This is a genomic window from Erwinia psidii, assembly GCF_003846135.1.
GTDB lineage: Bacteria > Pseudomonadota > Gammaproteobacteria > Enterobacterales > Enterobacteriaceae > Erwinia > Erwinia psidii.
Map to the genome: position 1 here is coordinate 57672 of NZ_RHHM01000017.1, position 42371 is coordinate 100042.

Annotated in this window: 41 protein-coding genes and 1 pseudogene (1 of these 42 only partly in view); 29 read left to right on the plus strand and 13 right to left on the minus strand. The window is 52.9% G+C overall.

Annotated features, from left to right (window positions below):
• The 5 genes in view from dapF to uvrD are tightly spaced (at most 57 nt apart) and all read left to right on the plus strand, a layout consistent with a single transcriptional unit that may run on beyond the window.
• Positions 1 to 216: the final stretch of a diaminopimelate epimerase gene (dapF, locus tag EB241_RS18210; protein ID WP_124234508.1), read on the plus strand. 609 nt of this gene lie to the left of the window's left edge; the window shows 216 of its 825 coding nt (coding positions 610–825); its start codon lies beyond the left edge, outside the window; it ends in the stop codon at positions 214 to 216.
• Positions 213 to 917, plus strand: coding sequence for a DUF484 domain-containing protein (locus EB241_RS18215; protein ID WP_124234509.1), 705 nt, complete (start codon positions 213 to 215; stop codon positions 915 to 917). The genes dapF and EB241_RS18215 overlap by 4 nt, the downstream gene beginning before the upstream one ends.
• A complete protein-coding gene (xerC, locus tag EB241_RS18220; RefSeq protein ID WP_124234510.1) occupies positions 914 to 1822 on the plus strand; it encodes a tyrosine recombinase XerC in 909 nt (302 codons plus the stop codon). Before EB241_RS18215 ends, xerC begins: the two co-directional genes overlap by 4 nt.
• Positions 1822 to 2538 (plus strand): 5-amino-6-(5-phospho-D-ribitylamino)uracil phosphatase YigB, encoded by a 717-nt coding sequence (gene yigB, locus EB241_RS18225; protein WP_124234511.1) that lies wholly within the window; start codon positions 1822 to 1824, stop codon positions 2536 to 2538. Before xerC ends, yigB begins: the two co-directional genes overlap by 1 nt.
• 57 nt (positions 2539 to 2595) lie before the next feature.
• Positions 2596 to 4758, plus strand: coding sequence for a DNA helicase II (gene uvrD, locus EB241_RS18230; RefSeq protein WP_124234512.1), 2163 nt, complete (start codon positions 2596 to 2598; stop codon positions 4756 to 4758).
• Between the two features lie 51 nt (positions 4759 to 4809).
• Here the strand turns inward: uvrD and EB241_RS18235 are convergent, their stop codons facing one another.
• Complete coding sequence (locus EB241_RS18235; protein WP_124234513.1) at positions 4810 to 5283, minus strand: WbuC family cupin fold metalloprotein; 474 nt, start codon at positions 5281 to 5283, stop codon at positions 4810 to 4812.
• Positions 5284 to 5372: 89 nt separating this feature from the next.
• Between EB241_RS18235 and ysgD the strand changes: the two genes are divergently transcribed.
• Both ysgD and corA read left to right on the plus strand, forming a co-directional pair.
• Complete coding sequence (gene ysgD / locus EB241_RS22020) at positions 5373 to 5429, plus strand: YsgD/CorL family protein (protein ID WP_407644285.1); 57 nt, start codon at positions 5373 to 5375, stop codon at positions 5427 to 5429.
• Between the two features lie 129 nt (positions 5430 to 5558).
• Positions 5559 to 6512: a magnesium/cobalt transporter CorA gene (gene corA / locus EB241_RS18240; RefSeq protein ID WP_124234514.1), complete on the plus strand. Its 954-nt coding sequence runs from the start codon at positions 5559 to 5561 to the stop codon at positions 6510 to 6512.
• Positions 6513 to 6600: 88 nt separating this feature from the next.
• Here corA and rarD read toward each other — a convergent pair whose 3' ends face one another.
• Complete coding sequence (gene rarD, locus EB241_RS18245; RefSeq protein ID WP_124234515.1) at positions 6601 to 7500, minus strand: EamA family transporter RarD; 900 nt, start codon at positions 7498 to 7500, stop codon at positions 6601 to 6603.
• Between the two features lie 29 nt (positions 7501 to 7529).
• Entirely contained in the window at positions 7530 to 8003 is a 474-nt protein-coding gene (locus EB241_RS18250) for a thioesterase family protein (RefSeq protein WP_124234516.1), read from the minus strand.
• A gap of 185 nt (positions 8004 to 8188) precedes the next feature.
• On the opposite strand from EB241_RS18250, the gene pldA reads away from it, so the two are divergent.
• The 3 genes and pseudogenes from pldA to EB241_RS18265 all read left to right on the plus strand — a co-directional run bounded on the left by pldA (position 8189) and on the right by EB241_RS18265 (position 11562).
• Complete coding sequence (gene pldA, locus EB241_RS18255) at positions 8189 to 9067, plus strand: phospholipase A (RefSeq protein WP_124234517.1); 879 nt, start codon at positions 8189 to 8191, stop codon at positions 9065 to 9067.
• A 54-nt stretch (positions 9068 to 9121) separates the two neighbouring features.
• The gene (recQ, locus tag EB241_RS18260) at positions 9122 to 10945 is read left to right on the plus strand and encodes an ATP-dependent DNA helicase RecQ (RefSeq protein WP_124234518.1); all 1824 of its coding nucleotides are present in this window, start codon (positions 9122 to 9124) and stop codon (positions 10943 to 10945) included.
• Positions 10946 to 10966: 21 nt separating this feature from the next.
• Positions 10967 to 11562 (plus strand): annotated as a pseudogene (locus EB241_RS18265) (LysE family transporter).
• A 115-nt stretch (positions 11563 to 11677) separates the two neighbouring features.
• On the opposite strand, the gene rhtB reads toward EB241_RS18265, so the two are convergent.
• The gene (rhtB, locus tag EB241_RS18270) at positions 11678 to 12301 is read right to left on the minus strand and encodes a homoserine/homoserine lactone efflux protein (protein ID WP_124234519.1); all 624 of its coding nucleotides are present in this window, start codon (positions 12299 to 12301) and stop codon (positions 11678 to 11680) included.
• Between the two features lie 115 nt (positions 12302 to 12416).
• Between rhtB and pldB the strand changes: the two genes are divergently transcribed.
• Both pldB and yigL read left to right on the plus strand, forming a co-directional pair.
• Positions 12417 to 13409 carry a lysophospholipase L2 gene (gene pldB, locus EB241_RS18275; protein ID WP_124234520.1) on the plus strand — a complete coding sequence of 331 codons (993 nt, stop codon included), beginning with the start codon at positions 12417 to 12419 and terminating at the stop codon, positions 13407 to 13409.
• Between the two features lie 73 nt (positions 13410 to 13482).
• Positions 13483 to 14283: a sugar/pyridoxal phosphate phosphatase YigL gene (yigL, locus tag EB241_RS18280; protein ID WP_124234521.1), complete on the plus strand. Its 801-nt coding sequence runs from the start codon at positions 13483 to 13485 to the stop codon at positions 14281 to 14283.
• Between the two features lie 42 nt (positions 14284 to 14325).
• Here yigL and glpQ read toward each other — a convergent pair whose 3' ends face one another.
• Both glpQ and glpT read right to left on the minus strand, forming a co-directional pair.
• The gene (gene glpQ, locus EB241_RS18285) at positions 14326 to 15369 is read right to left on the minus strand and encodes a glycerophosphodiester phosphodiesterase (RefSeq protein WP_124234522.1); all 1044 of its coding nucleotides are present in this window, start codon (positions 15367 to 15369) and stop codon (positions 14326 to 14328) included.
• Positions 15362 to 16708 (minus strand): glycerol-3-phosphate transporter, encoded by a 1347-nt coding sequence (gene glpT / locus EB241_RS18290; RefSeq protein ID WP_124234523.1) that lies wholly within the window; start codon positions 16706 to 16708, stop codon positions 15362 to 15364. The genes glpQ and glpT overlap by 8 nt, the downstream gene beginning before the upstream one ends.
• A 391-nt stretch (positions 16709 to 17099) precedes the next feature.
• Here glpT and EB241_RS18295 point away from each other — a divergent pair, with 391 nt between their 5' ends.
• The gene (locus tag EB241_RS18295; RefSeq protein WP_124234524.1) at positions 17100 to 17954 is read left to right on the plus strand and encodes a carboxylate/amino acid/amine transporter; all 855 of its coding nucleotides are present in this window, start codon (positions 17100 to 17102) and stop codon (positions 17952 to 17954) included.
• A gap of 49 nt (positions 17955 to 18003) precedes the next feature.
• On the opposite strand, the gene EB241_RS18300 is transcribed toward EB241_RS18295, so the two are convergent.
• The 3 genes from EB241_RS18300 to metR form a co-directional block, all read right to left on the minus strand.
• Entirely contained in the window at positions 18004 to 18252 is a 249-nt protein-coding gene (locus EB241_RS18300) for a hypothetical protein (protein ID WP_124234525.1), read from the minus strand.
• A gap of 165 nt (positions 18253 to 18417) precedes the next feature.
• A complete protein-coding gene (locus EB241_RS18305) occupies positions 18418 to 18897 on the minus strand; it encodes a YehS family protein (protein ID WP_124234526.1) in 480 nt (159 codons plus the stop codon).
• Positions 18898 to 18994: 97 nt separating this feature from the next.
• Positions 18995 to 19933: an HTH-type transcriptional regulator MetR gene (gene metR / locus EB241_RS18310; RefSeq protein WP_124234527.1), complete on the minus strand. Its 939-nt coding sequence runs from the start codon at positions 19931 to 19933 to the stop codon at positions 18995 to 18997.
• Between the two features lie 135 nt (positions 19934 to 20068).
• On the opposite strand from metR, the gene metE reads away from it, so the two are divergent.
• On the plus strand, positions 20069 to 22339 hold the full coding sequence (gene metE, locus EB241_RS18315; protein ID WP_124234528.1) for a 5-methyltetrahydropteroyltriglutamate--homocysteine S-methyltransferase: 2271 nt from the start codon (positions 20069 to 20071) through the stop codon (positions 22337 to 22339).
• Between the two features lie 45 nt (positions 22340 to 22384).
• Here metE and EB241_RS18320 read toward each other — a convergent pair whose 3' ends face one another.
• The gene (locus EB241_RS18320; RefSeq protein WP_124234529.1) at positions 22385 to 23212 is read right to left on the minus strand and encodes a dienelactone hydrolase family protein; all 828 of its coding nucleotides are present in this window, start codon (positions 23210 to 23212) and stop codon (positions 22385 to 22387) included.
• A gap of 272 nt (positions 23213 to 23484) precedes the next feature.
• Here EB241_RS18320 and udp point away from each other — a divergent pair, with 272 nt between their 5' ends.
• From udp to tatD, 9 genes are all read left to right on the plus strand, one after another.
• A complete protein-coding gene (gene udp / locus EB241_RS18325) occupies positions 23485 to 24246 on the plus strand; it encodes a uridine phosphorylase (protein ID WP_124234530.1) in 762 nt (253 codons plus the stop codon).
• A 72-nt stretch (positions 24247 to 24318) separates the two neighbouring features.
• Positions 24319 to 25827 carry a DNA recombination protein RmuC gene (rmuC, locus tag EB241_RS18330; protein WP_124234531.1) on the plus strand — a complete coding sequence of 503 codons (1509 nt, stop codon included), beginning with the start codon at positions 24319 to 24321 and terminating at the stop codon, positions 25825 to 25827.
• 107 nt (positions 25828 to 25934) lie between these two features.
• Complete coding sequence (gene ubiE / locus EB241_RS18335; RefSeq protein ID WP_124234532.1) at positions 25935 to 26690, plus strand: bifunctional demethylmenaquinone methyltransferase/2-methoxy-6-polyprenyl-1,4-benzoquinol methylase UbiE; 756 nt, start codon at positions 25935 to 25937, stop codon at positions 26688 to 26690.
• Positions 26691 to 26702: 12 nt separating this feature from the next.
• Positions 26703 to 27308, plus strand: a complete 606-nt coding sequence (gene ubiJ / locus EB241_RS18340; RefSeq protein WP_124234533.1) for a ubiquinone biosynthesis protein UbiJ — start codon at positions 26703 to 26705, stop codon at positions 27306 to 27308.
• On the plus strand, positions 27305 to 28945 hold the full coding sequence (gene ubiB, locus EB241_RS18345) for a ubiquinone biosynthesis regulatory protein kinase UbiB (protein WP_124234534.1): 1641 nt from the start codon (positions 27305 to 27307) through the stop codon (positions 28943 to 28945). Before ubiJ ends, ubiB begins: the two co-directional genes overlap by 4 nt.
• Positions 28946 to 29060: 115 nt before the next feature.
• Entirely contained in the window at positions 29061 to 29306 is a 246-nt protein-coding gene (gene tatA / locus EB241_RS18350; RefSeq protein WP_124234535.1) for a Sec-independent protein translocase subunit TatA, read from the plus strand.
• 3 nt (positions 29307 to 29309) lie between these two features.
• Positions 29310 to 29951, plus strand: a complete 642-nt coding sequence (gene tatB / locus EB241_RS18355) for a Sec-independent protein translocase protein TatB (RefSeq protein ID WP_124234536.1) — start codon at positions 29310 to 29312, stop codon at positions 29949 to 29951.
• Between the two features lie 2 nt (positions 29952 to 29953).
• Positions 29954 to 30712: a Sec-independent protein translocase subunit TatC gene (gene tatC / locus EB241_RS18360; RefSeq protein WP_124234537.1), complete on the plus strand. Its 759-nt coding sequence runs from the start codon at positions 29954 to 29956 to the stop codon at positions 30710 to 30712.
• 78 nt (positions 30713 to 30790) lie between these two features.
• A complete protein-coding gene (gene tatD, locus EB241_RS18365) occupies positions 30791 to 31585 on the plus strand; it encodes a 3'-5' ssDNA/RNA exonuclease TatD (RefSeq protein ID WP_124234538.1) in 795 nt (264 codons plus the stop codon).
• 20 nt (positions 31586 to 31605) lie between these two features.
• On the opposite strand, the gene rfaH is transcribed toward tatD, so the two are convergent.
• Positions 31606 to 32094, minus strand: a complete 489-nt coding sequence (rfaH, locus tag EB241_RS18370; RefSeq protein ID WP_124234539.1) for a transcription/translation regulatory transformer protein RfaH — start codon at positions 32092 to 32094, stop codon at positions 31606 to 31608.
• A gap of 275 nt (positions 32095 to 32369) precedes the next feature.
• On the opposite strand from rfaH, the gene ubiD reads away from it, so the two are divergent.
• Positions 32370 to 33872, plus strand: coding sequence for a 4-hydroxy-3-polyprenylbenzoate decarboxylase (gene ubiD / locus EB241_RS18375; RefSeq protein WP_124234540.1), 1503 nt, complete (start codon positions 32370 to 32372; stop codon positions 33870 to 33872).
• Between the two features lie 25 nt (positions 33873 to 33897).
• Positions 33898 to 34599 (plus strand): NAD(P)H-flavin reductase, encoded by a 702-nt coding sequence (gene fre / locus EB241_RS18380; RefSeq protein WP_124234541.1) that lies wholly within the window; start codon positions 33898 to 33900, stop codon positions 34597 to 34599.
• An 85-nt stretch (positions 34600 to 34684) separates the two neighbouring features.
• On the opposite strand, the gene fadA is transcribed toward fre, so the two are convergent.
• Together fadA and fadB are read right to left on the minus strand one after the other, a co-directional pair.
• Positions 34685 to 35848 carry an acetyl-CoA C-acyltransferase FadA gene (gene fadA, locus EB241_RS18385; protein ID WP_124234542.1) on the minus strand — a complete coding sequence of 388 codons (1164 nt, stop codon included), beginning with the start codon at positions 35846 to 35848 and terminating at the stop codon, positions 34685 to 34687.
• Between the two features lie 10 nt (positions 35849 to 35858).
• Positions 35859 to 38045, minus strand: coding sequence for a fatty acid oxidation complex subunit alpha FadB (gene fadB / locus EB241_RS18390; RefSeq protein ID WP_124234543.1), 2187 nt, complete (start codon positions 38043 to 38045; stop codon positions 35859 to 35861).
• Between the two features lie 177 nt (positions 38046 to 38222).
• Here fadB and pepQ point away from each other — a divergent pair, with 177 nt between their 5' ends.
• The 4 genes from pepQ to hemG are packed head-to-tail and all read left to right on the plus strand — an operon-like array spanning position 38223 to position 42202.
• Positions 38223 to 39554, plus strand: a complete 1332-nt coding sequence (pepQ, locus tag EB241_RS18395; protein ID WP_124234544.1) for a Xaa-Pro dipeptidase — start codon at positions 38223 to 38225, stop codon at positions 39552 to 39554.
• Positions 39554 to 40165, plus strand: a complete 612-nt coding sequence (locus EB241_RS18400; RefSeq protein ID WP_124234545.1) for an IMPACT family protein — start codon at positions 39554 to 39556, stop codon at positions 40163 to 40165. The genes pepQ and EB241_RS18400 overlap by 1 nt, the downstream gene beginning before the upstream one ends.
• Positions 40166 to 40195: 30 nt before the next feature.
• Positions 40196 to 41647 (plus strand): Trk system potassium transporter TrkH, encoded by a 1452-nt coding sequence (trkH, locus tag EB241_RS18405; protein WP_124234546.1) that lies wholly within the window; start codon positions 40196 to 40198, stop codon positions 41645 to 41647.
• 18 nt (positions 41648 to 41665) lie between these two features.
• Positions 41666 to 42202 (plus strand): menaquinone-dependent protoporphyrinogen IX dehydrogenase, encoded by a 537-nt coding sequence (gene hemG / locus EB241_RS18410; RefSeq protein ID WP_124234547.1) that lies wholly within the window; start codon positions 41666 to 41668, stop codon positions 42200 to 42202.
• Positions 42203 to 42371 lie beyond the last annotated feature (169 nt).

Genomic DNA, 42371 nt, shown 5'->3' on the forward strand with positions numbered 1-42371 from the left:
CTTCGCGTCTATGAGCGCGGTGCCGGTGAAACGCAGGCCTGTGGCAGCGGGGCCTGTGCCGCCGTTGCGGTGGGGATCCAACAGGCCCTGCTGACGGAAAAAGTCCGTGTCGATCTGCCCGGCGGCACGCTGAACATATCCTGGAAGGGGCCCGGCCAGCCGCTGTACATGACCGGTCCTGCCACTCACGTTTATGACGGATTTATTCATCTATGAAAAATCTCGGGGAACAACAGGCGCTTCACAATCTGCTGGACGACGGTGTTGTCAGCGATTACCTGCTGCAAAATCCGAACTTCTTTATTCGTAATGCCCGTCAGGTTGAACAAATGCAGGTTCCGCACCCGATTCGCGGGACAGTGTCTCTGGTTGAATGGCAGTTGGGCCGCCAGCGACATCATATTGCACAACTGGAAGAAGAGATCACCCTGCTGATGGAGCAGGCCTGTGCCAATCAGCAGCTGTTTGAGCGCCTGTTGTCATTACAGGCCCGGTTGGCATCATCTTCCAGCCTGCATGAGATGCTCAATCGCCTGCACCGCTGGGCGCGGGAACTGGGCCTGGCAGGTGCCAACCTGCGGTTGTTCAGCGACAAATGGCGCATTGGTGCGCCCTCTGATTTCACCCAGCTGGCGCTGTCACGTCCGGCATTTGAGCCGGTTCGTGTTCAGCGTCTGGGAAAAGAACGCCACTATCTGGGCAGTCTGAATGGTCCCGAACTGCTGCTGCTGTTACCCCAGGCCAAAGCGATTGGTTCCGTTGCCCTTTCGCTGATGGGCGAGCAGGGGGATCTGGGTGTACTGATCTTCAGCAGCCGCGATAATCAGCACTACCAGTCCGGGATGGGCACGGTGCTGTTGCAGCACCTGTCACAGATGCTGCCGGAACTCCTGCTGCGCTGGATTGAACGGGCATGAGTATCGACTCATCTCTACAGTCAGCCGTTGAGGGATTTTTGCGCTATCTGAAGGTAGAGCGACAGCTCAGTCCGCTGACGCAGCTCAATTATCGACGTCAGCTTAGCGCTTGTGTCTCTCTGCTAGATGAGATGAAGCTTGCTGACTGGGACAGCCTCGATGCCGCTCAGGTCCGTTCTCTCGCCGCCCGCAGTCGACGCACCGGATTAAAGCCAGCAAGCCTTGCACTGCGGCTCTCTGCCTTGCGTAGCTTTCTGGACTGGCTGACTGACCAGGGGGTGCTGAAGGCGAATCCGGCAAGAGGCATCGCCACACCCGCCGCGCCGCGCCATCTGCCAAAGAATATTGATGTGGATGAGGTCGATCGCCTGTTGGCGATTGATCCCAACGATCCGCTTGCGGTACGTGACCGGGCGATGTTGGAAATCATGTATGGTGCGGGTTTGCGTCTGTCTGAACTGGTTGGCATCGATACCGGCCATCTTGATCTGGCTTCCGGCGAGGTGTGGGTGGTCGGTAAAGGCAGTAAAGAGCGTCGCCTGCCGATAGGCCGCATGGCGGTGCAGTGGATCGATCACTGGTTGGAAATGCGTGACCTGTTTATGCCGGAGGACAACGCGGTCTTTCTGTCGAAGCAGGGAAAACGTATTTCGGTGAGAAACGTGCAGAAGCGCTTTGCCGAATGGGGGGTGAAGCAGGGCATTTCCAGCCATATTCATCCCCACAAGTTACGCCACTCCTTTGCTACCCATATGCTGGAATCCAGCGGTGATTTGCGCGCCGTGCAGGAGCTGCTGGGCCATGCCAACCTCAGCACCACGCAAATCTACACTCATCTTGATTTCCAACACCTGGCGTCGGTTTACGATGCTGCTCATCCCCGTGCGAAACGAGGTAAATCCTGATGCACTTTTACCGACCGCTGCGCCCGATTGCGGCAATGACGTTTGACCTGGATGACACGCTGTACGATAACCGTCCGGTGATTTTTCGTACCACTGAAGCATCTCACGCCTTTCTCCGGGCATATCATCCGGCGCTAAGTGATTTCAGTCTGGAACAGTATCAGCAGTTGCGCGACAGCCTGCGTGAGCAGGAGCCGGAGATTTATCACGATGTCACCGAATGGCGGCGTCGTGCTGTCGAACTGGCGATGCTCAGGGTGGGTCTCAACAGCCATCAGGCCAGTGAAGGTTCGCAGAAAGTGATGGCGCATTTTGCTTACTGGCGAAGCAAAGTTGAGGTACCTGATGAAACCCACTGTACCCTCAGTGCTCTGGCAAAACGTATCCCACTGGTGGCGATCACCAATGGTAATGCCGAACCGCATCTGTTCGGTCTGGATAAGTACTTTCAGTTTATTCTGCGCGCCGGACCGGATGGCCGCGCCAAGCCGTTTCATGATATGTATCATCTGGCTGCTTCCCGGTTGAATCTGCCGCCGGAGCGCATTTTACACATCGGAGACGACCTTACCACTGATGTGGCTGGTTCCTTACGCGCTGGATTTCAGGCCTGCTGGATCAATCTGCATGAAGGTAATCTGATGAACATGGCGGACTGCCGCCTGTTACCCACGCTGGAAATTTCGCGGTTGGCATCGCTGACGGCGCTGGTATAATACGCTGGTTAAATATCCAGTGGAGTGCTGACCGCTCCCCCTTTACTGACGGTGCTTATGGACGTTTCTGACCTGCTCGACAGCCTGAATGATAAACAGCGCGACGCCGTTGCCGCGCCGCGTAGCAACCTGTTGGTTCTGGCGGGAGCAGGCAGTGGTAAAACCCGCGTACTGGTGCACCGGATCGCCTGGCTGCTGGCGGTAGAGAACTGTTCCCCCTGGTCCATTATGGCGGTGACTTTTACCAACAAGGCCGCGGCTGAAATGCGCCACCGCATCGGAGAGCTGGTCGGCACCAGTCAGGGCGGCATGTGGATTGGGACTTTCCACGGGCTTGCCCATCGTCTGCTGCGGGCGCACCATCTTGATGCCGGTCTGCCGCAGGATTTCCAGATCCTCGACACGGAAGATCAGCTGCGGCTGTTGAAGCGCCTGATCAAGGCGATGAACCTTGATGACAAGCAGTGGCCTGCCCGCCAGGCGATGTGGTATATCGGCGGCAAGAAAGATGAAGGGCTTCGGCCAAAACATATCGACAGCTACGGTAACCCGGTTGAGCAGACCTGGCTGCGGATTTATCAGGCCTATCAGGAGGCCTGCGATCGTGCGGGTCTGGTAGATTTTGCCGAGTTGCTGCTACGTGCCCACGAGCTGTGGCTGAACAAACCGCATATCCTCAACCATTACCGCGAGCGTTTCAGCAATATTCTGGTGGACGAATTCCAGGATACCAACAATATTCAGTACGCATGGATACGTCTGCTGGCGGGTGACACGGGAAAAGTGATTATCGTTGGTGATGATGACCAGTCAATCTATGGCTGGCGTGGGGCGCAGGTGGAAAATATCCAGCGCTTTCTTAACGATTTCAGCGGGGCGCAAACCATCCGTCTGGAGCAGAACTACCGCTCCACCAATAATATCCTCAAGGCCGCTAACGCGCTGATCGCCAACAATAACGGGCGACTGGGTAAAGCGCTGTGGACCGATGGCAGCGACGGAGAGCCCATTGCCATTTATTGCGCGTTTAACGAGCTTGATGAAGCGCGCTTTGTGGTCAACCGTATCAGGGTGTGGATGGAAAACGGCGGTGCGCTGAATGACTGTGCCATCCTTTATCGCAGTAACGCCCAGTCGCGTGTGCTGGAAGAGGCACTGTTGCAAACCAGTATGCCTTACCGTATCTACGGCGGGATGCGCTTCTTTGAACGTCAGGAAATCAAAGACGCACTGGCCTATCTGCGGCTGATTGCCAATCGCAATGATGATGCGGCTTTTGAGCGTGTGGTCAATACCCCCACACGGGGTATCGGTGACCGCACGCTTGATGTTGTGCGGCAGACTTCCCGTGAGCGTCAGCTGACGCTGTGGCAAACCACCCGCGCTTTACTACAGGAAAAAGCGCTGGCTGGTCGGGCGGCCTCCGCGCTGCAACGCTTCACCGAGCTGGTGGATTCCCTTGCCCATGAAACCAGTGAACTGCCGTTGCATGTTCAGACCGACCGCGTTATCAAGGATTCCGGTCTGTGGCTGATGTACGAGCAGGAAAAAGGCGAGAAAGGCCAGGCGCGCATCGAAAACCTTGAGGAGCTGGTCAACGCCACCCGGCAATATAGCTATCAGGATGAAGATGAAGATTTAATGCCGTTGCAGGCTTTTCTGTCCCATGCCGCGCTGGAGGCGGGGGAAGGCCAGGCCGATAAGTGGCAGGATGCGGTGCAGCTGATGACATTGCACTCGGCGAAGGGCCTTGAATTTAAGCAGGTGTTTATCGTTGGTATGGAAGAGGGAATGTTCCCAAGCCAGATGTCGCTTGATGAAGGTGGCAGACTGGAGGAAGAGCGTCGTCTGGCCTATGTCGGCATAACGCGTGCGATGCAAAAGTTAACGCTGACCTATGCAGAAACCCGCCGTCTTTACGGCAAAGAGGTGTATCACCGTCCGTCACGCTTTGTGGGGGAACTGCCGGAAGCGTGCGTCGAAGAAGTACGCCTGCGTGCCAGCGTCAGTCGGCCGGTCAGTCATCAGCGTATGGGTACGCCTGTGGCGAAGAACGACAGCGGTTTTGTGCTTGGTCAGCGCGTGCGTCATACCAAATTTGGAGAGGGCACCATTGTTAATCTGGAAGGCAGCGGTGAACACAGCCGCCTGCAGGTGGCTTTTCAGGGGCAGGGCATCAAATGGCTGGTGGCCGCCTACGCGAAGCTGGAATCGGTCTGATCCTGCCAGATGACCGGGTAGCAAAGCGTTTTGCCGCCCGGCGACAGCCAATCAGCGTGAGAATCGGTCGCCCGGTTGTGCACCAGCGTACCAGGCCATCACCTCCGTCGTTCCCTCGCCCCCTTCCGCTGGTGCCCAGTGCATACAGTCATCTTCGGTCAGTGCCTGATAAGGGCCGTGTTTCACCTCAAAAATCACCCCGCCTTCATCCAGTGACAGCACCGCGTGCCACGTAAATGCCGGCATTTCCTGTAACAAAATATCTTCGCCCAGCACGGTGCGATCGGTAACCTCGCCCGCGTCGTTGAACTGCAACACCACAAAGCGCCCCTTCAGTGGCGTCAGCAACTCCCAGGTCTGGGGATGGCGGTGGGGACGGATGTAAGTGCCTGGCTCCATTGCGATAGCCAGGCGTTGTACCGGATCGCTGAGTTCTTCATGCAGGGTACGATGTGAACGCAAACGGGCCACGCTGGCCGCCTGCTGACTCATGCTGCTTAAGTCGGAACGGGAAATCTGTTTCATTCTGGTCCTTATTAACCGGGGGTTGTTATTGACGCCATTTTCGGCACAGCGTAACATGCGCGCACCATTACCCTAAGAGGACATTTGCCTTGGACACACCCAGTAGATACTGGCTCAAAGACCTGGACAACAGGTATAACTCCTAAGGCTATCCTCTTCTGCTGATAGCCTTCGTGGTTGTTGGCGACCCCATTTTTGTCGCTCTGAGTCAGATCGACCGAATCCCCTTGTGTTCAGGCGTTAGTCCCATGTTACTGCGATTTGGGAGTAGAGCCATGCTGAGTGCATTTAAACTTGATCACGGCCGTCTGGCCCGTCTGGAGCTGGAAGAACCCACCGATGAACTGTCCAGTTCGGTCTGGGTTGATCTGATCGAGCCAGTTGACACCGAGCGCGAGCGCGTCCAGAACGAGCTGGGCCAAAGCCTGGCGACCCGCCCTGAACTGGAAGATATCGAGGCCTCTGCCCGTTTTTTCGAGGATGAAGATGGGCTGCATATCCACTCATTTTTCTTTTATGAAGATGCGGATGACCACGCCGGAAACTCAACGGTGGCCTTTACCATCCGTGAGGGACGCCTCTATACCCTGCGTGAACGTGAACTGCCTGCTTTTCGCCTTTACCGTATGCGTGCGCGCAATCAGACCTTGATCGATGGTAACGCATGGGAACTGTTGCTGGATCTGTTTGAAACCAAAATAGAACAGTTGGCCGACGAGATAGAAAATATCTACAGCGATCTGGAAAAACTCAGTCGGGTCATCATGGAAGGGCAGCAGGGCGATGAATTTGACGCCGCCTTATCAACGCTGGCAGAGCTGGAAGATATCGGCTGGAAAGTGCGCCTGTGTCTGATGGATACGCAGCGGGCACTGAATTTCCTGGTGCGCAAGGCGCGACTGCCGGCAAATCAGTTGGAACAGGCGCGGGAAATCCTGCGCGATATTGAATCGCTCTTACCGCATAACGAATCGCTGTTCCAGAAGGTTAACTTCCTGATGCAGGCGGCAATGGGCTTTATTAACATTGAGCAGAACCGCATTATCAAAATCTTCTCAGTGGTGTCTGTGGTATTCCTGCCACCCACGCTGGTGGCCTCCAGCTACGGGATGAACTTTGAGTTTATGCCGGAGCTGAAATGGAGCTTTGGCTATCCCGGTGCGATTTGCCTGATGATCCTCGCAGGACTTGCGCCTTACGCGTACTTTAAGCGCCGGAACTGGCTGTAAACGCATCGAAAGCGCACTGGCAAGCGCGGTCGCCGGATTGAAAATAACCTGCTCTCAATAACGCTGAGCAGGTTTAGTCTGTCCGCTTTCAGGCCCGCTGATGCCTGTTTTGCCGTAATGTCAGTAGCGCGTCGAAAATAAACAGTGCCAGCGCCGCCCAGATAAAAGTAAACGTCATGGCTTTGTCAGCCGTCATCTGTTCACCGTAAAATACCACCGCCAGCAGAAACATCAGGGTTGGCCCCAGGTACTGAAAGAATCCCACGGTTGACAGTCGCAGACGGGCGCAGGCCGCAGTAAAGAACATCAGTGGGATGGTGGTCACAATACCTGCCGCAATCAGTAACAGGTTAAGTGATAACGGGTTTTGGCTCAGGTGGCTGGTGTTGCTGTCGGCGACACCAAACAGGTAAATGGCCGCCGCCGGAAGCAGCCAGCAGGTTTCGATTAGCATGCCGGTTTTGGCATCCACGCCAATTTTTTTGCGTAGCAGACCATAGAAAGAGAAGGTGACCGCCAGCGCTAACGCGATAATCGGTACGGAACCAAACTTCCAAAGCTGCACCAACACGCCGCAGGTGGCCAGCGCGACAGCCAACCACTGCAACCGACGAAAGCGCTCGCCAAGAAACAGCATACCAACCACTACGTTAAACAGCGGATTAATAAAGTAGCCGAGACTGGCTTCCAGCATGTGATGGTTATTGACGGCCCAGATAAAAATCAGCCAGTTAGAGCAAATTACCGTTGCAGAAACCGCCAGAAGCAGCACTTTTTGCGGCTGTTGGCCAACACGTTTCACCTGTGGCCAGCTGCGGGTGAGGCTGACCAAAAGCAACATAAAAAAGAATGACCAGATCACCCGATGTGTCATGATCTCCCCGGCATTAACTTGCTGGATTAGTTTGAAATAGGCGGGTGCAATACCCCAGATAACATAAGCGCCCAGGGCAAAAAGTACACCCTGCCGCGTTTGTTTTGCATCCATGAAACGTATTTCCTTAATAAGTATATTGATTAGCTGACCAGATACGTCGCCGTGGCGCTGGCGATGTATACCGCAACATCATTATGCAGCTCCACCCTGGCAACAGCTACCTTGTTCCCACCGCGCAGCAGGCTGCTGGTGGCGATAAACTGCTCTCCACGACCGGGACGAAGATAATCAACGCGCAGATCGATGGTACCCATTCGCGACAGTCGCTGACGTAATTCAGCCTCAGTCATGCCCGCATGACGTAAAAGGGCGTTATTAACACACACCAGTCCTGCTGCCACATCCAGTACAGAAGCGATAACGCCGCCATGCAGGATCTGCTGTGCTGCATTGCCAACCAGCGACGGTTGGTTGGCAAAACGCAGTTCGGCGTAATCCGGCTCCAGCGTCTTCAGTTGCAGGCCCAGTTGGCGGTTAAATGGCATTCCATTGACAAAAATCTCACCGACCAGGCGGCAGATGGCATCCTGGCTGAGGGGAACGTTGGTGCTCATGCGTTTCCTTTGCGGCGAAATACGCGAAGTTGAAGGTAAACAGATCGTTATTTTATGCGCTGAGAGAGAGGCTTTCCACATTGTAAAAACATAGCTAATGTCGTTCCATTTTTGTGTGTAGAATGGCGTGCTTTTTACACACAACACCATCTGAGTGCAACACCATTTCTTCTCTGGAGAACACTATGTCTATGCTGAAAGGATTGCTGGTTGCAGCACTCCTGTTGCCCACCTTAGCGTTGGCACAAGAAGCCACCGTGACTCAGGTACATGATCAGCCCGCGGTGCGTGGCAGTATTATTGCCAATCTTTTGGAAAAACATGATAACCCGTTTGTCCTGTATCCTTATGAAAGCAATTACATTTTGTATACCGACACCAGTGATATTAATAAAGAGGCCATACAGAGCTACAACTGGGCGGATAAAGCGAAGCATGACGAAGTTAAATTTCAGCTGAGTCTGGCGTTTCCGCTGTGGCGTGGCATCCTCGGTGATAATTCCGTGCTGGCCGCCTCTTATACCCAGGGTTCCTGGTGGCAGCTCTCTAACCGTGGTGGTTCTTCACCTTTCAGGGAAACCGACTATCAGCCACAGATCTTTCTGGGCTGGGCGACTGACTATAGCTTTGCAGGCTGGACGCTACGTGATGTGGAAATGGGCCTGAATCACCAGTCGAATGGTCGCTCTGAGCCAACCTCGCGCAGCTGGAACCGTGTCTATGCCCGGTTTATGGTGCAAAACGGTAACTGGCTGGTCGAGGCAAAGCCGTGGTATCGCCTTCCCGAAAGTGAAAATAACGATGATAACCCTGATATCACTAAGTATATGGGGTACTATCGTCTGACAGTTGGCTATCAGATGGGTGAGAGCATTTTCAGTCTGCAAGGCAACTATAACTGGAACAGTGGCTACGGCGGTGCACAGTTGGGCTGGAGCTATCCAATCAATGAGCACGTTCGCTTCTATACACAGCTGTTCAGTGGTTATGGTGAGTCGATGATTGACTATAATCACCGCCAGACCCGGCTTGGGGTTGGCGTAACGCTGAACGACCTGTTTTAATGTTTTTCTGGCGGCTGAATCCTTCAGTCCGCCGTTTTTGGATTTGGGGAAGATGTGTCTACGGCTGCTGTGATTGATCAGGAAACGCTGGCAGAACGGGTTTTACAGGAAACCTTCGGCTACCAGCAATTCCGACCGGGGCAACAAACCATTATTCAGGCTTCGCTGAAAGGACGCGACTGTCTGGTGGTGATGCCAACCGGTGGCGGTAAATCTCTTTGCTACCAGATCCCAGCGCTGGTTCGTGATGGCCTGACACTGGTGGTGTCGCCGCTGATCTCACTGATGAAAGATCAGGTCGATCAGTTAATGGCCAACGGTGTTTCCGCCGCCTGCCTTAACTCAACCCAGACACGGGAAGAGCAGTATGAGGTGATTGCCGGGTGCCGTACCGGGCAGATCAGGCTGTTATACATCGCGCCTGAGCGGCTGATGATGGATAACTTTCTTGATAACCTGCTGCACTGGAATCCGGCCATGCTGGCAGTGGATGAAGCGCACTGTATCTCCCAATGGGGGCACGACTTCCGCCCGGAATACGGCGCGCTGGGGCAGCTACGACAGCGGCTTCCCGATGTGCCGGTAATGGCGCTGACCGCAACGGCTGATGAAACCACCCGCAACGACATTGTGCGCCTGCTGCAACTGCACGATCCTTTAATCCAAATCAGTAGCTTTGACCGCCCCAATATCCGTTACACGCTGGTAGAAAAATTCAAGCCCACCGAGCAATTACTGCGCTATGTGCAGGATCAGCGCGGCAAGTGCGGCATTATCTATTGCAACAGTCGCGCCAAAGTGGAGGATACCGCCGCCCGCCTGCAGAGCCGTGGGCTGAGCGTTGGCGCTTATCATGCCGGGATGGACAATACGCATCGCGCTCAGGTGCAGGACGCATTCCAGCGCGATGACCTGCAAATCGTGGTGGCGACGGTAGCTTTCGGGATGGGCATTAACAAACCAAATGTGCGGTTCGTGGTGCATTTTGATATCCCGCGCAATATTGAATCCTACTATCAGGAAACCGGCCGTGCCGGCCGGGATGGCCTGCCAGCCGAAGCGCTGATGCTTTACGATCCGGCAGATATGGCATGGTTGCGCCGTTGCCTGGAAGAAAAAGCGGGACCATTGCAGCAAATTGAGAGCCACAAGCTGAATGCGATGGGGGCTTTCGCGGAGGCGCAAACCTGTCGGCGTCTGGTGCTGCTGAATTATTTTGGCGAGGGGCGGCAGCTCCCCTGTGGTAACTGCGATATTTGTCTCGATCCGCCGCGCCGCTACGATGGCCTGGTGGAAGCACAAAAAGCGCTGTCCTGCATTTATCGCGTTGGGCAACGCTTTGGCATGGGCTACATCGTCGAGATCCTGCGCGGGGCAAACAACCAGCGCATTCGTGACATGCAGCATGACAAGCTGCCGGTATACGGTATTGGCCGTGAGCAGAGCCACGAACACTGGATTAGCGTGTTGCGTCAACTGATTCACTTAGGTCTGGTGACGCAGAATATTGCCATGCATTCTGCTTTGCAGCTTACCGAGGCTGCCCGACCTGTGCTGCGTGGTGAAATGCCGCTGATGCTGGCGGTGCCGCGTATGGTCAGCGCGAGGCCGCGTTACAGTAACCAAAAATCGTTCGGTGGCAATTACGACCGTAAACTGTTTGCCAGGCTGCGTAAGCTGCGAAAAGCCATTGCGGATGAAGAGAATATTCCCCCCTATGTGGTATTCAACGATGCCACGCTGATTGAAATGGCTGAACAGATGCCGCTGACAGCCGCAGAAATGTTAAGCATCAATGGCGTCGGTCAGCGTAAGCTGGAGCGTTTTGGTAAACCATTTATGCTGGTTATACGTGAGCATGTGGATGATGAAAGCTAGTTATCTGATAAGGAGATCGCACTGGTGACGTTGTTTGTGACCGTTGCGCTGGTCCATTTTGTTGCCCTGATGAGTCCCGGACCGAATTTTTTGTTTCACAAACGGCGGTAAGCCGATCCCGTGCGATGCTCAGTGGGATGGGGGTTACCCTGGGCGTGCTTATCTGGGCCAGGTCGCACTGATGGGCCTGAATCTGATCCTGCAAAAGATGGCGTGTCTGCATCCGATAATGATGGTTTCGGAGTGATTGCACTTGCTGTGGATGGGCTGGCAGATGCTGTGCCCGGCACGCCAGCAGCACAGAAATCCTGTTTTGTCGCCGGGACAAACCGTGGCGCTTTCTTACGGTGGCCGCTGTTTCTGCGTGGGCTTCTGACGAATCTGGCTAATCCCAAAGCGGTGGTCTGTTTTGGCAGCGTTTTCTCGCTGTTTATCGGACACGATGTCAGTGCGGGCCGGCGCCGGGCCTGTTTCTGCTGATTGTGCTTGAAACGCTGGCATGGCTCACGCTGGTGGTCAGCCTGTTTACCATGCCGGTGATGCGTCGTGGCTATCAGCGCACGGCGAAATGGATCGATGGTTTTGCCGGTGTGCTGTTTGTCGGATTCGGTATTTAACCTGATCCTGTCACGCTAATGCCTGATACCAGGAAAAGGTGACGTCTGAATGAGCAGAAAAAACAGCCCCGTTGAAGGGGCCGTTCAGGTTTGAGTGCCGTAAGCATCTCTTCGATCAGGCGATGCGTCTGGCTGACGCCAGTAGAGCACCCACCGCCACAAACATGCTGCCAAATATCCGGTTAAGCAACTGCATTTGGCGTGGCCCTTTGATCCAACCCGCAATGCGCTTTGCCAGAGTGGCATAGCCAATCATCACCACAATGTCCACTGCTACCGTGGTGGTCCCCAGCACCAGATACTGCATCGCCTGCGGCTGGTGTGGAATAATAAACTGTGGAAAAAGCGCCGCCAGAAAAACAATACTCTTGGGATTGGTCAGGTTAACCAGCACCGCCCGCCTGAACAGCTTGCGGCGGGGCATCGCTTTTGCCACGGCCTGTAGATCAATAGCGCCACTGGTTCGCCACTGCTGAATTCCCAGCCAGACCAGATAAGCGGCACCTGCCCATTTGAGTACTTCAAAGGCCAGCATCGACTGTGAGAACAGGGCGCCAAGACCAACACCCACCAGCACAATGTGCACGGCCAGGCCTACCTGTAAACCTGATATAGAGGCAACCGCGCCGCGATAGCCGTGGCTGATGCCGGTACTCATGGTGTTGATGGCACCGGAACCGGGTGAAAGGCTTAAAATGCTGGTGGTCAAAAGATAGGTCAGCCACCATTCGATGGTCATGGGTAACGCTCCCTGAACGTGCAGAAGTATGACACAATACGTCATTGTTGACGGTTGCGCTATGGGCTGACGGCGCGGCAAAACGGATAGCGCAAAGCTGAGAGACATAAAGCCAATGGGAAAGCAGAATAACGGCTGGGCCACGCGGGAAAAAGCCTTTGCGGCATTTGCCAGCGGCCCGCTGCTGGATTTCTGGCGGCGGCGGGAGGAAGGCGAATTTGTCGGCGTTGATAACGTGATGATTCGTTACGCCCGCTTCATCTCACCGCAACACAAGAATGTTATTTTGCTTTGTCCGGGGCGCATTGAAAGTTATGTGAAATACCCCGAACTTGCCTGGGATCTGTTTCATAGCGGGTATGACGTGGTGATTATCGATCACCGTGGGCAGGGCCGTTCCGGTCGGTTGTTAACCGATTCTCATCGTGGCCACGTTGAGTCATTTTCCCATTACGTTGATGATTTGGAAACGCTGTACCGGAAAGAGATTTTAAACCGGCCATATCTTCATCGTTTTGCCCTGGCCCACTCAATGGGCGGCGCGATCCTGACGTTACTGCTGGCCAGACTGCCAGGCGCGTTTGAGGCGGTGGCGCTGGCGTCACCCATGTTTGGTATTTTACTGCCGATGCCACAATGGATGGCGAACCGTATTCTTGACTGGGCAGATAAGCGGTCTGTCTTTCGTGAACGCTATGCGATTGGAACCGGGAAATGGCAGCCGCGTCCCTTCAGCATAAATCAGTTAACGCACAGTCGGGAACGCTATCGACGTAATTTACGATTTTACGCCGATGACCCCGGGCTGCGGGTGGGTGGCCCCACCTGGCACTGGGTACGGGAAAGCGTTCTGGCGGGTAAACGCATTCTCAGTCTTGCAAAAAATATTTCCACGCCGTTGCTGGTTTTACAGGCCGGAACGGACAAAGTGGTGAATAACCAGGCGCAGAATTTATTCTGTCAGATGATGACAGCCGCGGGACAGCCCTGTGAAGGGGCACAACCGCGGGTTATTTCCGGTGCGCGTCATGAAATCTTGTTTGAAAAAGACAGTATGCGCACCGAAGCACTGGAGGCTGTTTTGGCTTTTTTTGCCCGGTACTCCTGATGTTGCACTACTCAGATATGGCTTATTTGTGGGAAATAAACGTTCCCCTGATTACAAAACAACCAGAGGTTTTATGTACCCTATCGTTGCTTCCGATCTTGATGGCACACTGCTGTCCCCCGACCACCGTTTATCCTCGTTTGCCCGTGAAACCCTGCAACAGATGACCCGCAAAGGGGTAAATTTTATCTTCGCTACCGGGCGTCATTACGTTGATGTAGCCCAGATGCGTGACAGTATGGGCATTGATGCCTTTATGATCACCTCCAACGGTGCTCGTGTGCACAACGCTGCCGGAGAAATGGTGTTCAGCCACAATCTGGATGAAGATATTGCCCACGAACTTTATGCCATGCATTACAGCAACCCAGATATTTTTACCAATGTCTATCGTGAGGAAGCGTGGTTTTTGAACCGCCATCGTCCTGAGGAGATGGATTTTTTCTGCGAGTCTGACTTCAACTATCAACTTTATGAGCCGGGTTTGTTGCCGACCGATGGCATCAGTAAGGTATTTTTCACCTGCAGTGATGCAGAGCATCTTATTCCTGTGGAGGCGGCGTTGATTGCCCGCTGGGGCGATCGGGTGAATGTCAGTTTTTCGCTGCCGACCTGCCTTGAAGTGATGGCAGGTGGCGTCTCCAAAGGGCATGCGCTGGATGCGGTTGCGCAGTCACTTGGCTATTCTCTTCAGGATTGCATCGCCTTTGGTGATGCAATGAACGACAAAGAGATGCTGAATATGGTTGGTAAAGGTTGCATCATGAGCAATGCGCATCAGCGACTGAAGGATCTACTACCAGAGCTTGAAGTGATTGGCAGCAATGCGGATAACGCTGTACCCACCTACTTGCGTAAGCTTTACAGCGTCTGAATGGTGTGGTTTCCGCCCCGGTTCAGTCAGGGCGGAGATCGCTTATCGTTGCAAAAAATGTACGGCCTTATCCGGGAAGTCGGTAAACAACCCCTCTGTGCCAGCGTCGTGGTAGAGAATCTGGTAGAGTTGGTCGACGTTTTCAACCCAGTCCGGTAACTGGTCTGCACGGACGGTATAGGGATGAACCGCCAGACCGTTTTGATGCGCCTCTTTTGCCATCTCCGTCAGATGAATATGGCCTCTGGTCGACTCCGGTGTCACCAGCATGTGATAATCCGGGCCTATTCCGTCAACATATTCTGACAGGATTTTCATCGCGCCAGGCTTAAACATCCAGTCATAGCTGTAATTGACCCATTTGCCATTTTGCTGCTGCTGGGTTTCCTGCCAGTCTGTTTTTGCGATTAGCTGCACCAGCTTCAGGTTCATGCCGCGCTGTGGTTCCAGCTCCATTTTAATCCGTTTCACCTCGTTGTAGTCGAAGCATTGCAGATAAACCCGGTCACTTTTACGCGTATAGCCATAGCGCTTTAATACATCAAGCACCTTTGCTGAAATATCTTTCCCCTCACGCCGATGGAACCACGGCGCCTTAATCTCAGGATAAATGCCAATGTTTTTACCGGTGGAGTGATTTAAACCCTGAATAAATTCGATTTCTTCTGCAAAGGTATGCACACGGAAATCAGATTTCCCCATGGGAAAGCGTCCGGGAAACGTCTGTATCTTTTGACCATTTTTCACGGTAAAGCCTTCGGTGAACTTTAGCGTTTTAATCTCTGCCAACGTAAAGTCAATGGCGTAAAAACGACCATCTTTTCTCGCCCGACCGGGATAACGTTCCGCTACGTCGGTCACCCGATCGAGAAAGTGATCGTGCAGGACCACCAGCTCGTCATCCTTCGTCATCACCAGATCCTGTTCGAGAAAGTCGGCCCCCTGTGCATAGGCCATTGCTTTTGCCTCCAGGGTATGCTCAGGCAAATAGCCGCTCGCGCCACGATGGGCAATCACTGTCTTCGTCTCCGCTGCCGCGCACAGGGAAAACATCAGCAGCAGGCTCAGTATCAGTTTCTCAGGCATGATTTTTCTCCGTTGAGCGTTTATTTTCGCTCATCATTGCCAGCAACAGCAGAAGCACAGCCAGAATGCTGCCGCCGACCATGATGATAAATCCGCCGTCCCAGCCAAAAAAATCTACCGTATAGCCAACAATGGTGCTGGCGGCGACGGAACCGCCCAGATAGCCAAACAAACCGGTAAAACCCGCTGCGGTACCTGCGGCTTTTTTGGGTGCCAGCTCCAGAGCATGCAATCCGATTAACATCACCGGGCCATAAATCAAAAAGCCAATCACGATCATACAGGCCATATCGATACCGGGGTTGCCCGGAGGGTTAAGCCAGTAGACCACTGTCGATGCGGTCACCAGCAACATAAAAAACACGCCGGTCGCGCCGCGATTACCCCGGAAAACCTTATCTGACATCCAGCCGCATAACAGCGTGCCGGGAATACCGGCATATTCATAAAGAAACCAGGCCCACGAGGATTTATCCAGGGTGAAATGTTTTACTTCCTTCAGGTAAGTTGGTGACCAGTCAAGAATGCCGTAACGCAGCAGGTAGACAAAAACGTTTGCTACGGCGATATACCACAGTAGCCTGTTCGGCAGAATGTACTGCATAAAAATCTGCCTGGTGGTCAGTTCCTGTTCATGTTCCGCGTTGTAATCCGCCGGGTAATCCTGTTTGTATTCTTCGATTGATGGCAGACCACAGGATTGCGGCGTATCACGCATTAGCATAAATACCAGAATGGCGACCAGGATGGCGGCGAATGCTGGCATATATAATGCGGCTTTCCAGTCGTTAAACCAGGCCATTCCCAACAGAAACAGCAGTGGAGGGATCCCACCACCGACGTTATGCGCACAGTTCCACACTGAAACGATGCCGCCACGCTCCTTTTTTGACCACCAGTGAACCATGGTTCGGCCACAGGGAGGCCAGCCCATTCCCTGGAACCAGCCACACAAGAACAGTAATGTAAACATCACCATGATACTGGACGTGGCCCATGGGAAAAATCCCATCAATAACATCACCACTGAGGCAAGAATTAGCCCGGCAGGAAGAAAAACACGCGGATTGGAACGGTCTGAAACAGAACCCATGATAAATTTTGAGAAACCATAAGCGATTGAGATGCCGGAGAGCGCAAACCCCAGATCGCCGCGTGAGAATCCCTGCTCCACAAGATAAGGCATCGCCAGTGCAAAATTTTTGCGCACCAGGTAGTAGGCGGCATAACCGAAGAAGATGCCCATGAATATTTGCCAGCGAAGCTTTCGGTAGAGCGGATCGACCCGTTGAGCATCGACCTGTGGTTGATGTGGTGCAGGTTTGAAAATACTGATCATGTCGGCCTCCAATGGCACAGTTTTTTTCTTTATTTACGCCAGCGGTTGTGTCCTGAAACTAAATGGTCAGGCGGGCAGTGCGGTAGATTACAATCCGCGCAAAGAATAAGGGGAAACGCCAACGGGGAGTGTGAAAGAGTACGCAAATGTTACACTTTTATGACAGGCAGAAAGTTTGCGTGGGCGGTATTGCCCGGCTGACATGGTGCGCATGTCGCTTATTTGCCCTGAAAACATTGACGATGCTATGGCTTACGTCCGGTGTGAAGCCTTTTTTCTGAACGGTGAGCGTTTGTTGTTTCTTTATTGAACAGATGTAAACCAAAAAAATTCCTGTCATTGGTCGAATTTGGCTACACTGTGCGCTCTTTTTATTACAGAGTTTTCTATTGTGACGTTACTGATTGTCACCACAATTTTGTGGGCCTTTTCGTTCAGCCTGATTGGCGAATATCTGGCAGGACAGGTAGATACCTGGTTTTCTGTTCTGATTCGCCTGCTGCTGGCTGCCGTGGTATTTTTGCCTTTTCTGCGCTGGCGAGGCTACCGCACTTCCACGCTGCTGTTATATATGGCGGTGGGCGCGTTGCAACTGGGAATTATGTATCTTATCAGTTTCCAGGCCTATCTCTATCTGAGCGTGTCGGAGTTATTGTTGTTCACCGTGATGACACCGCTGTATATCACGTTGATTTACGATCTGCTCAGCGGACGTGGTGTCCGCCTGGGTTATGTGCTGAGTGCGTTACTGGCTGTGGTGGGTGCGGCAATCATTCGCTATGACAAGGTCAGCGATCACTTCTGGTTTGGTTTAATGCTGGTTCAGCTGGCGAATATCTGTTTTGCCGTGGGGATGGTGGGTTACAAGCGTTTGCAGGAAACACGTCCGCTGCCGCAACACACTGCTTTTTCCTGGTTTTATATTGGTGCGGTCAGTGTGGCGATAATCGCCTGGTTATTGTGGGGTAACCCGAATAAACTGCCAACCACCTCTTTCCAGTGGGGAATCCTGGTCTGGCTTGGCGTCGTGGCTTCCGGTTTAGGCTATTTCATGTGGAACTATGGTGCGACCCAGGTTGATGCCGGAACGCTGGGAATTATGAATAATATGCATGTTCCGGCTGGCTTATTAGTTAATCTTGCCATCTGGCAGCAGAAACCGCACTGGCCGAGTTTTATTATTGGAGCGATAGTTATATTTGCCTCATTGTGGGTACACAAAAACTGGATAATTAAAAATAAATAGCGCTGTCATCACCGGGAAATTGAGGTTTCCCGGTAGTATATCTTAAATATTATTTGATGAGCTGATTAATTGGCTCAATCAGGGCACTGAGGAAGGTTTCAATTCTGGCACCAATTTCGCTACCGAGTTCTTCACCATTTGAAATTGCTTCTTCCTCAGAGCTACCAAAAACAGAGGAGAAAGAGGAGGTGAGAGAATACAGGTTAGAAAAAATGGTGCCATACCAGCTTGAGAAAGTATCCTGAATTTTACCTGCACCACTGACATTCATAATTTCTTCGGTATTTAATTCTTTCATTTTCTATATCCTTATAGACATAACGGAGATATTCTCCGTGCATAATATTGCAACTGCTTACATTAGCCTGTCAATAATTAGTGATTTATATTTTATTGGAATAATAGAAATTTATTGTTTTTTTTTGGTGTTTTAATGGTGGGCAGCCTTGTGGCTGCCCGCCTGTTAAATTTTTTTTCTAACCGGAGGGCGCAATTTCATGGTTAATCCTTTAAGAAAATTGCGTAATAGTTGATCGCCACATTCACGATAGTTCTTATGGCCCGGCTTGCGGAAAATGGCACCAATTTCGGATTGCCCCACCGCGAAATCCGCCAGTTTAAGTATTTCAATAATATCGGTGGTTTTCAGATCAAATGCCACGCGCAGTTTCTTCATGATGATATTCTTTGTCATCTTGCGTTCAATTGAAGGCGCTGGCGCGTCTTCACTTTTACCACGGCGCTTAAAAATCAGTCCATTTAAGAAGTAACACATAATCACATCCGGGCAGGAGCGATAGCCTGCGTTTTCCTCTTTCTTCAGGAAGCTCTGCATTTCGGCTTCACTGACCTGGCTCTCTGCCAGCGCGCTCACCGCGACCATTTGGGCATCATTCAAATCCAGCATGTAGCGTACGCTACGCAGGACGTCATTATTAGTCATAAAACTCTCTTGAGATAACAGATGGCATCTGGCGCATTATAGAGACAAATTGCGACATAACCAGAGTTAACATGCCAGCGTCGCGCTGGCGATGGCCTCAACGCGGTGTGGCACAGGGGGGCAGTGCGCCAGGCTGAGAAGCGTCCCTGACCTTTGGCAGATGTTCACAGGCATGCTGGCGGGCGGAACGGATAAAAGCCTCCAGTACCGGCTGGCGCTGCTCTCCATCGCGGACGGCTGCGTATAAACGGCTCCACAGCCCATCGCCCAGCGTTTTGGTGACGACCAGCCCCTGATGTTCAAAACTTTCCACCACCCAGTGGGGGAGTGCCGCGATCCCCATTCCGGCAGAAACCATCTGGATCAGAAGCAGCGTGTTATCAACACTTTTCAACGCCGGACTGATGCCGGCCGGTTGCAGGAAATGACGCCATATATCCAGACGCTGTCGCTGCACGGGATAAATCATCAGCACTTCATCTGACAGATCTTCAGGTGAAATATGCTCAACCTGCGCCAGAGCGTGATCCTGAGCCAGTACCAGACGCACTTCAAAATCAAACATTGGCGAATAAAACAGCCCGCTGCGCGGCAAAATATCGGAGGTCAGCACCACATCCAGCTCACCCTGTTGTAGCGCGGGCTGTGGATCGAAGGTCACGCCAGATTTGAAGTCCATTACCACCTGTGGCCAGCTCTGGCGGAAGTTATTCAGCGCCGGCGTGAGCCACTGAATGCAGCTGTGGCATTCGATAGCGATACGTATCGTGGTCTGATGCGGTTCGTGGCAGGCCTGAAGCGCATACTGAATCTGTGGCAGCACCTGCTCAGCAAGTTGCAGCAGAATGTCGCCCTGAGGGGTAAACCGCAGCGGCTGGCTTTTGCGGACAAATAAACGAAAACCCAGACGCTGTTCCAGGTCGCTGAACTGATGCGACAAGGCTGATTGCGTCTGATGAAGCTGTGCTGCCGCTGCGGCCAGCGATCCGGTATTTCGCAGTGCCTGCAACGTTCGCAGGTGTTTAAGTTCGATCATGAGAGTCCTTCACATCGACAATGAACAAATTGCGCTTGTGGTCAATACAGTACCTGCGGATTATAGATGTGTAAACATCTGGACGTCTAAAAGCCCGGCAGTCAGGATGGCGGGCGGTAACTGAGGAAAGAACTGATGACCATTCTTAGCCATACGCTCGGCTTCCCCCGTGTTGGCCTGCAACGTGAACTGAAAAAAGCCCAGGAGAGCTACTGGGCAGGTAACAGCACTCAGCAAGAGTTACTCGCTGTCGGCCGCGCATTACGATCTCGCCACTGGCAGCAACAGAAAGAGGCCGGCGTGGACAGTGTGCCAGTTGGCGATTTTGCGTGGTACGACCATGTCCTGACAACCAGCCTGATGCTCGGTAACGTACCGGCCCGCCATCAGAACAAAGATGGATCGGTCGATCTTGACACATTATTTCGTGTGGGCCGTGGTCGTGCGCCGACGGGTGAGCCTGCGGCTGCGGCTGAAATGACCAAATGGTTTAATACAAACTACCATTATATGGTGCCAGAGTTCACTAAAGGTCAGCAATTTAAACTGAGCTGGACACAAATACTGGAAGAAGTGGACGAAGCGCTGGCGCTCGGCCATGAAGTGAAGCCGGTGTTGCTTGGCCCGCTAACTTATCTGTGGCTGGGCAAAGTAAAAGGCGAGCAATTTGATCGACTGAGCCTGCTGAAGGACATTCTACCGGTTTATCAGCAGGTGCTGGTTGAGCTGGCGAGGCGTGGCATTAAGTGGGTACAGATCGATGAACCAGCACTGGTGCTTGAATTGCCTCAGCAATGGCTTGCCGCGTTTAAACCCGCATACGAGGCATTGCAGGGAAAAACCAGGCTACTGCTGACCACCTATTTTGAAGGCGTTGGTAGCAATATCGATACTGTTTGTGCGCTACCGGTACAGGGGTTGCATGTGGATTTAGTCCACGGTAAGGATGATATCGCGATGCTGAATGCCAAAATCCCGGCGGACTGGTTGCTCTCTGTTGGGGTGATCAATGGTCGCAATGTCTGGCGTGCGGATCTGAGCAGCTGGTTTGAGCGTCTTCAACCGTTAGTTGGCCAGCGTCAGCAGTTGTGGATCGGTTCATCCTGTTCGCTGTTGCACAGCCCAATCGATCTGAGCACAGAAACTCGCCTGGACGATGAAGTTAAAAGTTGGTTCGCTTTTGCGCTGCAAAAATGTACGGAGCTGTCCCTACTGAGCACTGCACTGAACAATAACGATCCACAATCGCTGGCAGCATGGAGTGCCCCGATCCGCGCCCGTCGTGACTCAACTCGCGTCCATAACGCAGCCGTTGGCAAGCGTCTGGCAGGCATTACAGCCAAAGACAGCCAGCGCGACAGCAGCTATACCGAGCGTGCTCAGGCGCAACGTGATCGTTTCCAGCTGCCTGCATGGCCTACCACGACAATAGGTTCGTTCCCTCAGACCTCAGAGATCCGAGGTTTGCGGTTGGACTTTAAACAGGGGCGTCTGGACGGCAGCAACTACCGTACCGGTATAGCGGAACACATCCGGCAGGCAATTGTTGAGCAGGAACGTTTAGGGCTTGATGTACTGGTACATGGCGAAGCAGAACGTAACGATATGGTGGAGTATTTTGGTGAAAACCTTGATGGTTTCGCCTTTACGCAGAATGGCTGGGTACAGAGCTACGGTTCCCGTTGCGTCAAGCCGCCAGTGATTATCGGTGACGTCAGTCGGCCTGAAGCGATTACCGTTGAGTGGGCAAAATATGCTCAGTCGCTGACTGACAGACCGGTAAAAGGGATGCTGACCGGCCCGGTCACCATCCTCTGCTGGTCCTTCCCGCGCGAAGATGTACCTCGCGAAATCATTGCGAAGCAGATTGCGCTGGCGCTGCGTGATGAAGTGGCCGATCTGGAAAAAGCAGGAATTGGCATTATCCAGATTGACGAACCGGCTCTGCGCGAAGGTCTGCCGCTGCGTCAGTCAGACTGGGCTGCTTATCTGGAGTGGGCGGTGGATGCTTTCCGTCTTAATGCGGCAGTGGCTCGTGACGATACGCAGATCCACACGCATATGTGTTACTGCGAATTCAATGACATCATGGATTCCATCGCCGCGCTGGATGCGGATGTGATTACCATTGAAACGTCCAGATCGGATATGGAGTTGCTGGAGTCATTCGAACAGTTTGAGTATCCAAATGAAATTGGTCCGGGTGTTTATGATATTCACTCACCTAACGTGCCGGATGTGGCGTGGATGGAAGCATTACTGCTGAAAGCCGCGAAGCGAATTCCTGTTGAGCGTCTGTGGGTCAACCCGGACTGCGGCCTGAAAACACGCGGCTGGCCGGAAACCCGCCAGGCACTGGCTAATATGGTGAAGGCGGCGCAGAACCTGCGTAAAACTGAAGCCTGATTACTGTGTGCGGTATTAAGGGGCGTGCTGGCGCCCCTTTACTCATCAATACACACCGTGCTGTTTAAACCACGTCAGCATGCGCTGCCAGCCATCTTTAGCGGACGCTTCATGATAGCTGGGACGGTAGTCGGCATTAAAAGCATGCCCTGCTTCGGGGTAGACCACAATTTCAGCGGTTGAGTTTGCTGCCTGCAGCGCCTGACGCATGCTTTCCACGGAATCCTGCGAAATGCCCTCATCCTTTCCGCCATACAGACCCAGAACCGGTGCGTTCAGATCGGCAACAATATCGATCGGTTGTTTCTGTTGCTGCATCGTTTTTTCACCAACCAGTTTGCCATACCAGGCGACACCGGCCTTCAATTGTGGATTGTGTGCGGCGTACAGCCACGTAATGCGGCCACCCCAACAGAAACCGGTCACCGCCATATTGCGCATATCGCCACCATGGCGCGACGCCCAGTTGGCAACGTGATCCAGATCGGCCAGTACCTGAGTATCAGGCACTTTACTCACCAGTTCCTTCAGCAGTGTCGGAATATCGGCGTAAGCCGCCGGATCGCCCTGCCGAAAATAAAGCTCCGGTGCTATCGCCAGATAGCCTTCCATCGCCAGGCGACGACAGATATCGCGTATATGTTCATGTACGCCGAAAATCTCCTGCACCACCAGAATAACCGGCAGTGGGCCTTCAGCATGGCGCGGTTTGGCGTGAAAAGCGGGCATATTCTCGCCCTGCGTGGGGATGGATGTTTCTCCACACTGAATGGCGTCACTCCCGGTGGTGATAGTGCTTGATGCGACAGGTGATACGGCGGGAGCGAATCCGTTATTACTCATTTTCTGAGTCGTAGTATCTTCGGTTGTCATTGTTCTCTCCATGCATGAATTAGCGCAATCAGCTAACTATAGCCAGGATTACGCGGCTCCCTGCCCATCTTTATCACTGGCGCAAACGGCTGTGGACGGACAGGTTGAGGCGGCGGCTGAAAGCATAAGACTTAAATGTGACAAAAATCACTTTTCTAAGTGTATTTTATGTAACTGTCATTATGCATAGTGATATTTCTCACACCTAAGCCAGCAGATTTCCGTTACTCTGCGGCTTCGCATCCGCCATCTTAAGAGCCACAGGAGTTTCAATGGCGCAGTCAGACGTTTTTCACCTGGGATTAACCCGGGCCGATCTTCATGGCGCGACCCTGGCAATCGTGCCAGGCGATCCTGAACGAGTAAAAAAAATTGCCGCGCTGATGGATAATGCCGTTCATCTGGCTTCGCACCGTGAATTTACCACCTGGCGTGCGGAGATCGACGGCAAAGCGATTATCGTGTGCTCGACCGGTATTGGCGGCCCTTCCACCTCAATTGCCGTGGAAGAACTTGCCCAGCTGGGGATACGCACTTTTCTGAGAGTAGGTACTACCGGCGCCATCCAGCCTGATATCAATGTCGGGGATGTGCTGGTAACCACTGGCTCTGTCCGCCTGGATGGCGCCAGCCAGCACTTTGCCCCGCTTGAGTTTCCTGCCGTAGCCGACTTCACCTGTACCACCGCACTTGTGGCAGCCGCCAGGGCGGCGGGGGCCACCACCCACATCGGTATCACTGCGTCTTCCGATACTTTTTATCCGGGACAGGAGCGCTACGACACTTTTTCTGGCCGTGTGGTCACCCGCTTCCAGCACTCAATGAAAGAGTGGCAGCAGATGGGCGTACTGAACTATGAAATGGAATCGGCCACTTTGCTGACCATGTGTGCCAGTCAGGGGTTACGTGCGGGAATGATCGCCGGGGTGATCGTTAATCGTACCCAGCAGGAGATCCCTGATGAGGAAACGATGAAAAAAACCGAGAGTGATGCGGTGCGTATTGTGGTTGACGCGGCCCGTAAGCTGCTCTGATGGTTTTGTCTGGACATTCATACAGTGTCGCTCTACCTTTCCCGTAGATAAACCGATGCGGGAGAAAATAGCGTGGATGTAACAATCAGTTACGGTATCTGTATTGGCCTGGCTGGGATGCTGGTGGGATGGCTGATTGCCTGGTTCAGAGGCCAGCAGCTGGTGACCAGACAGGAAACAGAACGACAACTGTTGGAGCAGTCCGGCGAACAGCTTTACCAGGAGCGCGATCGCCTGGTACAACAAGTAGAACAAGAGCAGCAACGGCAAAAGCAGAACGAGCTGGAGCTACGGCAACTGTACGGTTCGCTTTCTGCTGCCCAGGAAAAACTGCATCAGCTGGATCACTGGCGTAATGAAGCCGGGCAGCTAACCCGTGAACTGCGTCATCAGCTGGAAATCAACAGTGCGCAGGAAGCAGAGCTTCGTGAAGTCACCATCCGTCTGGAAGAGACGCGTATGGCGGCGGAGGAGAAACAGCGTCTGCTGACCAACAGTGAGCAGCGTCTCAATGCCCAGTTTGAAAATCTCGCTAACCGTATTTTTGAAAACAGTGGCCGACGCGTTGATGAACAAAACCGACAAAGCCTGAACGGATTGATTGCGCCTTTGCGTGAGCAACTGGAAGGGTTTCGTCGCCAGGTGCAGGAAGGCTTTGGCCAGGAAGCGCGTGAACGTCACACATTGTCCCATGAAATCCGTAACCTGCAGCAGCTTAATGCGCAAATGGCTCAGGAAGCGATCAACCTTACCAGGGCGCTGAAAGGCGATAATAAAACACAGGGCAACTGGGGTGAAATTGTGCTCAGCCGGGTGTTGGAGGCTTCCGGTCTGCGTGAAGGCCATGAGTATGAAACGCAGGTTACGGTTCAGCTGGAGCAAAATGGACGCATGCAGCCGGATGTGATAGTGCGCCTCCCGCAGGGCAAGGATGTGATTATTGATGCAAAAATGACGCTGGTCGCCTATGAACGCTATTTTAATGCTGAAGATGATGCCTCGCGGGAGACGGCGATCGGTGAGCATATTGCCTCTGTTCGCAGTCATCTGCGTTTGCTGAGCCGAAAAGATTATCAACAGTTGCCCGGTTTACGCTCTCTGGATTATGTGTTGATGTTTATTCCCGTTGAACCCGCGTTCTTACTGGCTATAGACCGGCAGCCTGAGCTTATCAGTGAGGCGCTTAACCAGAATATCATGCTGGTCAGCCCTACCACGCTGCTGGTGGCGTTGCGCACGATTAACAACCTGTGGCGTTACGAGCATCAGAGTCGTCATGCGCAACGTATTGCCGATCGGGCCGCCAGGCTGTACGACAAAATGCGGCTGTTTGTTGATGATATGTCAGCGATGGGGCAAAACCTCGACCGGGCACAGGACAGCTACCGGCAGGCAATGAAAAAGCTCGCTGAAGGGCGTGGAAATATGATTGCGCAGGCTGAGGGTTTTCGTCAGCTGGGTGTGGAGGTGAAGCGGCCAATCAATCCGCGGCTTGTGGAACAGGCGATAGCAGAAGAGGCCGAAGATAATGAAGATTTCACCCACTCCGCATCAAATCCTCCATCGCAGATAAATGAATAACGCGACACCCCTTCGCGATCTGTAAATGAATAAATTGCAAGGCCGTGCCTGGCCTGCCGGACTCTGATACACTTGGCGGTATCTTGATTGCATAGCAGGTAAAACAAATGGCAGATGAATCAAAGGACACCACCCATTTTGGCTACCGCACCGTGGCAAAAAACGAAAAGGCCGACATGGTAGCCGATGTTTTCCATTCTGTTGCGGCCAAATATGACCTGATGAACGACCTGATGTCCTTCGGTATTCACCGAATCTGGAAACGTTTTACTATTGATTCCAGCGGGGTTCGTCGTGGGCAGCGTGTGCTTGACCTGGCCGGAGGGACCGGAGACCTGACGGCGAAATTCTCGCGTCTTGTCGGTGATACGGGTGAAGTCGTGCTCGCTGATATCAACAGCTCAATGCTGAAAGTGGGCCGTGAAAAGCTACGCAACAAGGGCATTCTTGGCAACGTCAACTACGTGCAGGCCAATGCCGAAGCATTGCCATTTCCTGATAATTATTTCGACTGCATTACTATTGCGTTTGGTTTACGGAACGTCACCGAAAAAGAGAAGGCGCTGGCCTCTATGTTCCGTGTGCTGAAGCCTGGTGGGCGGCTTTTGGTGCTTGAGTTCTCGAAACCCGTGCTGGCTCCGCTGAACAAAGCCTATGATGCTTACTCTTTCCATGTCCTGCCGCGTATCGGTGAGTTGGTGGCGAAAGATGCGCAAAGTTATCGTTATCTTGCTGAATCAATTCGAATGCACCCGGATCAGGAGACGCTGAAGCAGATGATGACAGATGTCGGATTTGAAAATACCACTTATTCCAATCTGACCGGGGGCATCGTAGCACTGCACCGCGGCTTCAAGTTTTAAACGGGATAACGCATGACTTTAATGCCGCTGTTAACTGCGGGGCTGGAAACAGCACTTAATCAGGTTTTGTATCGCGATCGCAGCCTGAAAGCGGCGCGTCAACGTTTGAAGGGCAAAACCCTGGCCATTGAACTGACAGAACTGCCTCAGTCGGTTATCTTCATCTTTGGTGAAAACCAGGTCGATGTGTTGGGTGAATGGTCTGAGGCACCGGACTGTCTGGTGAAAACCCGGCTGAGCACATTGCCCAGGCTGCGGGATCGCCAACGGTTGACCAGTATGATCCGCAGCGGTGAGCTGGAAGTTGAAGGAGATTTGCAGGTTGTTCAGCAGTTTTCAGCGCTGATCGACCTTGCTGAACTGGATCCGGCCGAATACCTCGCGCCCTGGACTGGTGATATTGCCGCTCAGGGGATTGGCCAGTTTGCCCAGCGTGGAATCGGGCTCGTTCGCCATAATCTGAAGTGCCGGCAGGGTTATCTCAGCCAGGCGTTGACCGAAGAGTGGCAGCTGGCTCCAGGCGGACTGGAACTGGCCTGGTTTGCCGGGGAAGTGGACGCACTGAACGATAAATTTGCTGCGTTACAACGACGACTTGATGCACTGGAAGACAAATGACCTTCGGAGAACTGCGTCGCCTCTATTTTATTATTCGTATTTTTCTCAGCTTCGGCCTCGACGAACTGATCCCGAAAACACGGCTGACATTGCCTCTCAGACTGTGGCGAAAGTGTCTTTTCTGGATGCCAAACCGACACAAAAACCTGCCTCTGGGTGAACGTTTACGGTTGGCGCTGGAGCAGTTGGGACCGGTATGGATCAAGTTCGGTCAGATGATGTCGACCCGACGCGATCTGTTTCCACCTGACATTGCCGATCGGTTGGCGATGCTACAGGATCGTGTGGCCCCGTTTGATGGTGTGATGGCCAAACGGCAGATTGAACTGTCTCTTGGATGTGCTTTAGAGAATTACTTTGATGATTTTGTCATCACGCCGCTGGCTTCTGCTTCTATCGCTCAGGTACACACGGCGACGCTGAAAGAGAATGGTCGGGAGGTGGTCATTAAGGTGATCCGCCCGGATATTCTGCCGGTGATTAAAGCGGATATGAAACTGATTAAACGTATGGCGCGTTGGATCCCCCGGCTGTTGCCCGATGGTCGTCGTCTGCGTCCTCAGGAGGTTGTTGCTGACTACGAAAAAACGCTGATCGATGAGCTTAACCTGCTGCGTGAAGCGGCGAATTCCATTCAGCTCCGGCGCAATTTTGCTAACAACAAGATGCTGTACGTCCCGGAAATTTTTTCCGACTATTGCAGTGAAACTATGCTGGTGATGGAACGCATCTATGGTATTCCCATCAATGACGTGGTGCAGCTTGAGCAGCATGGAGTCAACATGAAATTGTTGGCCGAACGTGGCGTTCAGGTGTTTTTCACCCAGGTTTTCCGGGACAGTTTTTTTCATGCGGATATGCATCCCGGCAATATTTTCGTCAGCTATGAGCACCCGGAAGATCCCCAGTACATCGGCATTGATTGCGGTATCGTGGGCTCCCTGAATAAGGCAGATAAGCGCTATCTTGCTGAGAATTTTATCGCTTTCTTTAATCGTGACTATCTCAAAGTGGCAGAACTGCATGTGGATTCTGGCTGGGTGCCGCCAGACACCAACGTGGAGGACTTCGAGTGCGCAATCCGTACGGTGTGTGAACCGATTTTCGAAAAACCGCTGGCGGAAATTTCTTTCGGCCATGTGTTGCTGAACTTATTTAATACAGCGCGGCGTTTCAATATGGAAGTTCAGCCTCAACTGGTTCTCCTGCAGAAAACATTGTTGTATGTTGAAGGCGTGGGGCGGCAGTTATATCCGCAACTTGATTTGTGGAAAACCGCCAAGCCTTTCCTGGAAGAGTGGATCAAGGATCAGGTCGGTATTCCGGCTATCGTGCGTGCATTGAAGGAGAAAGCACCCTTCTGGGCGGAAAAGCTGCCTGAATTACCAGAGTTGTTTTACAGCAGCCTCCGCCAGCATAAACACTTGCAGCACAGTATTGATAAGCTGACCAGCGACCTGAAAGGGGAGCGTGCCCGGCAACATCAGTCGCGGTATCTGTTTGGTACAGGAGCAACGCTGTTGCTGAGCGGCACGGCTATTCTTTTGACCCGGCCACAATGGGACTTGATTTCTGCGGCAATGATCGCCGCCGGGCTGGTAACGTGGCTGGTTGGCTGGCGTAAAACGGCTGAGTGACAGTAAAAGTACATGATCGTCAAACACTCACTGACGCACCTTTTTTCATCGCCAGCGTAGTGTAAGTTGTACAGGGCACAAAACGGGTATAGCAACTGATTATCGGAGGTAAAAAATGGGCGGTATCAGTATCTGGCAATTGTTAATTATTGCCGTCATTGTGGTTCTTCTTTTTGGTACGAATAAGTTACGGTCGTTGGGCTCCGATCTCGGTTCTTCGATTAAAGGCTTTAAAAAGGCCATGAGTGAGGAAGACGAAAAGGAAAAAGATCACGCCAACGATGCTGATTTCAATGCCCGGCTGGCTGAACAGCAGCCGACAGAGGCAAAGAAAGAAAACGTCAAAAACGACAAGGTATAAACCGTGTTTGACATAGGCTTTAGTGAACTGCTGCTGGTGTTTGTTATTGGCCTGGTCGTACTGGGTCCCCAGCGTCTGCCCGTGGCAGTCAGAACCGTTGTGGGCTGGATCCGTGCGATGCGCTCACTGGCGGCAAATGTGCAGAATGAACTGGCCCAGGAACTCAAGCTACAGGAGTTGCAGGAAAGTCTGAGGAAAGTGGAAGAGGCAAGTAAAAACAGTCTTACGCCAGAGCTGAAAGCCTCTGTTGAAGAACTGAAGCAGTCGGCAGAGTCAATGAAACGCACCTATCTGGGCGAAAATGAAAAGGCCGATGACGAAGCTCATACAATCCACAATCCGTTGGTGAAAAATCCCGCAGGCGCCACGCCGGCGGCAGCGGGGCATCAGGCCAGCGCTCCGATCCAGGCACCCGGCGCGACGGAGGCGCTGGGGAGTGATGTTTCTTCCAGGGCAGTCAGCCCGCAGGGCCTGGACTCAGAGACTGCCGTTGCCGCTGAACCCATCGTTCATGTCTCGCAGGCTGCCAGTCCTTCAGTTGAAAAACCTGCATTAACTGCCACGGCTACGACAGAGAGTACCGCGACATCGATTCTTTCCAGCCGTGCTCCGGCTTCAACTACTCAACCGGGGGAGCAACGTTAAACATGGCTGTTGAAGATACTCAACCGCTGATCGGTCATTTGATTGAACTGCGTAAGCGTCTGCTCAACTGCATTATTGCCGTTGTGGCTATTTTCCTGTGTCTGGCTTACTTCTCCAATGATATTTATCACCTTATTGCAGCCCCTTTAATCAGTCAGATGCCTGCGGGTGCCAGTATGATTGCGACGGATGTTGCTTCACCGTTCTTCACGCCGGTCAAACTGACGATGATCGTGTCGGTGTTTCTTGCGGTGCCGGTGATCCTGCATCAGATTTGGGCATTTGTCGCGCCAGCCCTCTATCGCCATGAGCGCAGGCTGGTGATGCCGCTGCTGTTTTCCAGTTCTTTCCTATTCTATCTGGGGATGGCTTTCGCCTATTTTGTTGTTTTTCCGTTAGCCTTCGGATTCTTTGCCAAAACCGCACCTCAGGGTGTCCAGATAGCGACTGACATTAACAAGTATCTCGATTTTGTTATGACGCTGTTTATGGCTTTTGGTGTTTCCTTTGAGGTCCCGGTTGCCATCGTGTTGCTATGCTGGAGCGGGGTGACCAGCCCGGAAGCGCTGAAGAAGAAGCGTCCTTATGTGTTGGTGGGTGCCTTCGTGGTGGGCATGCTATTGACGCCCCCGGATGTGTTCTCCCAGACGTTGTTGGCCATTCCGATGTACTGCCTTTTTGAAGTGGGCGTCTATTTCTCCCGTTTCTATGTTGGCAAAGGACGCGAAGACAGTGGAAAAGAAGAATCTGCAACAGAATAGCGATGCACCGTGGTGTGCCTTGCGTTCCGTTGAAATGAAATAACCGCCCATCAGGGCGGTTACTGCCTGGAACTCGTTATGTTTGATATTGGGGTTAATCTCACCAGTACGCAATTTGCGCAGGATCGCGATCGGGTCGTGAAACGTGCAAGAGATGTGGGCGTGGCAGGTTTGCTGATCACCGGCACTAACGCGCTCGGAAGCCAGCAGGCGCAACATCTCGCGGCTCGCAGTCCGGGATATTGTTGGTCGACTGCCGGTGTGCACCCTCATCACGCCAGTGAATGGTCTGCAGAAACCCTCTCCACCCTCCGGCGTCTTGCCGAAAGCCCTGAGGTTGTGGCGATTGGCGAATGTGGACTGGACTTCAACCGCAATGGCTCAGAACCCGATCAGCAAGCCTACGCCTTTAATGCACAGCTGGAGTTGGCGGCTGAACTGGGGCTGCCTGTGTTTCTCCACTGCCGCGAGGCTCATGATCGTTTCATGGCGATTCTCACCCCATGGTTGCCAAAGCTGAGTGGGGCAGTGCTTCACTGTTTTACCGGCACGAAGGATGAGCTGGAGGCCTGTCTTGCTGTTGGTTTGTCGATTGGCATTACCGGCTGGATATGTGATGAACGTCGCGGGCAGGCATTGCGTGAACTGGTGCCACTTATTCCGGCAAACCGTCTGCTGCTGGAAACGGATGCACCTTATCTGATACCGCGCGACCTGCGTCCCCGTCCTGCTTCCCGCCGTAATGAGCCTTGTTTTCTGCCGCATATCGTTGAGCAGGTGGCTGGGTTACGGGGAGAAGAGGCTACTGCCGTGGGGCGTCAGAGTGAGCAAAACGCAAGGGCGCTGTTCAGGCTGAATAACCAGCCTGAATAACCGTTTCCAGGAGGTAACATTCAGAGTTTCTGAAACTGTTTGTTATCCAGGCTTCGAACGATTTGCTTGTTAAGCAATTTAAGCAACAGCATGGAGCGCGCTTCTCCATCGGGTTCGGTAAAAATTGCTTTCAGCCCTTCAAAAGCACCGGCAATGATCATTACCTGTTCGCCCGGCTGTGGCAAATCCGGGTCCTCCTCCGTCTCAGTCCTTTCGGTCTGTAAAGCGGTAATCACATCCTCAGGGACAATAGCAGGCATGCTGCCAAAACGGACAAAGTGGCTGACGCCCCTGGTTGCGCTGATGGTAGTGGTATGAATGGTTTCCGGATCAAACTTAATAAACAGATAATTGGGGAACAGGGGTTCATTCACCCTGGTGCGTCTGCCTCGCACCATTTTCTCTATTGCAATCATTGGGCTGAGACAGTGCACGGCCTGGCGTTCCAGGTGTTCTTTGGCACGAAGCAACTGACCACGTTTGCAATAAAGTAAATACCAGGATTCCATAACGTCACTTTGCAATTTCAGGGGCAGTAAGAATAACAAAATTGATACAAGAGTAATAGTTGCATCCCGGCAGAGGCGGTCTGCAGTTTAACTTGTTAACAAAATATTATGCATGATGGCTTTCCGGCGATTTCAGTAGGTGTGATTATTGCGTTAAAGAGGGGCGTTTGTTATCAAAATGTCCGCAATTTTGTCTCTGAGACAGCGAAAAATTAAGCATACCACGCTAATCCTCCCTATAATGGCCCATTTACTGGTTGTATAGATGAGAAGTCATGAAATACCACGACTTACGCGACTTCCTTTCTCTGCTGGAGCAGCGCGGGGAACTAAAACGCATCACCATGGAGATCGATACCGATCTTGAGATGACCGAAATTGCCGACCGTACCCTGCGGTCTGGAGGTCCTGCGTTATTATTCGAAAATCCCAAAGGCCACAGTATGCCGGTGCTTTGTAACCTGTTTGGTACGCCGCAACGAGTTGCGCTGGGCATGGGACAGGAAGATGTAACAGCACTTCGTGATGTGGGCCGGTTACTGGCCTTTTTGAAAGAGCCTGAGCCGCCGCGTGGTTTCCGCGATTTCATGGGGAAACTGCCGCAGTGGAAGCAGGTATTAAATATGCCGACGAAATGCCTGCGGGATGCACCATGCCAACAGCTAATCTGGCAGGGCGAAGAGGTTGATTTACACAATATTCCGGTGATGAGGTGCTGGCCGGAAGATGCTGCACCGCTGATTACCTGGGGGCTAACGGTAACCCGTGGACCCAACAAGGAGCGGCAAAATCTGGGGATTTATCGTCAGCAACTGATAGGTAAAAACAAGCTGATTATGCGCTGGCTGTCGCACCGTGGTGGCGCGTTGGATTTCCAGGAATGGTCGCAGCAGCGTCCTGGTGAACGCTTCCCGGTTGCGGTGGCGCTGGGTGCCGATCCGGCAACTATTCTCGGCGCCGTCACCCCTGTCCCTGATACCCTGTCGGAATATGCTTTTGCCGGACTGTTACGCGGGACAAAAACCGAAGTGGTGAAATGTATCTCCTGCGATCTTAATATCCCCGCCAGCGCCGAAATCGTGCTGGAAGGCTACATTGAAGCAGGTGAAGTGGCACCGGAAGGGCCTTACGGCGATCACACCGGCTATTATAATGAAGTCGATAATTTCCCGGTGTTTACCGTGACACACATGACGCAACGTCGTGATGCAATTTATCATTCCACCTATACGGGGCGACCACCGGATGAGCCAGCGGTGCTGGGTGTGGCACTGAATGAAGTGTTCGTGCCGATTCTGCAAAAGCAGTTTCCTGAAATTGTCGATTTCTATCTTCCACCGGAAGGTTGCTCCTATCGACTGGCGATTGTTACCATTAAAAAACAGTATGCTGGTCATGCCAAACGGGTGATGATGGGCGTCTGGTCTTTCCTGCGTCAGTTTATGTACACCAAGTTTGTGATTGTCTGCGATGATGATGTTAACGCCCGTGACTGGAATGATGTTATCTGGGCGGTAACCACCCGCATGGACCCGGCCAGGGACACCGTAATGGTGGAAAACACGCCGATTGATTATCTTGATTTCGCTTCGCCGGTTTCAGGCCTGGGATCCAAGATGGGTCTGGATGCCACCAATAAATGGCCGGGCGAAACCCAGCGTGAATGGGGCCGTCCAATCCGTAAGGATCCTGCCGTGACGGCCAGAATTGATGCGATCTGGGATGAATTAGGTATCTTAAGTGACACGCCCAAACGCACAACTGCGTCCGGCCAATAAATGTTCGACCCAACAGAGGGAATGCATGACAACGCTAAGCTGTAAAGTGATCTCGGTAGAGACGATTACCGATACTGTTTACCGGGTGCGCATGGTGCCGGAAGCTGACTTCAGCTTTCGTGCCGGTCAGTACCTGATGGTGGTGATGGATGAGCGTGACAAACGGCCATTTTCACTCGCCTCCACGCCGATGGAGAAGGACATCATTGAGCTGCACATCGGCGCTTCAGAGCTGAATCTTTACGCAATGGCAGTCATGGAGCGTATCCAACAACAGCGTAAAATTACCGTGGATATTCCTCATGGGGATGCCTGGCTGCGGGAAGAGGGCGACCGTCCGCTGATTCTGGTTGCAGGCGGTACGGGCTTCTCTTATGCGCGTTCTATCCTGCTCACCGCCCTGTCGCAGCAGCCGGATCGTGACATCGCGCTCTACTGGGGCGGCCGCGAGCTGAAGCACCTCTACGATATGGAAGAACTGGAAGCGCTGGCGGTCAGGCACGCTAACCTGAAGATCATTCCGGTGGTTGAGCAGCCTGAAGCGGGCTGGGAAGGACGCAATGGTACGGTGCTGACGGCGGTGATGAATGATTACGGCAGCCTCGCCGGTCATGACATCTACATTGCCGGACGTTTTGAAATGGCGAAGATTGCGCGGGAACGTTTTTGTGCCGAACGTGGCGCGAAAGCGGATCAGATGTATGGCGATGCCTTTGCTTTCATCTGATTTTCATGGGGCAGAGCCTTCTGCCCCTGAATAAAAAACCTTCCCTCACCGCCAGGAGGCACCGCAGTATCACTTCCAGCCAATCTCAGACTCGCTCGAAGACCGTTGCAATCCCCTGGCCCAGACCAATACACATGGCGGCGAGGCCAAACTGGCCATCATGTCGTTCCAGCAGATTTAGCAGCGTGGTGCTGATGCGTGCCCCGGAGCACCCGAGTGGATGACCAAGTGCAATCGCGCCACCGTTAATGTTGACTTTGTCATCCAGTACGTCCAGCAGCCCAAGGTCTTTGATGCAGGGCAACGTCTGGGCAGCGAAGGCTTCATTCAGTTCAAACAGATCGATATCGCTGACGCTCAAACCGGCCCTTTTCAGCGCCAGCGTTGACGCCGGAACTGGGCCGTAGCCCATGATCGAAGGATCGCAGCCCACTACCGCCATTGAGCGAAGATAAGCGCGGGGTTTCAGGCCCAGCTCTTTAGCGCGTAACTCGCTCATCACCAACATCGCGGCAGCGCCATCTGACAGTGCTGAAGAACTGGCCGCCGTGACCGTACCATTTACCGGATCGAAAGCAGGCCGCAGGGCCGCGAGGCCTTCGGCCGTGGTATCCGGGCGAATAACCTCGTCATAATCATAACGTTTCAGTACGCCGTCGGCATCGTGGCCGTTGGTGGCGACAATTTCGCTGGCAAAGTGTCCTGCCTGAGTGGCGGCCCAGGCACGCTGGTGAGAACGGGCGGCAAAGGCATCCTGCATTTCACGGCTGATACCATGCATTTTCGCCAGCAGCTCGGCGGTCAGGCCCATCATGCCTGCGGCTTTCGCCACGGTTTTGCTCAGACCGGGGTGGAAATCCACCCCGTGGCTCATCGGCACATGTCCCATATGTTCCACGCCGCCGACCAGGCATGCACCGGCATCGCCCACCATAATTGCTCTGGCGGCATCGTGTAGCGCCTGCATTGATGAACCGCAAAGACGGTTAACCGTGGTGGCTGGCACCCGGTGTGGGATCTCTGCCAGCAGTGCCGCATTACGGGCAATATTAAATCCCTGTTCCAGCGTCTGCTGCACGCATCCCCAGTAAACATCGTCGAGTTTTTCTGAGGCCAGCGCCGGATTGCGGCTGAGCAGGTTACGCATCAGATGTGCGGAAAGATCTTCGGCCCGGATATGACGATAAGCTCCGCCTTTGGAACGACCCATCGGCGTGCGTACGGCATCAACAATTACAACTTTTTCCATCTTCCTGTCCTCACGCCATTTTTAACGTGGCATCGCCAATCGGCGCAACCTGGGAATACCAGCTTTCATCACGCTGCGCTTTCTCTTGCAGGCTGGCCGGAGGCAGATACAATGCGCCAAGCTGACTGAAATGCGCTGACTGGCTGACGAAACCGGCGTTGCTCCGGGTATCCAGATAGCGGAATACGCCACCGTGGAAAGGGGGGAAGCCAATACCGTAAACCAGTGCCATATCTGCTTCAGCAGGCGTGGCGATAATATTCTCTTCCAGGCAGCGCACCACCTCATTAATCATTGGGATCATCATGCGGGCGATAATGTCGTCATCGCTAAAGATCCGTTTCGGCTTGCAGATACCCTGCAGCAGTTCATCGACGGTCGGATCGGCCAACTTCTTCGGTTTGCCTTTACTGTCAGTTTCCCAACGATAAAAGCCAAGCTGGTTTTTTTGCCCGAAGCGTTTTGCCTCGAACAGTACATCAACAGCATCGCGGTAATCTTTCTTCATTCTGTCCGGGAAGCCTTTCGCCATCACGGCTTGCGCGTGGTGGGCGGTATCGATGCCCACCACATCCAGCAGCCAGGCAGGACCCATCGGCCAGCCAAACTGTTTTTCCATTACGTTATCTATCTGGCGGTAGTCCGCGCCATCTCGCAACAGCAAACTGAAGCCAGCGAAATAGGGGAACAGCACCCGGTTAACAAAAAAACCGGGGCAGTCATTGACCACGATTGGCGTTTTGCCCATCTGACTGGCCCAGGCCACGACGCTGGCCAGCGTGGTCTCAGAGGTTTTTTCGCTGCGGATAACCTCAACCAGCGGCATACGGTGTACCGGATTAAAGAAGTGCATGCCGCAGAAATTCTCAGGTCGTACCAGGGTCCTGGCCAGTTCACCAATGGGAATGGTGGAGGTATTGGATGCCAGAATCGCGCCCTCATGCAGATGGGCTTCTGTCTCCGCCAGAACGCGGGCCTTCACTTTTGGATCTTCCACCACCGCTTCAACCACCACATCCACCTGTTCAAAGCCTGCATAGTTCAGTGTCGGCTGGATGGAGCCAATCACGCTCGCCAGTGTCATACCGTCAATGCGGCCGCGTTCCAACTGCCTGTTCAGCAGCGTAGCTGCTTCATTCATTCCCAGCGTCAGCGCGGCGGGATTGATATCCTTCATGATCACCGGCACCCCTTTCAAGGCTGATTGATACGCGATGCCGCCACCCATGATCCCGGCGCCCAGTACGGCGGCCTGACGTGGTTTTTCTACCTCACGGGCAAGTTTTTTAGCTTTCCCTTTGACCAGCTGATCGTTGAGAAATATGCCGACCATCGCCCTTGCTGTATCAGAGCGTGCCAGTGGCACAAAAGCCTGAGTCTCCAGCTTAAGTGCCTCGTCCCGACCGTAATGGGCGGCAGCTTCAATGGTTTTTACGGCGATGAGCGGTGCCGGGTAATGTTTACCGGCGTTCTGTAAAACCATTCCTTTAGCGACGGTAAAACTCATTGCGGCTTCTGTTTTGCTCAATTTTAGCGGTTGCAGCTTTGGCTGACGTCGTGCGCGCCAGTCCTGCTTACCCCCGATTGCCTCAAGCAGAATTTTGATCCCTGCCTCACGCAGTTTTTCCGCCGGAAGCACGGCATCAACCAGACCGATTGCCAGTGCTTTTACCGCATCCACATCCTTCCCGGCGGTAATAATTTCCAGCGCGCTGTCTGCACCAAGCAGTCGTGGCATGCGCACTGAGCCGCCAAAACCAGGGATAATTCCCAGTTTGGTTTCTGGCAAGCCAATCCGCGCATCGGCTGATGCAATGCGGAAATCGGTCGCCATCACGCATTCACATCCACCGCCAAGGGCGTAACCATTCACTGCAGACAATGTCGGAACCGGTAAATCCTCGAGGCGGTTAAAAATATCGTTGGCAAAGGCCAGCCAGTCAGCCAGCTTTTCCGCCGGAGCAGCAAACAATGACAGAAATTCCGTGATATCTGCTCCGACGAGAAAGGCTGGTTTACCGGAAGTAAGCAGCAGTGCTTTCAGTTGCGTATGTTGTTCAAGTACCGAGATTGCTTCACCCAGGCTGACGACGGTTTGCGTGTCGAGCTTGTTGACAGGGCCTGGTGCATCAAACACCAGTTCAGCGATGCCCTGGTCCAGCCAGTTCAGGGTAAGCGTTTCACCTTGGTAAAGCATGGTCATCTCCTGGGGCCGCGATTAAAGGATCTGGTCATACCAGATGAATGGGAGTGTGGAATTTATGTTAAAAATTTGCAAACAACTGATTGCTTATTTGCAAACAAGATCACAGGTACGGCAAAAGGGCATCACCGTGATAAGATGCGTTCACTTTGGTCATAACGGAGGCATGTGATGGGATCTCTGGTCACTCTGTATCAGCAGCATATAAAAACGCTACAGGAACGTGCGCAGCAGGTTCTGGCCCGCTCTCAGCTCGATGCTATGCTGATCCACTCCGGTGAGTTGCTGACCGTTTTTCTTGATGATCATACCTACCCTTTCAAGGTCAGTCCGCTATTTAAGGCCTGGGTACCGGTAACTTCTGTACCACACTGCTGGCTGTGGGTGGACGGTATTACTAAGCCAAAACTGTGGTTCTGGTCGCCAGTGGATTACTGGCACAACGTCGAGCCACTGCCGCAAAGTTTCTGGACGAATGAAATCGATATCGTGGCATTGAAACAGGCTGACGACATCGGCAAGCTGCTACCATGCGGGCGCGCTAACGTGGCCTATATCGGTCCCGTACCTGAACGTGCCGCTCAACTTGGTATCAAAGCAGAACAGATCAACCCGCAAGGAATGCTGGATTTTCTGCATTACTACCGTTCTTATAAAACCGATTACGAGCTTTACTGTATGCGTGAAGCGCAGAAAACGTCGGTCGTTGGTCATCGGGCGGCGAAAGAGGCTTTCCTGTCCGGCATGAGCGAGTTCGATATCAATGCGGCTTATCTCAGCGCCACGGGGCACCGTGACATTGATGTGCCTTACGGCAACATTATTGCGCTGAACGAACATACGGCGGTGCTGCATTACACCAAACTGGACCCGCTGCCACCGGATAAAACCCGCAGCTTCCTGATTGATGCCGGCGCGGAATACAATGGCTACGCTGCCGATCTGACGCGTACTTATGCTGCACAAAGCGACGGCATTTACGCACAGTTGATCAAAGACATGAATGAGGAAACGTTGGCACTGATTGCCACGCTGAAAACGGGCGTGCGCTATACCGAATATCATCAGCAGATGCATCATCGCATTGCAAAACTGTTATTAAAGCATCAGCTGGTGAAAGGGATGAGTGAGGAAGCGCTGGTGGCCGAAGACCTGACCGGGCCGTTTATGCCGCATGGCGTGGGTCATCCGCTGGGGCTTCAGGTTCATGATGTTGCCGGATTTATGCAGGATGACCAGGGGACGCATCTGGCAGCGCCGCAACAGTATCCTTATCTCCGCTGCACGCGCATCCTTGAACCACGTATGGTGCTGACCATTGAACCGGGCATCTATTTTATTGATTCACTGCTTGCCCGCTGGCGTGAAGGAAAATTCACTCAGCACTTTGACTGGGCGCGTATTGACGCGCTGAAACCTTATGGTGGTATTCGCATTGAGGATAATGTCGTGCTCCATGAGCATGGTGTGGAAAACATGACGCGCGATCTGAAGCTGGACTGATGGACGCTTATGACATCCCTGCAGGGCTGTTCAGCTTCAGCGAGGAGATTAAAAAAAGTCGTTTCATCACGCTGTTAGCGCATACCGATGGTGTTGATGCCGCACGCGCTTTTGTTCAGCAGATAAAAAGTGAACATCCTGACGCGCGGCATCACTGCTGGGCATGGGTGGCTGGTTCGCCTGCGGACTCCCAACGGCTGGGCTTTTCCGATGACGGAGAACCTTCAGGTACGGCAGGTAAACCGATGCTTGCCCAACTGATGGGCAACAACATTGGTGAAACCACTGCGGTGGTTGTTCGTTACTATGGCGGTATTCAGCTGGGGACCGGTGGGCTGGTTAAAGCCTATGGCGGTGGCGTACAACAGGCGTTGAAAGCGCTGCCTCGGCTGCAAAAAGTGCCGATGCTGACCTTTACGCTTTGCTGCGACTATGCGCAGTTAGCTGAAATCGAAAGAATGATCGCTCGGTTCCGGGGGCAATTGCAGAACAGTGAATTTCTACAATCTGTCTCACTTACGCTGGCTTTGCCGCATGCTCAGGTTGCCGGGTTTACGCAAAAACTGACTGACTTCAGCAGAGGCGCACTTCATCTGGCCCCGCTTAAATAATATTTTCACTGTCTGGAAAGGAAAGGTTGCATGCATTTTCGCGCCATCACCCGCATCGTGGGTTTACTGGTCATTTTGTTTTCAGGAACCATGATTGTTCCCGGCCTGGTGGCGTTGATCTACCGCGATGGTGCCGGACGCGCCTTTACCCAAACCTTTTTTATGGCGCTGCTGATCGGATCGCTATTGTGGTGGCCAAACCGTAATCAGAAGCACGATCTCAAGCCACGTGAAGGTTTCCTGATAGTTGTCTTGTTCTGGACGGTGTTGGGTAGCGTGGGGGCAATGCCCTTTATTTTTGCCGAACACCCGAATCTCTCGGTCACCGATGCTTTCTTCGAGTCTTTTTCCGGCCTGACCACCACGGGAGCAACAACCCTGGTGGGGCTGGACTCATTGCCGAAAGCAATTTTGTTTTATCGGCAAATGTTGCAGTGGCTTGGAGGGATGGGGATCATTGTGCTGGCGGTGGCGATCCTGCCCATTCTCGGGGTGGGGGGGATGCAGTTGTATCGTGCTGAAATGCCGGGGCCACTGAAGGACAATAAAATGCGGCCACGTATCGCTGAGACGGCAAAAACGCTGTGGCTTATCTATGTGTTGCTGACGGTAGTGTGCGCGCTGGCGCTATGGCTTGCCGGGATGCCATTGTTTGACGCCATCGGACATAGCTTTTCAACTATCGCCATTGGTGGTTTTTCCACACACGATGCCAGCATTGGCTATTTTAACAGCCCAACGATCAACACTATTATCGCCATTTTCCTGCTGATTTCTGGCTGTAACTACGGCCTGCATTTTTCATTACTGAGCGGTCGCAATCTTCGTGTCTACTGGCGTGACCCGGAATTTCGTATGTTTATCAGCGTACAGCTCACGCTGGTTGTCATCTGCACCGTGGTGCTTTGGTTCCGCGATGTCTACAGTTCAGGGTTGCAAACGCTGAACCAGGCCTTCTTCCAGGTCGTATCAATGGCGACTACCGCCGGTTTCACTACGGACAGTATCGCGCGCTGGCCACTATTTCTGCCAGTTTTGCTGCTCTGTTCCGCTTTTGTTGGTGGCTGTGCCGGCTCGACCGGTGGCGGGCTAAAGGTGATTCGTATTTTACTGTTGTTCAAGCAGGGTAACCGCGAGCTGAAGCGGTTAGTGCATCCCAATGCGGTCTATACCATTAAGCTTGGACAGCGAGCGTTACCTGAACGGATCCTTGAAGCGGTATGGGGATTCTTCTCAGCGTATGCGCTGGTTTTCCTGCTGAGTATGCTGGCTATTATTGCCACCGGCGTTGATGATTTTTCGGCTTTTGCTGCCGTTGCGGCAACGCTGAATAATCTGGGGCCGGGCCTGGGGGTAGTGGCGGATAATTTCACTACCATGAATGATACGGCGAAATGGATTTTAATCCTGACTATGCTTTTTGGTCGTCTTGAGGTCTTCACGCTGTTAGTCCTTTTCACGCCGACGTTCTGGCGCGAATAACTTAAATTGAGTGCTTATATGAAAGCGTTAATTCTGTTTTCCAGCCGCGATGGTCAAACCCGTGAGATTGCTTCTTTTATTGCTAACCGGCTTAAAGAGCAGCAAGAGTGTGATATTCACGACATATTGCATACGGATACGCTTGACTGGAGTAAATACGATCGCGTGTTGATTGGAGCTTCAATCCGTTATGGTCACTTTCATCCGGCATTAATGGTGTTTGTAGAACGGCATCTGGCAGAGTTGCGGCAGCGTCCTTCTGGTTTCTTCTCAGTGAATCTGACCGCCCGTAAACCTGAAAAGCGAACGCCACAAACGAATGCCTATACACGGAAGTTTCTGCTGAAATCACCATGGCAGCCAGACTGTAGCGCGGTATTCGCGGGGGCATTGCGTTATCCGCGCTATGGCTTCTTTGACCGTATTATGATCCAGTTTATTATGCGTCTTACCGGTGGTGAAACAGATACCACAAAAGAGGTAGAGTACACAGATTGGGATCAGGTGGGACGTTTTACCCATGAATTTGCGGCAATATCACGCACTATGCAGTAAAAAAACGCACTTTGTCGAAAAATGAGGCTGTCAGTCATTTATTTGCAATAAACACTTGTCAGTCGTCACAAACTCCCTATAATGCGCCACCACTGACACGGAACAACGGCTTACGGGTCGCCGGGTTAAGAGGTTCAGCACGCTGAACCGCCGGAGCAACTTCTTCTCA

Excerpts from the sequence above, each read along its gene's own strand:
- EB241_RS18300 (WP_124234525.1), bottom strand. The coding sequence starts at position 18,252 with ATGAAAGAATTAAATACCGAAGAAATTATGAATGTCAGTGGTGCAGGT.
- glpQ (WP_124234522.1), bottom strand. The coding sequence starts at position 15,369 with ATGCCTGAGAAACTGATACTGAGCCTGCTGCTGATGTTTTCCCTGTGC.
- EB241_RS18400 (WP_124234545.1), top strand. The coding sequence starts at position 39,554 with ATGGACGCTTATGACATCCCTGCAGGGCTGTTCAGCTTCAGCGAGGAG.
- hemG (WP_124234547.1), top strand. The coding sequence starts at position 41,666 with ATGAAAGCGTTAATTCTGTTTTCCAGCCGCGATGGTCAAACCCGTGAG.
- EB241_RS18235 (WP_124234513.1), bottom strand. The coding sequence starts at position 5,283 with ATGAAACAGATTTCCCGTTCCGACTTAAGCAGCATGAGTCAGCAGGCG.
- EB241_RS18320 (WP_124234529.1), bottom strand. The coding sequence starts at position 23,212 with ATGACAACCGAAGATACTACGACTCAGAAAATGAGTAATAACGGATTC.
- metR (WP_124234527.1), bottom strand. The coding sequence starts at position 19,933 with ATGATCGAACTTAAACACCTGCGAACGTTGCAGGCACTGCGAAATACC.
- rfaH (WP_124234539.1), bottom strand. The coding sequence starts at position 32,094 with ATGGAATCCTGGTATTTACTTTATTGCAAACGTGGTCAGTTGCTTCGT.
- EB241_RS18215 (WP_124234509.1), top strand. The coding sequence starts at position 213 with ATGAAAAATCTCGGGGAACAACAGGCGCTTCACAATCTGCTGGACGAC.
- udp (WP_124234530.1), top strand. The coding sequence starts at position 23,485 with ATGGCGCAGTCAGACGTTTTTCACCTGGGATTAACCCGGGCCGATCTT.
- yigB (WP_124234511.1), top strand. The coding sequence starts at position 1,822 with ATGCACTTTTACCGACCGCTGCGCCCGATTGCGGCAATGACGTTTGAC.
- metE (WP_124234528.1), top strand. The coding sequence starts at position 20,069 with ATGACCATTCTTAGCCATACGCTCGGCTTCCCCCGTGTTGGCCTGCAA.
- pldB (WP_124234520.1), top strand. The coding sequence starts at position 12,417 with ATGGGAAAGCAGAATAACGGCTGGGCCACGCGGGAAAAAGCCTTTGCG.
- EB241_RS18250 (WP_124234516.1), bottom strand. The coding sequence starts at position 8,003 with ATGAGCACCAACGTTCCCCTCAGCCAGGATGCCATCTGCCGCCTGGTC.
- EB241_RS18305 (WP_124234526.1), bottom strand. The coding sequence starts at position 18,897 with ATGACTAATAATGACGTCCTGCGTAGCGTACGCTACATGCTGGATTTG.
- uvrD (WP_124234512.1), top strand. The coding sequence starts at position 2,596 with ATGGACGTTTCTGACCTGCTCGACAGCCTGAATGATAAACAGCGCGAC.
- rarD (WP_124234515.1), bottom strand. The coding sequence starts at position 7,500 with ATGGATGCAAAACAAACGCGGCAGGGTGTACTTTTTGCCCTGGGCGCT.
- corA (WP_124234514.1), top strand. The coding sequence starts at position 5,559 with ATGCTGAGTGCATTTAAACTTGATCACGGCCGTCTGGCCCGTCTGGAG.
- tatD (WP_124234538.1), top strand. The coding sequence starts at position 30,791 with ATGTTTGATATTGGGGTTAATCTCACCAGTACGCAATTTGCGCAGGAT.
- ubiJ (WP_124234533.1), top strand. The coding sequence starts at position 26,703 with ATGACTTTAATGCCGCTGTTAACTGCGGGGCTGGAAACAGCACTTAAT.
- rhtB (WP_124234519.1), bottom strand. The coding sequence starts at position 12,301 with ATGACCATCGAATGGTGGCTGACCTATCTTTTGACCACCAGCATTTTA.
- tatC (WP_124234537.1), top strand. The coding sequence starts at position 29,954 with ATGGCTGTTGAAGATACTCAACCGCTGATCGGTCATTTGATTGAACTG.
- ubiD (WP_124234540.1), top strand. The coding sequence starts at position 32,370 with ATGAAATACCACGACTTACGCGACTTCCTTTCTCTGCTGGAGCAGCGC.
- fre (WP_124234541.1), top strand. The coding sequence starts at position 33,898 with ATGACAACGCTAAGCTGTAAAGTGATCTCGGTAGAGACGATTACCGAT.
- ubiE (WP_124234532.1), top strand. The coding sequence starts at position 25,935 with ATGGCAGATGAATCAAAGGACACCACCCATTTTGGCTACCGCACCGTG.
- glpT (WP_124234523.1), bottom strand. The coding sequence starts at position 16,708 with ATGATCAGTATTTTCAAACCTGCACCACATCAACCACAGGTCGATGCT.
- xerC (WP_124234510.1), top strand. The coding sequence starts at position 914 with ATGAGTATCGACTCATCTCTACAGTCAGCCGTTGAGGGATTTTTGCGC.
- fadB (WP_124234543.1), bottom strand. The coding sequence starts at position 38,045 with ATGCTTTACCAAGGTGAAACGCTTACCCTGAACTGGCTGGACCAGGGC.
- pepQ (WP_124234544.1), top strand. The coding sequence starts at position 38,223 with ATGGGATCTCTGGTCACTCTGTATCAGCAGCATATAAAAACGCTACAG.
- yigL (WP_124234521.1), top strand. The coding sequence starts at position 13,483 with ATGTACCCTATCGTTGCTTCCGATCTTGATGGCACACTGCTGTCCCCC.
- tatA (WP_124234535.1), top strand. The coding sequence starts at position 29,061 with ATGGGCGGTATCAGTATCTGGCAATTGTTAATTATTGCCGTCATTGTG.
- pldA (WP_124234517.1), top strand. The coding sequence starts at position 8,189 with ATGTCTATGCTGAAAGGATTGCTGGTTGCAGCACTCCTGTTGCCCACC.
- ubiB (WP_124234534.1), top strand. The coding sequence starts at position 27,305 with ATGACCTTCGGAGAACTGCGTCGCCTCTATTTTATTATTCGTATTTTT.
- fadA (WP_124234542.1), bottom strand. The coding sequence starts at position 35,848 with ATGGAAAAAGTTGTAATTGTTGATGCCGTACGCACGCCGATGGGTCGT.
- trkH (WP_124234546.1), top strand. The coding sequence starts at position 40,196 with ATGCATTTTCGCGCCATCACCCGCATCGTGGGTTTACTGGTCATTTTG.